The 57,671-nt window shown below is 67.6% G+C and carries 39 protein-coding genes (2 of these 39 running past the window's edge); 14 read left to right on the forward strand and 25 right to left on the reverse strand.

Annotated elements, in window-relative coordinates; genetic code table 11:
- Positions 1–1,139: the 5' portion of a PPE family protein gene (locus EPN51_RS04030; protein WP_293037446.1), read on the reverse strand. 91 nt of this gene lie to the left of the window's left edge; only the first 1,139 of its 1,230 coding nucleotides appear in the window; its start codon is at positions 1,137–1,139; the stop codon falls past the left edge of the window.
- A 251-nt stretch (positions 1,140–1,390) separates the two neighbouring features.
- Positions 1,391–2,782, reverse strand: a complete 1,392-nt coding sequence (locus tag EPN51_RS04035; protein ID WP_293037702.1) for a glycine--tRNA ligase — start codon at positions 2,780–2,782, stop codon at positions 1,391–1,393.
- Positions 2,783–2,965: 183 nt separating this feature from the next.
- Between EPN51_RS04035 and EPN51_RS04040 the strand changes: the two genes are divergently transcribed.
- Together EPN51_RS04040 and EPN51_RS04045 are read left to right on the forward strand one after the other, a co-directional pair.
- The gene (locus tag EPN51_RS04040; protein WP_293037705.1) at positions 2,966–3,394 is read left to right on the forward strand and encodes a metalloregulator ArsR/SmtB family transcription factor; all 429 of its coding nucleotides are present in this window, start codon (positions 2,966–2,968) and stop codon (positions 3,392–3,394) included.
- Positions 3,391–3,783, forward strand: coding sequence for a Fur family transcriptional regulator (locus tag EPN51_RS04045; protein ID WP_293037449.1), 393 nt, complete (start codon positions 3,391–3,393; stop codon positions 3,781–3,783). Before EPN51_RS04040 ends, EPN51_RS04045 begins: the two co-directional genes overlap by 4 nt.
- Positions 3,784–3,866: 83 nt before the next feature.
- On the opposite strand, the gene EPN51_RS04050 is transcribed toward EPN51_RS04045, so the two are convergent.
- Genes EPN51_RS04050 through recO form a run of 3 tightly spaced genes read right to left on the reverse strand, consistent with a single transcriptional unit; the run spans position 3,867 to position 6,002 of the window.
- A complete protein-coding gene (locus tag EPN51_RS04050; RefSeq protein WP_293037452.1) occupies positions 3,867–4,295 on the reverse strand; it encodes a hypothetical protein in 429 nt (142 codons plus the stop codon).
- Positions 4,295–5,212: a decaprenyl diphosphate synthase gene (locus EPN51_RS04055; RefSeq protein WP_293037455.1), complete on the reverse strand. Its 918-nt coding sequence runs from the start codon at positions 5,210–5,212 to the stop codon at positions 4,295–4,297. Before EPN51_RS04055 ends, EPN51_RS04050 begins: the two co-directional genes overlap by 1 nt.
- The gene (recO, locus tag EPN51_RS04060; protein ID WP_293037458.1) at positions 5,205–6,002 is read right to left on the reverse strand and encodes a DNA repair protein RecO; all 798 of its coding nucleotides are present in this window, start codon (positions 6,000–6,002) and stop codon (positions 5,205–5,207) included. The genes EPN51_RS04055 and recO overlap by 8 nt, the downstream gene beginning before the upstream one ends.
- Positions 6,003–6,063: 61 nt before the next feature.
- On the opposite strand from recO, the gene EPN51_RS04065 reads away from it, so the two are divergent.
- A complete protein-coding gene (locus EPN51_RS04065) occupies positions 6,064–7,566 on the forward strand; it encodes an amidase (RefSeq protein ID WP_293037461.1) in 1,503 nt (500 codons plus the stop codon).
- Between the two features lie 160 nt (positions 7,567–7,726).
- Here EPN51_RS04065 and era read toward each other — a convergent pair whose 3' ends face one another.
- The 8 genes from era to hrcA all read right to left on the reverse strand — a co-directional run bounded on the left by era (position 7,727) and on the right by hrcA (position 16,029).
- Positions 7,727–8,626 carry a GTPase Era gene (gene era / locus EPN51_RS04070; RefSeq protein ID WP_293037464.1) on the reverse strand — a complete coding sequence of 300 codons (900 nt, stop codon included), beginning with the start codon at positions 8,624–8,626 and terminating at the stop codon, positions 7,727–7,729.
- Positions 8,619–9,929: a hemolysin family protein gene (locus EPN51_RS04075; protein ID WP_293037467.1), complete on the reverse strand. Its 1,311-nt coding sequence runs from the start codon at positions 9,927–9,929 to the stop codon at positions 8,619–8,621. Before EPN51_RS04075 ends, era begins: the two co-directional genes overlap by 8 nt.
- A 42-nt stretch (positions 9,930–9,971) precedes the next feature.
- Positions 9,972–11,222: a hypothetical protein gene (locus EPN51_RS04080; protein WP_293037470.1), complete on the reverse strand. Its 1,251-nt coding sequence runs from the start codon at positions 11,220–11,222 to the stop codon at positions 9,972–9,974.
- A 17-nt stretch (positions 11,223–11,239) separates the two neighbouring features.
- On the reverse strand, positions 11,240–11,773 hold the full coding sequence (ybeY, locus tag EPN51_RS04085; RefSeq protein ID WP_293037472.1) for an rRNA maturation RNase YbeY: 534 nt from the start codon (positions 11,771–11,773) through the stop codon (positions 11,240–11,242).
- Between the two features lie 20 nt (positions 11,774–11,793).
- Positions 11,794–12,852: a PhoH family protein gene (locus EPN51_RS04090; protein WP_293037475.1), complete on the reverse strand. Its 1,059-nt coding sequence runs from the start codon at positions 12,850–12,852 to the stop codon at positions 11,794–11,796.
- Between the two features lie 154 nt (positions 12,853–13,006).
- Positions 13,007–13,768, reverse strand: a complete 762-nt coding sequence (locus EPN51_RS04095) for a 16S rRNA (uracil(1498)-N(3))-methyltransferase (RefSeq protein ID WP_293037478.1) — start codon at positions 13,766–13,768, stop codon at positions 13,007–13,009.
- Between the two features lie 23 nt (positions 13,769–13,791).
- Positions 13,792–14,940: a molecular chaperone DnaJ gene (dnaJ, locus tag EPN51_RS04100; protein ID WP_293037481.1), complete on the reverse strand. Its 1,149-nt coding sequence runs from the start codon at positions 14,938–14,940 to the stop codon at positions 13,792–13,794.
- A gap of 57 nt (positions 14,941–14,997) precedes the next feature.
- Positions 14,998–16,029, reverse strand: coding sequence for a heat-inducible transcriptional repressor HrcA (gene hrcA, locus EPN51_RS04105; protein ID WP_293037484.1), 1,032 nt, complete (start codon positions 16,027–16,029; stop codon positions 14,998–15,000).
- A 213-nt stretch (positions 16,030–16,242) separates the two neighbouring features.
- Here hrcA and EPN51_RS04110 point away from each other — a divergent pair, with 213 nt between their 5' ends.
- From EPN51_RS04110 to EPN51_RS04120, 3 genes are all read left to right on the forward strand, one after another.
- Complete coding sequence (locus EPN51_RS04110) at positions 16,243–16,557, forward strand: type II toxin-antitoxin system VapB family antitoxin (protein WP_293037487.1); 315 nt, start codon at positions 16,243–16,245, stop codon at positions 16,555–16,557.
- An 84-nt stretch (positions 16,558–16,641) separates the two neighbouring features.
- Positions 16,642–17,238: a carboxymuconolactone decarboxylase family protein gene (locus tag EPN51_RS04115; protein WP_293037491.1), complete on the forward strand. Its 597-nt coding sequence runs from the start codon at positions 16,642–16,644 to the stop codon at positions 17,236–17,238.
- Positions 17,235–18,122 (forward strand): sigma-70 family RNA polymerase sigma factor, encoded by an 888-nt coding sequence (locus EPN51_RS04120; protein ID WP_293037498.1) that lies wholly within the window; start codon positions 17,235–17,237, stop codon positions 18,120–18,122. The genes EPN51_RS04115 and EPN51_RS04120 overlap by 4 nt, the downstream gene beginning before the upstream one ends.
- On the opposite strand, the gene EPN51_RS04125 is transcribed toward EPN51_RS04120, so the two are convergent.
- The 10 genes from EPN51_RS04125 to EPN51_RS04170 form a co-directional block, all read right to left on the reverse strand.
- Positions 18,116–18,634: a hypothetical protein gene (locus tag EPN51_RS04125; protein ID WP_293037500.1), complete on the reverse strand. Its 519-nt coding sequence runs from the start codon at positions 18,632–18,634 to the stop codon at positions 18,116–18,118. The genes EPN51_RS04120 and EPN51_RS04125 overlap by 7 nt on opposite strands.
- Positions 18,635–18,950: 316 nt before the next feature.
- Positions 18,951–19,481 (reverse strand): hypothetical protein, encoded by a 531-nt coding sequence (locus tag EPN51_RS04130; protein ID WP_293037503.1) that lies wholly within the window; start codon positions 19,479–19,481, stop codon positions 18,951–18,953.
- Between the two features lie 260 nt (positions 19,482–19,741).
- Positions 19,742–19,957: an MbtH family protein gene (locus EPN51_RS04135; protein ID WP_293037506.1), complete on the reverse strand. Its 216-nt coding sequence runs from the start codon at positions 19,955–19,957 to the stop codon at positions 19,742–19,744.
- Positions 19,938–21,224 (reverse strand): NADPH-dependent L-lysine N(6)-monooxygenase MbtG, encoded by a 1,287-nt coding sequence (gene mbtG / locus EPN51_RS04140; RefSeq protein ID WP_293037509.1) that lies wholly within the window; start codon positions 21,222–21,224, stop codon positions 19,938–19,940. Before mbtG ends, EPN51_RS04135 begins: the two co-directional genes overlap by 20 nt.
- Positions 21,221–25,654 carry an amino acid adenylation domain-containing protein gene (locus tag EPN51_RS04145; protein ID WP_293037511.1) on the reverse strand — a complete coding sequence of 1,478 codons (4,434 nt, stop codon included), beginning with the start codon at positions 25,652–25,654 and terminating at the stop codon, positions 21,221–21,223. Before EPN51_RS04145 ends, mbtG begins: the two co-directional genes overlap by 4 nt.
- Positions 25,651–32,226 carry a non-ribosomal peptide synthetase gene (locus EPN51_RS04150; RefSeq protein ID WP_293037514.1) on the reverse strand — a complete coding sequence of 2,192 codons (6,576 nt, stop codon included), beginning with the start codon at positions 32,224–32,226 and terminating at the stop codon, positions 25,651–25,653. The genes EPN51_RS04145 and EPN51_RS04150 overlap by 4 nt, the downstream gene beginning before the upstream one ends.
- A gap of 1 nt (position 32,227) precedes the next feature.
- A complete protein-coding gene (mbtD, locus tag EPN51_RS04155) occupies positions 32,228–35,287 on the reverse strand; it encodes a mycobactin polyketide synthase MbtD (RefSeq protein ID WP_293037516.1) in 3,060 nt (1,019 codons plus the stop codon).
- Complete coding sequence (locus EPN51_RS04160; protein ID WP_293037519.1) at positions 35,287–36,606, reverse strand: polyketide synthase; 1,320 nt, start codon at positions 36,604–36,606, stop codon at positions 35,287–35,289. Before EPN51_RS04160 ends, mbtD begins: the two co-directional genes overlap by 1 nt.
- A gap of 5 nt (positions 36,607–36,611) precedes the next feature.
- On the reverse strand, positions 36,612–37,358 hold the full coding sequence (locus EPN51_RS04165) for an alpha/beta fold hydrolase (RefSeq protein ID WP_293037522.1): 747 nt from the start codon (positions 37,356–37,358) through the stop codon (positions 36,612–36,614).
- A gap of 32 nt (positions 37,359–37,390) precedes the next feature.
- Positions 37,391–40,885, reverse strand: coding sequence for an amino acid adenylation domain-containing protein (locus EPN51_RS04170; RefSeq protein WP_293037525.1), 3,495 nt, complete (start codon positions 40,883–40,885; stop codon positions 37,391–37,393).
- A gap of 106 nt (positions 40,886–40,991) precedes the next feature.
- Between EPN51_RS04170 and EPN51_RS04175 the strand changes: the two genes are divergently transcribed.
- Positions 40,992–42,638 (forward strand): AMP-binding protein, encoded by a 1,647-nt coding sequence (locus tag EPN51_RS04175; RefSeq protein WP_293037528.1) that lies wholly within the window; start codon positions 40,992–40,994, stop codon positions 42,636–42,638.
- Between the two features lie 28 nt (positions 42,639–42,666).
- Here the strand turns inward: EPN51_RS04175 and EPN51_RS04180 are convergent, their stop codons facing one another.
- Positions 42,667–43,725, reverse strand: coding sequence for a 3-deoxy-7-phosphoheptulonate synthase (locus tag EPN51_RS04180; RefSeq protein ID WP_293037531.1), 1,059 nt, complete (start codon positions 43,723–43,725; stop codon positions 42,667–42,669).
- 437 nt (positions 43,726–44,162) lie between these two features.
- Positions 44,163–45,821 carry an NAD-dependent malic enzyme gene (locus EPN51_RS04185; protein ID WP_293037534.1) on the reverse strand — a complete coding sequence of 553 codons (1,659 nt, stop codon included), beginning with the start codon at positions 45,819–45,821 and terminating at the stop codon, positions 44,163–44,165.
- A gap of 880 nt (positions 45,822–46,701) precedes the next feature.
- Here EPN51_RS04185 and EPN51_RS04190 point away from each other — a divergent pair.
- The 7 genes from EPN51_RS04190 to EPN51_RS04220 form a co-directional block, all read left to right on the forward strand.
- Positions 46,702–48,093, forward strand: a complete 1,392-nt coding sequence (locus EPN51_RS04190; protein WP_293037537.1) for a condensation domain-containing protein — start codon at positions 46,702–46,704, stop codon at positions 48,091–48,093.
- A gap of 33 nt (positions 48,094–48,126) precedes the next feature.
- Positions 48,127–49,773 carry an ABC transporter permease gene (locus EPN51_RS04195; RefSeq protein WP_293037540.1) on the forward strand — a complete coding sequence of 549 codons (1,647 nt, stop codon included), beginning with the start codon at positions 48,127–48,129 and terminating at the stop codon, positions 49,771–49,773.
- Positions 49,773–51,125, forward strand: a complete 1,353-nt coding sequence (locus EPN51_RS04200) for a hypothetical protein (protein WP_293037543.1) — start codon at positions 49,773–49,775, stop codon at positions 51,123–51,125. The genes EPN51_RS04195 and EPN51_RS04200 overlap by 1 nt, the downstream gene beginning before the upstream one ends.
- Positions 51,125–52,372 carry a hypothetical protein gene (locus EPN51_RS04205; protein WP_293037546.1) on the forward strand — a complete coding sequence of 416 codons (1,248 nt, stop codon included), beginning with the start codon at positions 51,125–51,127 and terminating at the stop codon, positions 52,370–52,372. Before EPN51_RS04200 ends, EPN51_RS04205 begins: the two co-directional genes overlap by 1 nt.
- A 916-nt stretch (positions 52,373–53,288) precedes the next feature.
- Entirely contained in the window at positions 53,289–54,680 is a 1,392-nt protein-coding gene (locus EPN51_RS04210; protein ID WP_293037549.1) for a PPE family protein, read from the forward strand.
- 437 nt (positions 54,681–55,117) lie between these two features.
- Positions 55,118–55,603 (forward strand): hemerythrin domain-containing protein, encoded by a 486-nt coding sequence (locus tag EPN51_RS04215; protein ID WP_293037552.1) that lies wholly within the window; start codon positions 55,118–55,120, stop codon positions 55,601–55,603.
- 523 nt (positions 55,604–56,126) lie between these two features.
- Positions 56,127–57,671, forward strand: partial view of a cbb3-type cytochrome c oxidase subunit I gene (locus EPN51_RS04220; RefSeq protein WP_293037555.1) — the 5' portion only. It continues 780 nt past the right edge of the window; 1,545 of the gene's 2,325 nt are visible here — the first part of the coding sequence; its start codon is at positions 56,127–56,129; the stop codon falls past the right edge of the window.

Consider the following 57,671-nt stretch of genomic DNA (forward strand, 5'->3'; position numbering starts at 1 on the left):
GGCATGGCCGTCATCGGCACGCCGCTGCCCGATCCAGCCGCTCCCACCGCCGCCGTGGTCGCCGCTCCGCCGGCCACGCCCGACATCGCCGGAGCGGGCACATAGGCCGGCATCGAACCTTGCCACGTCGCGGGCACCGACATCGTCCCGACAAACCGCGCACTACCCAGGCCCGCCGACGCGACGCCCAGGGCGCCCAGCCCTCCGCCGCTCAACGGCTGCAGGTCGGAGAGGACGCTGGTGACGCGGTGCGGGGCATCGGCGGCCACATTGGTGGCACCGACCAAGGCCGGTGCCGGCGTTGCCGCCGGCGCCGACGCCACCACCGGACCGGCGTTCTGGGCCAGCGTCACCATGGGCGGCACCAGCGCGGTTGCCGGGTACATTCCGGCCTGCGCCACCGTCGTCAAGGTCGCCACCGGCGTCGACGTCATCAACGACGTCAGCGACGACACGGCCGGCGAGAACGCCATGAACACCGACTGCAGCTGAGAAACGAACGCGGTCCCCAGTGACGACAACCCCTGGAAAAACTGCGACGCAAACGTCAGGGGCGCGGTCACCAGGTCCGCCAGGCCCGCCAGACCCGAGGACGCCGCGCCGCCGGCGAGGCCCGCGGGCGGCGCGCCGAACATCGGCAACGTCTCCGCCAGCGTTTGAGCCCCCGCGTGGTAGCCCACCATCGCGGCCACATCCTGCGCCCACATCTCGACGTACTCGAGCTCGGTCTGCGCGATCGCCGCCGAGTTCTGGCCCAAGAAGTTCGTCGCGATCAAGATGAGCAACCGGGCGCGATTCGCCAGTACCTCCGGCAGCGGCACCGTCGCCACCAACGCGCCCTCGAACGCCATCGCCGCCAGCCGGGCCTGCATCGCCGCCACCTCCGCCTCCGCCGCGGCGATGAGCAGCCACTGCACGTAGGGGGCCGCGGCCGCGGTCATCGATACCGACGCCGGTCCCATCCAGGCGGTCGCCGCCAGGTCGGTCACCACGGTGTTAAAGGACGACGCCGAGGACGACAGATCAACAGACAATCCATCCCAGGCCGACGCCGCCTCGAATAGAGGTCCGGAACCGGCGCCGCCGAATATCAAAGCCGAGTTGATCTCCGGAGGGAAGAACAAAAACGCGGGAATCATTCACACCCCAACCGACCGAGTCAACGGCTCCTGCACCGGACGGTCGACATCCGCCCGAGGCTCACTAGTTATCGACTTATGCCCCGGAGCAGATCCTAAGGCACCCCCACCGCCAAAGGCCGGAATTTTAAGCAAACCTTACTTCGCAAATCCGGCGCAGTGACGGCCCAAGAATCGGTTCCGCGCGAATCGGCCAGACGTGCACCGACGCAACGGGACCCGGAGCGGGCACCTTGGCGACGGCCCGGCGACTAGCAGCCTTTGAGCCGTGTCGCCAGATAATCGGCCACCGTATTCATCGCGACCCGCTCCTGGGACATGTCGTCGCGCCGGCGCACCGTCACCGCGTTGTCCTCGAGTGAGTCGAAATCCACCGTCACACAGAACGGCGTGCCGATCTCGTCCTGGCGCCGATAACGCCGCCCGATCGCGCCGGCGTCGTCGAAATCGATATTCCAAAACTTGCGCAGCTCGGCGGCCAGATCGCGGGCCTTGGGACTCAGGTCGGCGTGCCGGGACAGCGGGAGCACCGCCGCCTTGACCGGGGCCAGCCGCGGGTCCAGCCGCAGAACGGTGCGCTTTTCCATCGCACCCTTGGCGTTCGGGGCTTCGTCCTCGACGTAGGCGTCGATCAGGAAGGCCATGAACGACCGCGTCAGACCGGCCGCCGGTTCGATGACATACGGGATGTACCGCGCGTCGGTGGCCTGGTCGTAGAACGACAGGTCGACCCCGGAATGCTTTGAATGCGTCGACAAGTCGAAATCGGTGCGGTTGGCGACGCCCTCCAGCTCGCCCCACGGATTACCGGCGAAGCCGAATTTGTACTCGATGTCGACGGTGCGATCGGAGTAGTGCGACAGTTTGTCGGCCGGGTGTTCAAACAACCGCAGGTTCTCCGGATCGATACCCAGCTCGACATACCATTGCAGCCGGGTGTCGATCCAATACTGATGCCATTCCTTCGCGGTCGAGGGCTCGACGAAGAACTCCATTTCCATTTGCTCGAACTCGCGCGTCCGGAAAATGAAGTTGCCCGGGGTGATCTCGTTGCGAAAACTCTTGCCGATCTGACCGATACCGAAGGGCGGCTTCTTGCGGGCGGTCGTCACCACGTTGGCGAAGTTGACGAAGATGCCCTGCGCGGTCTCCGGTCGCAGGTAGTGGAGGCCTTCCTCGGTCTCGATGGGACCCAGGTGGGTCTTGAGCATCATGTTGAATTCGCGGGGCTCGGTCCACTGCCCCGGTTCGCCGGTGTCCGGGTCGCGGATGTCGGCCAGTCCGTTGGGCGGCGGGTGGCCGTGCTTTGCCTCGTAGGCCTCGATGAGATGGTCGGCGCGGTAGCGCTTGTGCGTGATCAACGACTCGACCAGCGGGTCGTGGAAGACCTCGACGTGGCCGGAGGCCACCCACACTTGACGCGGCAAGATGATCGACGAGTCCAGGCCGACGACGTCGTCGCGTCCGCTGACCACCGAGCGCCACCACTGCCGCTTGATGTTCTCTTTGAACTCCACACCCAACGGGCCGTAGTCCCACGCCGACCGGGTTCCGCCGTAGATCTCTCCCGAGGGGAAGACGAAGCCGCGCCGTTTGGCCAGGTTCACTACGGTGTCGATGACGGACGCCACGGGGCGGTGCACTCCCTTTCCGGGGTTGGGTGGGCACGCTGGGCGGTCGACCGCCGCGCGCGGAGCATCAGTCATGGTAGCGATCGGCGCCGTGGTCTTTGACATGCGTCATCATGCATGTGACAGTGGAAGGCAGCCGATATGGCGGATACTCTCCCACTACCTGGCACTTCTCGAGGTGATGCCGCTCCCATGATGTCCCCCTCACCCTCTCCCTCGATGCCGGCCGCCACCGATGGCGACATGGGAACGGACCTGGGCGCGCTCGCCCTTGACCATGGCGGACTCGGCGCCGGTGGGCACGCCGGGCGGGCCGATTACCCCGTCCCGCCGCCGCGCGAGATCCTCGACGCCGCGGGCGAGTTGTTGCGCGCGCTGGCGGCGCCCGTGCGCATCGCCATCGTGCTGCAATTGCGCGAGTCCCATCGCTGCGTGCACGAGCTGGTGGACGCGCTCGGGGTGCCCCAGCCGCTGGTCAGCCAGCATCTGAAGATCCTGAAGGCGGCGGGCGTGGTCGCCGGCGAGCGATCGGGCCGCGAAGTGCTGTACCGGCTCGCCGATCATCACCTCGCGCACATCGTCGTGGACGCGGTCGCGCACGCGAGTGAGGAGCCGCATCAATGACAGGAGCGAGTGTCCGCTCCACCCGTCAGCGTGCGGCGATCTCCACGTTGTTGGAGACCCTCGACGAGTTCCGCTCGGCCCAGGAGCTGCATGACGAGTTGCGCCGGCGCGGCGAGAACATCGGGCTGACCACCGTCTATCGCACGCTGCAGTCGATGGCCGCGGCGGGAATGATCGACACGCTGCGCACCGACACCGGCGAATCGGTCTACCGCAGATGTTCGGAGCACCATCACCACCACCTGGTCTGCCGCAGTTGCGGGTCCACCATCGAGGTGGGCGATCACGAGGTCGAGGAATGGGCGACGGCCGTGGCCGCCAAGCATGGCTTCTCCGACGTCAGCCATACCATCGAAATCTTCGGCACCTGTTCAGAGTGCGTGCGCTGACCGGGATGCCCGGCGAGTGTGCGGCCAGCCGCACGTTCGGCGTCCAACGTGCGGCTGGCCGCACACTGGGCGATTGTCAGCGATTACCGCGTCAGCGTCCGGCGTATCTGGGCGCCGGTGTCCAGCACCAACAAGATCAAGGTCCGTAGCGCCTCGTCGGCCAGGCCGGCGCCGGGAAAGTTGTAGCGCAGCATCACGTCGGCGCTTTTGGCCGCACCCTTGCCCGAATTGCGCTGCACGGCCTTGTCATTGACCTTCTCGATCAGGCTCACGCTGCCGAAGTTGCTGTCGCGCGCCTGCTTGGCCACGTGGTCGCTGATCTTCTTGGTCAGCGGCAGATCCCACGCCACTATCTGGGTGAGCGACACCAGATCGAGGCCTTCGGCGATATTGACCACCCGCAGCGATGCGATGGTGCCGTCATGATGGACCGTCAGCGCGCCGTCGGCCTCCTCCTGCAGCGACAGGACATCGCCGAGGATCGACGACAGACGCTCCTGCAGCGACGGCACTATGCGCTCCCGAACCTGCGATTGCGCGAGGCGTATTCCTCGCAGGCGGCCCACAAGTCGCGCCGGTCATAGTCGGGCCACAACTTGTCCTGGAAGATGTACTCGGCGTACGCCGCCTGCCACAACATGAAATTGCTGGACCGCTGCTCCCCCGAGGTCCGCAAGAACAGATCCACGTCGGGAATGTCGGGCCGCTGCAGATGATTCGCCACCGTCGACGCGGTGATGCGCTCCGGGTCGAGCCGGCCGGCCGCGGCCAGGCGTGCGATTTCCTTTGTGGCCTCGGCGATTTCGGCGCGGCCGCCGTAGTTGACGCAGTAGTTGACGGTGATGACGTCGTTGTCCTTCGTCATATCCTCCGCGATCGCCAATTCATTGATCACACTGCGCCACAGGCGGGGCCGCGAACCGACCCACCGGATCTTGACCCCTATCGTTTTGAGGTTCACCCGCCGCATGCGCACCACGTCGCGGTTGAAGCCCATCAGAAAGCGGACTTCATCGGGCGAACGCTTCCAGTTCTCGGTGGAGAAGGCATACAGGCTGAGCCATTTGATCCCGATTTCGATTGCGCCACAGACGATATCGATGACAACGGCCTCGCCCGCCCGGTGGCCGTCGGTGCGGGTCAGTCCCTGTTGGGTGGCCCAGCGGCCGTTGCCGTCCATGACGATGGCCACGTGGTTGGGCAACCGGTCGGCCTCGATCCTGGGCGCGGCCGCCTTGGAGATGTGCTGCGGGGGCCGGCTCGGGCTGCCGTCGGCGGACGGCGGCAGCTCCGGAAAGACGACCGGCCAGGTCGACTTGTCGGGAAAGACCGGATAGTCGTCGGGCGCGGGGGCCAGCTGCGGGAAATCGGCCGGCCCCGAGGCGCGCTCGGCCTTCCGGCCAGAGCCGCCGGCCCAGACTTTAGCCACAGTCCATATCCTGCCCGATCAGCGCTGCGCGCTGATCGGCGATGGTGCGGTCGACGTGATATGTCCGTTCTACGAGCGGCAACGTCTTGAGCTGCCGCTCCAAATGCCACTGCAGGTGCGCCGCCACCAGACCGCTGACGTGGTTGCGGTGCGATTGCGGCGTCTTTTCGGCGAAGTCCCAATCGCCGTCGTGGAGTGCGGACATCAGATCCAGCACCCCCGGAGGCGGTGTTGTCGAACCGGCCGGGCGGCAGTGGGTGCAGATGCTGCCGCCGGCGCCGACATGGAACGCGCGATGGGGGCCGGGGGTGGCGCAACGGGCGCACTCGGTCAGCGCTGGCGCCCATCCGGCGATGCCCATCGCGCGCAGCAGGTAGGCGTCCAACAGGAGGTCCCGGGATCGACGGCCGTCGGCCACCGCCCGCAGGGCGCTCACCGTGAGGCCGTGCAGGGCCGGGGCGGGCGCTCGTTCCTCACCGGCGAGGCGTTCGGCGGTTTCCAGCATGGCGCACCCGCAGGTGTAACGGCCGTAGTCGCTGACGATGTCGGTGGCGAACGCGTCGATCGAGACGACCTGGGTGACGATGTCGAGGTTGCGGCCGGGATGTAATTGCGCGTCGATATGCGCGAACGGCTCCAGCCGCGCACCGAATTTGCTGCGGGTGCGACGCACGCCCTTGGCCACCGCGCGGACCAGCCCGTGATCACGGGTCAGCAGGGTGACGATCCGGTCGGCTTCGCCGAGCTTGTGCTGGCGAAGCACAACAGCTCGGTCTCGGTATAGCCGCATCCCCATAGTTTTGCACCCCGCCGCGACATTGCGGGTATCCGCGCCGTTAGTCTCGTACCCCGTGATTGGCGCTTCTGGGTCGGGTTCTGGGCCCCTATCCGGCTCGGGTTCCGGGCCGGGCCGCCGGCGCCTGCCCACCCTGACTGACCTGCTCTATCAGCTGGCCAGCCGCTCGGTGACGTCCACCACACTGGTGGGTCGTTCGCTGCACGCCATCCATGCGAGCCAGCCCACGCTGAACGCCTTCCGGGTGGTGCTCACCGAGTCGGCGCTGGCCGACGCGGCCGAGGCCGACCGGCGACGCGCCGCCGGTGACACCGCCCCGCTGCTGGGGATTCCGATCGCCGTCAAAGACGACGTCGACGTAGCCGGTGTGCCCACCGCGTTCGGGACCGAGGGGCCGGTCGCGCCGGCGACGCACGACGCCGAGGTGGTGCGCCGCCTCAAGGCCGCCGGCGCGGTGATCGTGGGCAAGACCAACACCTGCGAACTCGGCCAATGGCCGTTTACCAGCGGGCCCGGTTTCGGGCATACCCGCAACCCCTGGTCGCGCCGGCACACCCCCGGCGGTTCGTCGGGCGGCAGCGCCGCAGCGGTGGCCGCGGGCCTGGTCACGGCCGCCATCGGGTCCGACGGCGCCGGCAGCATCCGCATCCCCGCGGCGTGGACGCACCTGGTGGGCATCAAGCCGCAGCGCGGACGCATCTCGACGTGGCCGCTGCCGGAGGCGTTCAACGGCGTCACGGTCAACGGCGTGCTGGCCCGCACGGTGGCCGACGCGGCGTTGGTGCTCGACGCCGCTTCCGGCAACGTCGAGGGCGATCGACACAAACCGCCTCCGATCACCGCCTCCGACTATGTCGGGAAGGCACCCGGCCCGCTGAACATCGCGCTGTCAACCCGGTTCCCGTACACCGGTTTCCGGGCCAAGCTGCACCCGGAGATCCTGGCCGCGACACGCGCCGTGGGCAAACAACTCGAACTGCTGGGCCACGCCGTGGTGCCCGGCAACCCGGACTACGGCATGCGGCTGTCGTGGGACTTTCTCGCCCGGTCCACCGCGGGTCTGCGGGACTGGGAGGAGCGCTTGGGCGACGGCGTCGTGCTGGACCCCCGCACCCTGTCCAACCTGCGCATGGGTGCCGCGCTGGGCCAGGCGATTCTGCGCAGCGCGCGCCACCACGAGACGGCCGACCAGCGCCGGGTGGGCTCGATCTTCGACATCGTCGACGTGGTGTTGGCACCGACCACCGCCCAGCCCCCGCCGCTGGCGCGGGCCTTCGACCGGCTGGGTGGCATCGGCACCGACCGCGCCATGATCGCGGCCTGCCCGCTGACGTTCCCGTGGAACGTCCTGGGGTGGCCGTCCATCAACGTCCCGGCGGGCTTCACCTCCGACGGCTTGCCGATCGGTGTGCAGCTGATGGGTCCGGCCAACAGCGAGGGCATGCTGATTTCGCTGGCCGCCGAGCTGGAAGCCGTGTGCGGATGGGCGAGCGAACAGCCTCAGGCCTGGTGGAACCAGAACACGGACACTCCTCCGGCGCCCGCGTCCAGCGGCTGAGAGGCGGGGCGGCGCGTCCCGCCGTCGTGCCGGGTGGGCGTCTCAATGATGCTGTGCTGGACTATCTTTGCTCCGGTGCGGGCGCCGACATGAATCTGCCCGAAGCGGCGGATCAGTCGCGCGGCGGGTTTGCCGCCTGTACACAAAAGATTGCGGGTCGCTAAAAGCCCAGCCGGCCAAGCTGTTTGGGGTCGCTCTGCCAGTTTTTGGCGACCTTGACGCGCAGATCGAGGTAAACCTTGGTGCCGAGCAGCTTCTCGATCTGGGCGCGTGCGGCGGTACCGACTTCCCGCAGCCGGGCGCCGCCTTTGCCGATGATGATGCCCTTCTGGCTGTCGCGTTCGACGTAGAGCAGCGCATGCACGTCGATCAGGTCGTCGCGCCCCTCCCGCCGGTTGACCTCGTCGATGACCACCGCCAACGAGTGCGGGAGCTCGTCGCGCACCCCCTCCAGGGCCGCCTCCCGGATGAGCTCGGCCATCAAGACCCCTTCGGGTTCGTCGGTCAGCTCACCGTCGGGGTAGTAGGCAGGCCCGGGTGGCAGCGCCGCGGACAGCACCTCGATCAAGATGTCGACCTGCGTCCCGGTCACCGCCGATACCGGCACGATCTCGGCCGAGTCGCCGACCAGCTCGCTGACCGCGACCAACTGCGCGGCGACCCGGTCTTTGGGCGTCTTGTCGATCTTGGTGACGATGGCGACCAATGTCGTCTTGGGCGCGGTCGCGCGAATCTGCTCGACGATCCACCGGTCCCCCGGACCGATCGCCTCGTCGGCCGGGATGCACAGCCCGATCACGTCGACCTCGGCATAGGTGTCGCGCACCAAGTCGTTGAGCCGCTTGCCCAGCAAGGTGCGCGGGCGGTGCAGACCCGGTGTGTCGACCAGAATGATCTGGAAGTCGTTCCGGTGCACGATCCCGCGGATGGTGTGCCGGGTGGTCTGCGGCCGCTTCGAGGTGATCGCGACCTTCGTCCCGACGAGCGCATTCGTCAGTGTCGACTTCCCGGTATTGGGTCTGCCGACCAAACATACGAAGCCTGAACGGAATTCAGTCATGCTGCGCGGATTCCTCGCCATCGGGTGAGCCGTCGGATTCGACAGGGCTGAGCAGGACGGTGCCGATACGTACCCGCCCCCGGTGATCGGTGCCGCCTTCGGCATGCAGCCGCAAACCGTGCGAGATCACCTCGGCGCCCGGCAGCGGGACCCGACCCAATTCCAAGGCGAGCAGGCCACCCACGGTGTCGACGTCGAGGTCGTCGTCGAACTGCACGCCGTAGAGCTCGCTGAGGTCTTCGATCGGCAGCCGCGTCGATACCCGGAAACGTTTGTCGCCCAGGTCTTCTATCGGTGCCGTCTCCGCCTGGTCGTACTCGTCGGCGATCTCACCGACGATTTCTTCCAGGACGTCCTCGATGCTGACCAGGCCGGCGATCGCACCGTATTCATCGACGAGGAGCGCCATGTGGTTACGGTCGCGCTGCATTTCACGCAGCAGCGCATCCAAGGGCTTGGAGTCCGGCACGAAGACCGCCGGCCGCATTACCTGCGACACCGGCGGGGTCCGGCCACCGTCACCCAACAGAACCGTCTGCTGGACAAGGTCTTTCAGGTACACGACCCCGACGATGTCGTCGACGTTCTCACCGATCACCGGCATGCGTGAATGCCCGCTGCGCACCGCCAGGTTGATCGCTTGGCTGGCGAATTTGTCGCTTTCGATCCAGATCATCTCGGTGCGCGGCACCATCACTTCGCGAGCGGGGGTGTCTCCGAGTTCGAAGACCGACTGGATCATCCGGCGCTCCTCGGCGGCGACCACACCGCGCTGCTGGGCCAGGTCGACGACCTCGCGCAACTCGATCTCGGAGGCGAACGGCCCGTTTCTCAGCCCCCGGCCGGGGGTGACAGCATTACCCAGCACCACCAGCAGCCGGCTGATCGGCATCAGCAACCATGAGATCGCTTGCAACGGAAGAACTGTCGTCAACGCAATGGAGTAGGCGTTCTGCCGGCCGAGGGTGCGTGGACCCACCCCCATGAAGACGAAGCTGGTGACCACCATGATGGCCGCGGCGCCGAACAATCCCCACCTCAGCCCGAAGTTGTCATAAAGGAACACCACCAGCAGAACGGTGGCGGTGATCTCGCAGGTGATCCGCAGCAGCACAACGAGGTTGATGTAGCGGGGTCGTTCTAACATCACCTTGGACAGCGCCACCGCGCCGGGCCGCTCGTCGCGCACCATCTCCTGAACCCGGGCCAGCGACACCGTGCTGATTGCCGCATCGATCGCTGCGAACAGTCCGCCCAGCGCGATCAACGCGACCGCGCCGAGCAGCTCAGACCAGCCGGTCAATGGTCGTGCCTTGACTTGGTCACTGACTCCCCCGTGGCTTCGCTAGGACTCAGCGGCGTCGCCCTGGCCGCGATTCCGGCGATTGAGCAGCCAGGCGACCAGGCCCACCACCACCGCAAACCCGCCGAAGCGCAGCGCCAAGGTCCACCCGGATTGGTTGGGTTGACCGGGCTCCTGGTGGTGAACCGCCAGCAGCACCAAATAGCTGCCGTCGTCGGTCAGGCCGACGGTCGGCGTCGGCTGGGTCTTGATAACCCGGATCTGGGCGGGTGCGCTGCTGGAGTTGTCGATCTGTCCCCAGGCCAAGGTGGAGTCGTCGAGCAGGAAAGTGTCCTGGCTTCCCGCGGGTTGGCTACCGTCGTGCCCCACCACCGCCACGTGGCCCACTTCCACCGCCTCGCCTTTGGCGGGAACGGACACTATGACGTTCTCGTACAGCTTCGGGGGCGCCGGCGGCCTGTAGTCCGGTGGCGGCGGCCCGTTGTAGCCGTTAAGCGGTATTGAACCCCCGCCGTAGAAGCTGCCCGAGGCCACATAGCTGTCACCGACCGCGGTGAAGGGGACCACGCCGACGGTCGTGGCGTCGAGCACCATCCGGGCGCCGTGTGGCACGTATAGCTGCTGGTAAGCGCCGTTGTAGAAGTAGCGGAACGTCATCGCCTGATTGAGCGGGTTGTAGAGGGTCGGGCGGCGATAGGGGTCGTCGTAGTCGAGGTAGTCCCAGTGGCGCGGCCGGACAAACCGCTGATCGTCGACCTTGAGGATGTCGACGTTTTGCCGGTGGGAACTCACGACGTTCTGCACCTGCTGGTTGAAATCCACCTCGGTCGGCGGCTTCGGCGGGTTCGCGGGGTCAACGCGGGTCACCGGCGCGGCCTTGGTCGCCGCGATCGCCAGCGAGGGCGCATCCAGCCCTCTCGGCGGCGCCACCACCGGAGCGTTTCGTGGCGCATCGGGGCCCGGCGGATTGATCTCCAGCACCGGGACGGTGTTCTGACCCGAGCTGGGCGGCGGGAGGACCAGTGGGTTTTGCACCGGCGGCGGGGGCGGGGGCGGCTCGTACGAGGGGATGGGCACTTCCGGAGCCCGGGTCGGCGCGTTGCTCGGGGGGCCCTGGACACCGCGCCGGTCTTCGTTGCACACGTTCGCCGTGTGATAGGCGTTCACGTAGAACATGCAGCGCTGGCAGGACACGGGGTTCGCGCCCGCGCCGGCGCAGGGAGCCGCCTGCGCCATCGTGTCGGTGGTGGCGACGATCACCGAGAACGGCGCGAACGCTATGGCTGCCGCCACCAGAATCCAGAGTCGGCTCAATTGTCGAAATACCTTGACTTGTCCAGCAATCGGCGGTCTCGCTCTTCCTGGCGGTCCTGGCGGTAGGCCTCGACCTGGTCGGCGACCCACTCTTCGAGCAACCGGTCCTGCAGAGCGAACATCTCCTTTTCCTCGTCCGGCTCACCGTGGTCGTAACCGATCAGGTGAAGCACACCGTGGACGGTCAGCAGCGCCAGCTCGTGCCCCAGGCTATGCCCCGCCGCCGCGGCCTGACTAGCGGCGAATTCCGGGCACAGCACGATGTCGCCCAGCATCGAGGACCCGGGCTCCGGGGCGTCCGGGCGACCACCCGGCTCGAGCTCGTCCATCGGAAAGCTCATCACGTCGGTGGGGCCGGGCAGGTCCATCCAGCGCATGTGCAGGTCGGCCATCGCCGCGGTGTCCAACAGCACCATCGACAGCTCGGCCGCCGGATTGACGTCCATCTTGGCGATGACATAGCGCGCGACGCTGATCAACTCGGCTTCGGAGACGTCGATACCGGACTCGTTGGATACCTCAATGCTCATAGAACCCGCTCACGGCGCCATCATCGGCGAGCGCGCGAGCCCGACGCACGCCGCGCCGCCCGGTTCATCGTCAGGTCCGGTTCTTCAAACTTCGCATAGGCATCCACGATTTCGGAGACCAGCCGGTGGCGCACCACGTCCGTACTGGTCAGTTCCGCGACGTGGATGTCGTCGACGCTGTCGAGGATCTCCATCGCCGAGCGCAAACCCGACCTGGCGCCGCCCGGAAGATCGATCTGGGTGATGTCGCCGGTGACGACGATCTTGGATCCGAAACCCAAGCGGGTGAGGAACATCTTCATCTGCTCGGCGGTGGTGTTCTGCGCCTCGTCGAGGACGATGAACGCGGAATTGAGGCTGCGGCCCCGCATGTACGCCAGCGGCGCCACCTCGATCACGCCCGCTGACATCAGCTTGGTGATCAGCTCGGGATCCATCATGTCGTAAAGCGCGTCGTACAACGGCCGCAGGTACGGGTCGATCTTCTCGCTGAGCGTGCCCGGCAAAAAGCCAAGGCGCTCACCGGCTTCCACGGCCGGCCGGGTCAGAATGATGCGGCTGACCTGTTTGGTCTGCAACGCGTTGACCGCCTTGGCCATCGCCAGGTACGTCTTGCCGGTGCCGGCCGGGCCGACGCCGAAGACGATGGTGTGGGCATCGATCGCGTCGACGTAGCGCTTCTGGTTGAGCGTCTTGGGCCGGATCGTCTTCCCGCGCCGCGACAGGATGTCCAGCGTCAGCACTTCGGCCGGTGACTCGTTGTCAGTGCCGGCCAGCATGGCGACGCTGTGCCGAACCACCTCCGGGGTCAGCGGCTGCCCGCCCTCCACGATCGCGACCAGCTCGGATATCACCCGCTCGGCGAGCGCGACGTCGGCGGGCTCACCGGAGAGGGTGACCGTGTTGCCACGTACATGCAGGTCGGCGGCCAAGATGCGTTCCAGGGAGCGCAGGTTCTCGTCGGCCGAACCCAGCAGGCCCATGACGGTATCGGGCGGAACATTGATGCTGCTGCGAACTTGAGCGTCGGCCTGGAGGGCTCCGGCTGCGTCAGCAGCGCTGGTCTCGCGGGGCGTCACGTGGTTTTCGATGCCTGCCTTGTGTGAAGTAGTCGCCGATCGTGGCGTTTTCTAGCGTTTTTATCCTACCGCCGGGACGACGCTGGCCCCAATGTGCAGGACGCGACGACCGTTCCGTGCCGCAGCAGGGGGATTCGCCGGCAGGTCTGAACACTCACAAGCTCGACGCGTGATCCCATCGCGGCGTCAGCACCCCAAGTGCGCCCAACGCCACCGCGGCGGCGGTCGACGTCCGCAGCACCTGCGGACCGAGCCGGACCGCCACCGCGCCCGCCTCGGTCAACGTCACGATCTCGTCATCGGCGATGCCGCCCTCCGGGCCGACCACCAGAAACACCGATCTCGCTCGTGCGAGATCAACGTCGGGTAGCCGATCGGTGGCCGATTCGTGCAGGGCCAGCACCGCCGACCCGGCCGCCACCGCGTCGCGAACCCGCGAGGTCAGCTCCGCGGTGGACAGCACCCCGTCGACCGCCGGAATGTGCGCCCGGCGGGATTGCCGGGCCGCCGAACGGGCGACGGCACGCCATCGGCGTAGACCTTTGTCGACCCGGGCGCCGTGCCAGTTGGCCACACAACGGGCCGCCTGCCAGGCCAGGAAGCCGTCGGCGCCGGCTTCGGTGGCCAACTCGATGGCCAGCTCCGAACGCTCCGACTTCGGCAGGGCCTGCACCACCGTCACCGGCGGACACCCGGGCGCGACGCTCCAGCGCTCCAGCACCCGCGCCCGCAGCCCGTCACGCCCGGCGTGCTCCACCTCGCAGCGCGCCAGGCCGCCGGCGCCGTCGCCGATCACCAACTGCTCACCGGGCCTTATCCGCCGCACGGTGGCGGCATGAAAACCCTCGTCGCCGCCCAGGACGGCCAGCGCGCCGGCCTCGGGCAGATCGTCGGTGTAAAACAGGGTCGCGACCATGGGCGCGCCTTCGCAGCTCCCGGCTAGCGCCCGGTGAAGGTTTCGCGCAGCCGGCTGAACAATCCGCCGCCGGCGTGGGTCGAGCGAACCTCGGGGACCTCGCGGCTGCGCCGAGCCTTCAGTTCGCGCAGCAGTTCGGTGTCGCGGCCGTCCAGTCGGGCGGGAACCACCACCTCGACGTGGACATGCAGATCGCCGCGGGTGCCCGACCTCAGGTGCGGCATCCCGTGGCCCCGCAGCGTGATGACAGACGCCGGTTGCGTGCCGGGCGGGATGGTGATTTCGCTGACCCCGTCCAGGATGGCGTCGACGGTGACCGTGGCGCCCAGTGCCGCGTCGACCATCGGCACCGAGACCGTGCAGTGCAGGTCGTCGCCTTCGCGGACGAAGACGTCGTGGCTCTGTTCGTGAACCTCGACATACAGATCACCGGCCGGCCCCCCGCCGGGTCCCACCTCGCCTTGGGCGGCCAGCCGCACGCGCATGCCGTCGCCGACACCGGCGGGGATCTTGACGCTGATCTCCCGGCGGGCGCGCACCCGGCCGTCGCCCATGCATTGGTGGCATGGGTCGGGGATGACGACGCCGACGCCACGGCAGGTCGGACACGGCCGCGACGTCATCACCTGCCCCAGCAGGGAGCGCTGCACGGTCTGGACCTCGCCGCGACCACCGCAGGTGTCGCACGGCACCGGCGCCGAATCTCCGTTGGTGCCCTTGCCCTGGCAGCGGTCACACAACACCGCGGTGTCGACGGTGACCTGCTTGGTCACCCCGGTCGCGCACTCTTCGAGATCGAGCCGCATCCGCAGCAGCGAATCCGAGCCCGGCCGTACCCGCCCGATGGGGCCACGGGAGGTCCCGCCGCCGCTGAAGCCGCCACCGAAGAAGGCCTCGAACACGTCGCCCAGCCCGCCGAAACCGCCGCCGAAACCGCCGCCCGCCGCGGCCGCGTTCTCCATCGGATCGCCGCCCAGGTCGACGATCCGCCGCTTCTCGGGGTCGCTCAGCACCTCGTAGGCGACGCTGATTTCCCTGAACTTCGCCTGCGCGGCCTCGTCGGGGTTGACGTCGGGATGCAGTTCGCGCGCCAACTTGCGGTATGCGCGCTTGATCTCCGCGTCGCCGGCGTTTCTGCCCACACCGAGCAGCCCGTAATAATCGCGTGCCACGCCTGACTCTCCTATACCTGGTCTTTCTCCGCGCCTACCCACACTGCGGGTGCGCGTTCATCGAGCACCCAGGACTTCGCCGATATAAAGGGCAACCGCAGCAACGCTGGCGATAGTTCCCGGATAGTCCATCCGGGTGGGCCCCAGCACACCCATTCCCCCGTAAACGGTGTCGGAGGTGCCGTAGGCGGTCGTCACCATGGAGGTGCCCAGTATCTGCTCGGCGGCCGTCTCATGGCCGATGCGCACCGTCACCTTACCGGCTTCCTGCTGGGCGGCCAGCAACCGCAGCACCACCACCTGCTCCTCCAACGCTTCCAGGATGGAGCGCAACGAGCCACCGAAGTCGGCGGCGTTGCGGGTCAGGTTGGCGGTGCCGCCCATCAGCAGGCGTTCCTCGGTGTGCTCGACCAGTGACTCCAGCAACACCGTCGCCGATCGGCCCACGGCGTCACCCAGGCCGTCCGGGCTGCTCAGCTGTCCGGCTAGGTCGGCCACCGCGACCGAGGCGGCCGACAGTTTCTTGCCCACCAGCGCCTGGCCGAGCATCTCCCGCAGCTGAGAAAGCTCGTGGTCGTCGAGGACGTTGCCGAGCTCGACGACGCGCTGGTCCACCCGGCCGGAGTCGGTGATGACGACCATCAGCAGCCGCGCGGGTGTCAGGGCGATCACTTCGAGGTGGCGCACGGTCGACGACGACAGCGTCGGGTACTGCACCACGGCCACCTGCCGGGTCAGTTGCGACAGCAGCCGTACCGCGCGGCGCAGGACGTCGTCGAGGTCGACACCGGATTCGAGGAAGCCCTGGATCGCGCGCCGTTCCGCCGAGGACAGGGGTTTGACGCCGTCGAGCCGGTCGACGAATTCACGGTAGCCCTTCTCGGTGGGCACCCGCCCGGAGCTGGTGTGCGGCTGGGCGATGTAGCCCTCGGCCTCGAGCACCGCCATGTCGTTGCGGACGGTCGCCGACGAGACGCCCAGGTTATGACGCTCCACCAACGCCTTGGAACCGATCGGTTCTTTGGTGGCGACGAAATCGGCGACGATGGCCCGCAGCACCTCAAACCGACGGTCGTCCGCACTTCCCATTGTTCGTCACCTCCTTCGATACCCCCTTAACCCGGTTCATTTTACGGTCTCGGGCGCCTTCGGCTTCACCAGTGGAGCGCGAGCAGACACAAAACCCCCTTCGTCGGCGTGTTGGGGTGCTTTCGCGTCTGCTCGCCGGGATGGCCGGTGTCCGACTAGCCTTTCCAGCATGAACCGGTCGGGCCAGGGCAACGCGTCGGGAGAGATCGGCCAATGATTTTCAAGGGCGTGCGCGACGGCAAGCCGTATCCCGAGCACAACCTGTCCTATCGGGATTGGTCCCAGATACCGCCGCAGCAGATCCGGCTCGACGAATTGGTCACCACCACAACGGTGCTCGCGCTGGACCGCCTGCTCTCGGAGGACTCCACGTTCTACGGCGATCTTTTCCCGCACGCGGTGCGGTGGAAGGGTGTCACCTATCTCGAGGACGGCTTGCACCGCGCGGTGCGCGCGGCACTACGGAACCGCACCGTGCTCCACGCCCGCGTGTTTGACATGGACATGCCGCTGGGCCAGCCCGGGTAAGTCGAGTGGTCACGTTTGGGCCTCCCCGCGTGTCGACCTAGTGACAGCGTTGGTTCAAGACCACAACTTGCCAGGAGGATCGCCATGCCACGGCTACCGGGAGTCTCCGACCGCGACGCCGGCCTGGGCGCCAAGATCGCCTTCTTCTTCACCAAGCGCAAGCTCGCGCAGATGACCGGGCTCGAGACCGCGGGAATGCTGGAACCGCTGCGGATGTACGCCCACATCCCGAGATTGCTCAACGCCTACGGCAAGTTGGAGCAGGCAGAGTCGAAGCTGGACGTCCTCAGCCCGCGCCACCGCGCGCTGGCGGAGCTGAAGTCGGCGACGACGGTGCGCTGCGAATACTGCATCGACCTTGGCTCCCAGATCGCCCGGCAATGGGGCATCACCGACGAGGAGCTGCTGGGGATGGCCAACTATCGGGACGCCCCGTGCTTTTCCGACGTCGACAAGCTGATCCTCGAGTACGCGACCGCGATCAGCCGCACCCCGGTCGAGGTGAGCGATCAACTTTTCGATGCGCTGCGGGCGCACTTCGACGCCGCCCAACTCGTCGGCCTGACCCACGTCATCACGCTGGGCAACCTTCGTGCCCGCTTCAACATCGCGCTCGACATCGGGTCGTCGGGCTTTTCCGGCGACCGGGTGTGCGCCCTGCCCGAGACCGATCGGCCGTGACAAAGCCGGATGCGTCACTGGCGGCCCGCTTCGAGGCTGCCCGGCCGCGCTTGGGCGCCATCGCCTACCGCATGCTCGGTTCGATCGACGACGCCCAGGATGCCGTGCAGGAGGCCTGGCTGCGGTTGAACCGCAGCTCCGGCGAAGCTATCGCCAACCCCGACGCCTGGCTGACCACCGTGGTGGCCCGCATCTGCCTGAACATGTTGCGCGACCGCCGTACCCACGGCCGCGAGGAGCTGACCGCCCACCTGCCCGACCCGATCGTGGAAGCCGCCGGTGAATTCGACCCCGAACACCGCGCGATGCTGGCCGACGCCGTGGGGCTGGCGCTGTTCGTGGTGCTGGACACGTTGCCGCCGGCGGAGCGGCTGGCCTTCGTGTTGCACGACGTCTTCACCGTCCCGTTCGATCAGATCGCCGCCATCGTCGACCGAACACCGGAGTCGGCCCGCAAGCTGGCCAGCCGGGCGCGCCGACGGATCGAGCGGGCCGATCCGGTTCCCGACGGCGACCTGGCTGCCCAGCGCGAGGTGGTCGACGCCTTCTTCGCGGCGGGGCGCAGTGGTGACTTCGACCGCCTGGTGTCCGTGCTGGATCCCGAGGTGATGCTGCGCGGTGACTTCGGGCCGGCCGCCGCGGGGTTCCGCACCGAGGGTGCAACCTCGGTGGCCAAACTGGCCCGCAGTTACGCGGGACCCGACCGCGAGGTGCGTGCCGCCACCGTCAACGGTGCCGCGGGCGCGGTCATCTTCGTCGCCGGCCGCGCGGCGTCCGTCATGGGATTCGTGGTGCGCGGCGGCCGGATCCGAGCCATCGATGTGCTGGCGGATCCGGTACGCATCGCGAAATTAGACCTGCGCGCTCGAGGCGCCGATCACTGACCGGCGGCCTGCAGCAACTCCATCGCCGACGCCCGCGACAGCACCCAGCCGCCCTGGTTGACGAAGGTGACGTTCTGGGTGACCGGCGAGGTCAGCTTGGGACCGGAGACCGACACATCGGCGGTCGCCGAACCGGCGGTGGTCGGCTGGATGTTCGTCACGTCGAAGGACAGGGGCAGGTCGCCGTTTTTCGCGGCCTTCTGCAGTTTCTTGTCGGCGACATGGGCTTCGATGCCGCTGACGCCGCCCTGCACCAGGTTGCTCTTGTTGCTGAACGACACGCTCGGGTCGGCAAGGCTGTTGAGCAGCCCGGTCAGCTGATCGGAAGTCGGGACGTTGGCGCCCGCGACCGGCTGTGCCGGCGGCGGATTCTGCGGAAGCGGCGCGCCGATCGCGGCGAGCTGCACCCCGACCTGGGAGCTCGGCGCTGACATCGAGGTCAGGCCGGCGGCCGCGCCCCCGACGATGGCCAGAGCTGCCACGCTGGTGGCAAGGATTTTAACGGTTTTCATGGTTCCCCCTTCGGTGGGCACGAATGTCGACGCACAGATGGCAATCCTCACGCCCGTTCATGGTGGTGTGGATGGTGTCAGCGTGCCCGCTGCGTCTTTTATTTCGTGTCTCAGCACCGATACGTTACGGCCACCCGTTGTGCGAACAACATGAGCAAACTGTGCGCCGGCTGTGCGGGCACCATTCAGCCGCGGGCTGATCTGCGACAACCCCACGCGCCCCGCAAGGCGGCGCATGGGGTTGTCCTTGACCGTCGGAACATCTGGCGAGTTCGCCAGACCGGCATGGGTTTACGCGGTAGGCACCGCGTCGTGATCAGTTGATCGCCGTCGCGGCCTGTATCAGAGCGATCGCGGCGTCGTGCTGCAAAACCCAGTTGCCACCTTGGTTGACGAACGCGAGGTGCTTGGTGACCGGGCCGGCGAACTTCGGGCTCGTGATGGCGACGTCGGCCTGGGCCATGTTCGGGCCCGCCGGCGCGATGTTGGTCACCTCGAACTGCTCGGGAAAGTTCCCGTTGCGGTAGGCCTTTCGGAGGTCATGGTCGGCAACATGCCCTTCGTTGGGGCTGATCCCGTTTTCGACCAGGTTGCCCTTCGTCGTGTACGAAACGCCGGGGTCGGTCGCTTGCGTGCACAGGTTGGCCAACTGGTCAGCCGTCGGCAACTGCCCCGGCGCCGGCGGCGCGGGCGGAGGCGGCGGGTCTTGCGGCAGTGGCGCTCCGATCGCCGCCGGCTGCACCTCGTGCAGGCCGATCGGCGCTGCGATGGAAGCCACACCGGCGGCCGCGCCGCCAATGGCGGTCAGCGCCGCCACGCCCGTGGCAATGGACTTCACGGTTTTCACAGATCCCCCTTCGATACACATGGACCGTGGCGGGATTTCGCGGATGCGACGCGCGCGGTCACACGTCTTCATGGCTGAAGATGGTGTAAGTGTGCCTTGCGACACCGGCATTTGTGTCTCAGGTTGGTCACGTTACGACGACGCTACCGCGGCGACACGGGAAAACACACTGAATAGTCTGTGCCGCAAGTGCGTAGCGCGGCGGGCCCTGGGTCCTGTCCGCACCGTCAAGGCCCACGGAAAGCCCTTGCGGTGATTGGTTATTCCTCCGCCAGCGCCTCAAGCAGGCTCTTGGGCCGGATATCTGACCAGTTCTGTTCGACGTACTGCAGGCAGTCCGCGCGGCTCGCCGCACCGAAGACCACCCGCCAGCCCGCCGGCGTGTCAGCGAAGGTCGGCCAGAGGCTGTGCTGGTCCTCGTCGTTGACCAGCACCACGAAGGTCGCATTTTCGTCATCAAAGGGGTTGGCGCTCATCATGTCTCCTTCTCACGGGATAATTGGACGGGCTGATAGTGGAACCCAACACCCGATCGGATAGCAGTCCCAGACAGCTCAGGTTGGGAAACCCGGGCCCCTGGGTGAGTCCTGACAAGTTCGGCAGGAATAATTTGGGTGTGACGTCCGTGACGGCGAGGTCATAACCTATCGCCTCCTGCAACCGCTCCGAAGTCAGGGGCCCGCCCAGGCCCAGTTCGAGCAGGTCAAGCGCATCCTGACTGAACAATGGTGCGAACCAAAGCGAGTCAGCACCGGAACCGTCGATCACGAGATCAAACCCGTGGACCGTCTCGAGGTTCTCGCTGCCGCGGTTGGTGCACAGCGTCAGCCGGATCTGTCCCTGCCTGCCGACCGCGTGGGCGACGCGGCCCCGCAGGTGGTGGATGCGGTCATCGGCCAACAACGCCTCCTGCACGTTCGACGAAAACACGCCGCGGTCGGTGCGGGCCAACGCATCCCTGCGTTCGGCCAGGGTGAGCGCCGGCCAGTTGGTGGGGTCGGAGAACAGCGAGTTCTCGAAAAACCCCTCGCCACGGGTGAACAGCGTCGCCTGTGGGGAAATGACGGTGATGCTCGAGACCCGGTGCCGGAACAGCTCATTGAGCATCGCCGCGGCTGTCTCACCGCCGCCGATCACCGCGACCCGCTCCGCGCTGATCCGGTCGTGATTGGCGGCGCGGTCCCAGAACTGGGCGATCGACAGCACGCGCGGGTTGCCGGGAAGCAACGACTTTTCCGCCTGACCGGGCCCGGTGATCATCAACGCATCGGCGTGCACCGTGGTCTCGTGGGTGTGTAGCGCCCAGCGGTCCCCGGTGACGGCCAGCCGTTCGACCTCGCCATGCACCACGCTCATGCCCACGTGGTCGGCGACCCAACTCAGATACTGGCTCCACCGGCGATGCGCCGGCGCCGGTCTGCCGCGGTCGATCCATTCGGCGAACGATGCCGTGGCGATCAGATAGGACTGCCAGCTGTAGCGGGTCATCCGCTCGTCCAGCTCGGCATTGCGGCGCGGCACCAGCGCCGAGCGGTACGGAAAGCCGACGTCCTTTTCCGGGCTGGTGCCCAGCCGGTGCGCGCCGTCAGTCCAGCCGCCGCTGGCCTGCCAGTTCGCCGCGACGCCGATCCGTTCCACGGCGACCACGTCCGGAACCTCGACGCCCATGTCGCGCAGTACGGACGCCTTGGCGGCCACGGCCACCGCCTTGGCCCCGGCGCCCACGATCGCGAGTGTGCTCATTTCACCATCTCCCGCAGCGATTCAATCCAAAGTTCTTGCAGCGCAGTGATATCCGCGTCAGTGAGAATGTCGGGCAGTGCGCGCCACTGCGCGGCCAAAACCCGCTCTCCGCTATATGTCAGCACCATCGCCGCGACGGTGAGCTCGTGGCGCACCGCCAGCTCGGGCTCCGGGACCGGCGACACCCCGGCGAGCAGTTCGCGCTCGAGCGTCAGCCCGGTGCCGCCGTCGGTGTGGGCGGCGCCAAGGTAATTCAGCAAGAGTTGCGGGGGTGCAAATCGGGCTAGCGGTTCGGCGGTGTCGTCCCGCAGGTAGCGCAGCAACCCATAGTCGAGTCCATCACCCGGGATCGCCGCCAGCTTCTCCGCCACCCTGTGCGGGTCGGCCGAGTCCAGCCGCACCGGGTAGATGGAGCTGAGCAGGCCCACCGTGTCGCCGGTGTCGATGGTGTGCGCACCCGGCCCGTCAACCAAACTGTCCGCGCGGCCGTGTGTTTCGAGCGCCAGCAGCGGAGGCGGCGTTGACTGGCCGCGTAGCCGGCGCCAGCTGGTCACCGTCGCCGCGGTGGCGGCGACCAACAGCGTGGGTAGCGGCAGACCCGAATTCAGCAGCCGGCGTGTGACGTCGGCGTCGGTGGCGACGTTGCGGACGATCAGGTCGCGGGCCCGATCGCGGCCGGGATCGAGCCGCCGGGCGCCGAGGTCCGGGTCGTCGCCGTCCAACTCCGACGCCCAGAATTGCACCGTGTCCAACCCGTGCGCACGCGCGGTGAGCGCGCCGGCCCAGCGCCGATAGCTGGTGTGTTCCCGGATGGGTGCCGGTGAGTGACCGGCGGCCGAGGCCGCCAAGGCGGCACCGAGTTCACCGAGGATCACCCGCCACGACGCCGGATCCAGCGCCACGACGTGCGCGGCCAGCAACAGAACGCTCTCGCCGGCCGCGGGTCGCAGCCACACCGCGGCCAGCAGCGTTCCGCGTTCGGGGTCCAAACGGTCAACGGCCCGGGCGACGTGGGCCGGCACCGCCGCGCCCAGGTCGTCACCCACCTCGACCTCTTCGAGTTCGTTGAGGACGTCCGCGGCCGGTACCGGAACCAGGGTCATGGTGGAGCGATCCACCCGGGTGCGCAGCACTTCATGACCGTTGATGATGCTGGCCAGCGCGGCATCCAGCTGGTCACGTCGCAGCGTCTCGGGCAGCCGGATGGCTTCGGTCTGGGCGAGCCGGCGCGGGTCACCGTATTCGTAGAGCCAGCGGCCGTTGGGCAGCAACGGCATTGGCCCGGTTTCCTCGTCCACCTGCTGGGCGGCGGCCGCGGTTTCCGAGTCGATCGCTTCGGCCAGTTCGCGGATGTTGGCGCAGTCGAGGACAAGTCTGGCGCGCAGCGCCATTCCGCGCGCCCGGGCCGCCTGTACCACCGACAACGCCATGATGCTGTCCAGTCCCAGTTGCAGGAAGTCCGCGGTGACGTCGACGCGCGGGTGCCCGAGCAGCTCGGCGAGCAGTTCGGCCAGCGCGGATTCCGTGGCGGTCTCGGGTGTTGCCGCGCCATCGACGGATTCGGCGGCGTCGAAGGCGGCCAACACGGATTCGTCGAGCTTGCCGTTGGGGGTCAACGGGATTTCGTCGACCAGGACGATGCGCTGCGGCACCATGTAGCGCGGCAGCCGGGTGCCGAGCATGCCCCGCAGTTCGGTCACCGTCGGTTTGTCGCCCGCCCCGGTCGCCACGTACGCGGTCAGCCGCGGTACGCCGGTGTGCCGGTGCACCAGCACACCGGCGTGCCGGACGGCGGGATGCGATTCGAGGGCGGCCGCGATTTCCCCGGGCTCGACGCGGTGGCCACGGATCTTCACCTGGGCGTCGGCGCGACCGACGTATTGCAGTGTGCCGTCGGGCAACCGGCGCACCAGGTCGCCGGTTCGATACATCCGCTCGGCGGCCACAAACGGGTCGGCGACAAAGCGCCCCGCGGTCTCTCCCGCGCGGCCCAGATAGCCGCGGGCCAGCTGGGCACCACCCAGATACAGTTCGCCCGTCGCGCCGCACGGCACCGGGCGCAGCCCGGAATCGAGCACATATCCGCGGGTGTGCCGGGTCGGCCGCCCGATGCAGGGCTCGTCGTGCTCGGCGATGGTGGCGACGACTGCCTCGACCGTGGTCTCGGTCGGCCCATAGCAGTTATATGCGGTCATGGGTGTGGTGTTGCACGCCTTGCGGATTCGAGCCCACGCCGCGCTTCCGACCGCCTCGCCTCCCAACGCCAACACTGTCAGCGGCGCGTCGGTCAGCAGGCCGAAAGCCTGCAGTTGGGCGAACATCGAAGGGGTGGTGTCGATCATGTCGATTCCGTGCGCGGCGATCACCGCGACCAGCGCCTCGGCGTCGGTCTGCGTCTGCTCGTCGACCACGTGCACGCCATGGCCGCCGAGCAGGGCGACCAACGGCTGCCAGGCGGCGTCGAAGGCGAACGACCACGCGTGTGCGATGCGCAGCGGCCGGCCCAGCGTGGCGGCCGCGGGCCGCAGCACGCCGTCCAGGTGGTCGTCGGCGTAGGCGCCCACCGCGCCGTGAGTTCCGATGACGCCCTTGGGTTCTCCCGTGGTGCCCGAGGTGAACACGACATACGCGGCCTGCTCGAGCGGGGCGTCGACCGGATCGAAGTCACCGTGCGGCCGGCTGCTCTCGAGGAGCTGCGCGGTCAGTCCCTCGTCCAAGACGATCGAGGCGCCGGATTGGCGCAGAATCGAATTCACCCGTTCCGGGGGCATCCCCGGCTCCATGGGCACACACATGCCGCCGGCCTTGAGCACCGCAAGCATCGCGATGATGTACTGCGGGCCCCGGAAAAGCTTTATACCCACCGGTGTTTCGGGCTTGACGCCGTTCCGGGCGAGTTGGGCGGCCAGCCGGGTGGTCTCCTCATCCAGCTCGCGGTAGCTCAGCGCGCCACCCGCCCAGCTGATCGCCGGGCTGTCCGGCGCCCCCGCCGCGACGTCGGCGAACCGAGCGTGGATGCACCGCGCTGACTTCGGGGTCGTGCTGCCGGCGGCACGCAGCGGGGCCGCCTCGTCCTGGTAGAGGACGCTGACCTCGCGCAGCGGCCGCTCCCAGTCTCCCAGCAGTCGCTCGGCGGTGGTCAGCACCCGCTGCCCGAAGGCGGCGGCCGGAATGGCGCCCAGTGCACCATCGATCACTTCGATCAGCACCACCAGTTCGCCGGCTTCCATGTGGGCGGCGATGGCGATCGGGAAATGCGACAGGGTTTGCAGGGCCGACGGCCGGAATGTCGCACCGCCGGCGGTCAATTCGCCACCGGAGGACAGTCCGTTCATCGGGAAGTTCTCGTAGACCAGCAGGGTGTCGAACATCTCCCCGACCCCACCGAGGGTCCGCAATTGGGCATGCCCGACATAGCTGTGCTCACGTAGCAGCGCGGCATCGCGCTGCACGGCGCGACATTGCTCACCGACACTCGCGGCCGGGTCCAGCCGCACCCGCAGCGGTACGGTGTTGATGAACAAGCCCACCATGGTCTCGACGCCGGTCAGTTCAGGCGGCCTGCCGGAGACCGTGACCCCGAAGACCACGTCATGGGTGTCGGTGAGCCGGGACAACACCAGCGCCCACGCCATTTGCATCAGGGTGTTGACGGTGATGCCGCGCGAACGGGTCTCGTCGACCAACCGCGCGGTGGCCTCGGCCGGCAGCCGCAGTTCGGTGGTGCGGGGCAGCGCAGTCCGCTGTCCCTCGGCCGCCTCCACCGAGCCCAGGGCGGCGGCCAGCAGGGTGGGACCCGGCAGACCCGCCAGGTGCCGGCGCCAGACCTGCTGGCTGGTCTCCGAATCGCGACCGGCCAGCCAGCCGATGTAATCGCGGTACGGCCGCGACGCGGCGGGCAGCGCCGACAGGTCGCCGCCGGCCTGGTACAGGATCATCATCTCGTTGATGAACACCGGCATCGACCAGCCATCGATCACGATGTGATGGGCGGTGAGCACCAAACGCCATTGCGCACCCGGCAATTCGATCAGCAGGAAGCGGATGGCCGGTCCGCGTTCCAGATCGAATGGTCGGCGGCGCTCGCCGGTTTCCAGCGTCGGCACGTCCTCTGGCGCCGCGGTGACGAGTCGCCACGGCAACTCGACGCGGGACGGTACGATCTGCACCGGCCGCGGGATACCCCGGCTGAAGAAGCTGGCCCGCAGGTTCGGGTGGCGCACCAACATCTTCTCCGCGCACTCGCGTAGCAGCGCGACATCGAGTTCACCCGAGATGTCGGCCGCCATGCCGATCACGTACGGGTCGTCCGCCGCTTCGCCGTCGGTGAATTCGGCGAGCGTGGTCAGCGAATACAAGCCCTCCTGCAGCGGGCTCAGCGCCATCACGTCCTCGATGTCGGGCGCGACGTCGGTTCCGGCAGCCGTCATGTCATGCCTTCGCGCGACGACGACCAAAGTTGCGTCACGGCGGCCAGATCCGAGGACGAGAGACCGGAGGCGCTCATCGGCTCGAAACGGACATCGGTCGTTTGGTCCTGCCGCTCGGCGTCAGCCCCTGCGTCTCCCAGGGCATCCAACGCGGCGGCCAGCTGCTGCACCGTCGGATTCTCGAAGATCATGCGCGGACTCACCACCAGGCCAACCGCCCGCGCACGCGAGGCCAGCTGCACCGACAGGATGCTGTCGCCGCCGAGCGCGAAGAAGTCGTCGAAGCGCCCCACTTCGGGAGTCGACAGCAGTTCGGCGAACACCTTGGCCAGCGCCCGTTCGGTGTCCGTGCGCGCCGGCTCGGTCAGGCCGCCGGTGCTGACCGACGGTGGCGGCAGCCCGGGCCGGTTCAGCTTGCCCGATTCGGTCTTGGGGAGAACGTCGAGAACGGTCAGCGACGACGGCATCATGTAGCCCGGCAGCGTCATCGCGATCGCGGCGCGCACCTCCCCCGCGAACACCGCCCTCTCGAGATCATCGACGATCGGCCGTTGTGGCACAACATATCCCGCCAGCGACGTACCGCCGTGCACGTTCCAGGTGCGGGCCGCTGAGGCGGCGACACCGCCGGCCGCCGCCAGGGCCGCCTCGACCTCCGCCAACTCGACCCGGAAACCACGGACCTGCACCTGGTGATCGGAGCGTCCGACGAATTCCAGTTGGCCGTCCTCGGTCCACCGGGCCAAATCGCCGCTGCGGTACAAGCGCGAACCCGGCTCCACTCCGTAAGGATTGGCGACGAACCGTGTGGCGGTCAGACCGGGACGTTTCCAATACCCGCGGGCCAGCTGGTCACCGGCGTAGTACAGCTCGCCCACCACCCCGACCGGCACGGCGCGCAGCCCGTCGTCGAGAAGGTAGGCTTGTGCGCCCGGGACCGGCTCTCCGACAAGCGGATTCGGCAAGCCCAACCGCCCGCGAGACACCGCACCCGAGGTCTCGGTGGAACCGATGTTGTTCAACAGCTCGGTGCCAGAGTCATCGGTGCACACCGATACCAGCCGCTGCAGCAACGACGTGCTGACCGGCTCGCCACCGCACACCAACCGCGACAGCGAGCGCACCGCATCGGGTCGGCTGCCCACCAACGCCGAGACCAGGCTCGGCACCGCGGTCACCTGGGCAACCGAATACCGGGTCATCAACTCCCCGAGTGCCTCGGGGTCGCGGTGCTCGACGTCATCGGCCAAGATCATGGTCGCGCCGGCGGCCAGGCCGGCCAGCATCTCCATGCCGCCTTCGAGGAAGGTGATCGAGGCCTGCGCCAACCGAATGTCATCGGTCCTGGGCGGATAGTTTCGCAGCTGCCAATCCAACCGGGCCGCCATCGAACGATGGGTTCCCACGGCACCTTTCGGCGTGCCGGTGGATCCGGAGGTGAATACCAGGTACATCGGGTCATCGGGGTGTGGCAGCCGCAGATCCCGGGATTGCGGATCCACGTCATCGCTGTCCACCAGGGCGCCCACCCGGGGGTCGTCGAGCGAGATCAACTCGACCCCCGGCACGTGCGGCATGGTGTCCACCGCTTCGGCCGTCGCCACCACCACCGGCGGGCGGACGTCCTCGAGCATGAATTGCTTTCGCGCCGACGGATAGCCGGGATCGATGGGGAAGTAGCCGGCGCCGGCCTTCATGATGGCCACCAGCGCCACCACCAGCTCGATGCTCCTACGGGTCGACAGCCCGACCAACGCCCCCGGGCCTACCCCGTTCCTGGCGAGCAGCGCGGCCAGGTTATCCGAACAGCGGTGCAGCGCAGGGTAATCGATCTGCTGGTCGCCACAGCGCACCGCGATCCGGTCCGCTCCCCACGTCCGACTGGGTTCCAGCAATTCCGGTATGGTCCGTGGCCGGTCGTGCGGCGGCCGCGCACCGCGGCTCCAGTCCCGCAGAATGCGGCGCTGTTCTCCCGCATCGATCAGCGCAACGTCCCGCAGAGTCTGATCGAGGTCATCGGCGAACGCGGTGACCGCCCGGATCAGCCATCCGGCCAACCGCTCGATGGTGGTTCTGGCGTAGAGCTCGGTCCGGAAGATGACATTGCAGTTGTAGCCGATGTCGTCGGCGCCGTCGGTGCCGAAGAAGTTGACGCTGAGATCGGCGTGCGCCATGTCGAAGACGGGATCCAGTGACGTGCACACGGTGTCCCGCCCGGCGCCGCCCGCGGGCGCGGTCTCGATGACCCGCGTGGCGGACAGGTGATCCCGTACGTGCACGACGACCTGGAACAGCGGGTTGCGTGACAGCGACCGCACCGGGCTGACACTGTCGACCACCCGGTCGAACGGCAGGTCTTGGTGAGCGTAGGCGGCCAGCGCCGTCTCCCGGGCCCGCTTCAGCAGTTCCCGCAACGTCGGGTTGCCGTCCATGTCGTTGCGCAGCACCAGGATGTTGACGAAAAAGCCGATCAGTTGGTCCAATTCGGCTTCGGTGCGCCCGGCGACCGGGGTGCCCAACGGAATATCCACGCCGCCACCGGCCTTGTGCAGCACCACGGCGACAGCCGTTTGCAGCAGCATGAATTCGGTGATGCCCAACTCGCGGCACAGCCCGCCGAGCTTGGCGCGGGTGGCCGAGTCGATGTGGAAGTCGACGGATTCGCCCTCCCCGCTGGGCACCGGCTGGCGCGGGAAGTCCGGGCGCAGCCCGGTGTCCTCCGGCAGCCCGGTCAGCCGCCGGGTCCAGTACTCGCGCTGCTCGCCTGCAATGGCGGACTCCTGGCCGCCGGCGTCACCCAAGAACGTGCGCTGCCACGCCGCGTAGTCGGCGTACTGGACGCGCAGCGGCGCCCAGGACGGCGCTTCCCCACCGCGCCGCGCCCGGTAGGCCGTCATCACGTCGGAGAACAGCACGCCCGCCGACCAATGGTCTGAGGCGATGTGGTGCACGACCAGCGACAGCACGTGCTCGGCCGCGTTTTCGGTGCGCAGCACCGCGACCCGGATCGGCAGTTCCGAGTCCAGTTCGAAGCAGTGGCGCCGCTCGACGTCGAGCTGCTGCTGCAGCCACGCCTCGCCGCCGCCGTCGGCGCGGCGCACCGGAATCTCGACGCCGGCCGGCCCCACGACCTGATAGGGCACGCCGTCCAACTCGACGTAGCTGGTGCGCAGGATTTCGTGGCGGGCGGCGACATCGCCGACGGCGGCGATCAGCGCATCGATGTCCCACGGTCCGGTCAGCTTCGCGGCGAAGGGGATGTTGTTGACCGGGCTGGGCCCGTCCAGGCGATAGGCGAACCAGCTGCGCAGCTGCGACGCCGACAGCGGCATGGGCTCGTCGTGTGTGGTCGCGATCAGCCTGGGGCGCGACTGCGTCAGTTGGCCCGAACTCAGCTGGTCGACCCGCTCCGCCAACAGGCCCACAGTGGCCAGCTCGAACACGTCGCGGATGCCCAGTTCCACGCCGCACTCGGAGCGGATCGCGGTGACCAGCTTGGTGGCGACCAGCGAGTGGCCACCCAAAGCGAAGAACGAGTCATCGACACCCACCCGCTCGTGGCCGAGCAGCCCGGAAAACAGTTGGGCGATCCGGATTTCGGTGGGAGTCGCCGGGTCGCGATACTCGGTGCCGGCCGCGAGCTGTGGCTGCGGCAGCGCGGCGCGGTCGATCTTTTGATGTGCGGTGATCGGGATCTCGTCGAGCACTACGTAGGCGGCCGGAGTCATGTAGTCCGGCAGCGCGGCGGCCACCCGAGAGCGGATACGTTCGACGTCAACCGTTTCCGTGTCGGCGCCCTCGGCCGGCGTCACGTATCCGACCAGGCTCTTACCCAACTGGGGCAGGTCCATGGCCAGCACGACGGCTTGTCCGACGCTGGGATCGACCGAGATGGCGGCGGCGATTTCGCCCAGCTCGATGCGGAAACCGCGGATCTTCACCTGCTCGTCGGCGCGGCCGACGAACTCGATGTCCCCGTTGGCGTTGCGCCGGGCCAGGTCGCCCGAGCGGTACATGCGCCCGCCCGGGGTGAACGGGTCGGCGACAAAGCGCTCGGCCGTCAGCTGCGCCCTGCGGTGATATCCGTGCGCGACGTGCGTTCCGGCGATGTAGATTTCACCGATCACCCCGACGGGAACCGGCCGCAGGGCATTGTCGAGCAGATATACCTGCGTATTGATCTTGGGCCGGCCGATCGGCACCACCCGCGTACCCTGGGCGCCCTCCACCGGGTAGCTGGTGCAGTTCACGACGGTCTCGGTCGGTCCGTAGAAGTTGTGCAGCGACGCATCGAAGGTGGCGTGGAACTTGTCGGCGATCTCGCCGGGCAGCGCCTCCCCGCCGATGGGCACGCGCCGCAGCGTGCGCCACTGGCTGACGCCGGGCAACGACAGGAAGAGCCCCAGCAGCGACGGCACGAAGTGCATCGACGTAATGCCCTCACGGGCCAGCAGATCGGTGAGGTAGCCGATGTCGCGCAGCCCGTCGGGCCGCGGAATCACCAGTCGGGCCCCCATGATCAACGTCCCGAAGATCTCGCCCATCGACACGTCGAAGCTGGGCGACGCCACCTGAAGCAGCCGGTCGGTTTCGTCGATCCGGTACTCGTCGCCGAACCAGACGAAGTACTCGGCGATGGGCGCGTGCGGCACCGGAACGCCCTTGGGCAGTCCCGTCGAACCCGAGGTGTAAATCAGGTACGCGGTGTTCTGCGGGTCAAGCGGTCGGATCAACGCGGTGGGCGCGGCGGCCGGATACTCCCCTACACCGGAAACCGGTTCGCGCAGCACGAGTTTGGCGTCCGCGTCCCCCAGAATGAAGCTCAGCCGGTCCTCCGGGTAGGTGGGATCCACCGGCAGGTACACCCCACCCGCCTTGAGCACGCCGAGCGCGGTGATGACCAGTTCGGGCGACTTGTCCAGCAGCACCGCGACGCGATCCTCGGTGCCGATTCCTTGCTCAATGAGCCAGTGCGCCAACCGGTTCGACTCTTCATCGATTTCACGGTAGCTGTAGGCGCGTCCTTCGTAGACGACCGCGACGGCATCGGGTGTCAGCGCCGCTCGCCGGCTGACCAGCGCCGGCAGTGTGCTGGCCGGGGTGACGAATTCTTCGCCGGTCGAGACTGCGCGCAGCCATTCGGCGTCTTCGTCGTTCATCAGTGCGCACGCCGACAGCGTCGCGTCGGGCGCGGACAACAGGTTGTCCAGCAGGGCGGCGTAGTGCCGCAGCAATTGCTCCACCAGCTGCTGATCCAGCACCTCAACCAGATACTCGGCCTCGATCACGCCGCCGCCCGGCCCATCCGGCGTACGGTTGCGCTCGACCGTCAGACTCAGCGGCAGCTGGTTGAAATGACCACGCAATTCGGCGCGCTCGCAGCGCACGCCCGGCGGGCAAAAGCCGGCGCCGTCGGGCTCTCGCTGTCCGAAGCTGACCCGGGTCATCCGGTCGGCGCCGTGCCGGCGGTCGGGATTTGACTCGCGCACCAGCCAGTCCAGGTCGGCACGCGAATGAGCGAAAGCGCCCACCGCGCCGTCACGGGTCTGGGCCAGCAGCTCGCGGAACGTCTGCTGCGGCCGCGGGCGCAGCCGAATCACGACGGTGTTGCCGTAGTACCCGATGACATCCTCGGTTCCCACACCGCGGTTCAGCACCGGGGCCGCGAACAGGAAGTCGGTCGACTGGGTGTAGCGGTGCACCAATGCGGCGAACGCGGCCATCAACACCATGTATGGAGTGGCGCCCGTCTCGCGGGCCAGCGCGGCCGCCCGGTCGACGGTGTCCGCCGACAACGGCGCGGTTGCGCGCTGCGCACGCCAGGTACTGGGCACCACCGAACCGTTGGGCCCGGGAAGTTCCAGTGGCTCCGGCAGATCGGCCATCAACGGCCGCCAGTAATCCAGATCCGCCTGACGGGTCGCGGTCGGGTCGTGGGAAAGATCCGGCAGCGTCGGCCCGGCGGCGAAGTCGTCCGGCTCGGTGTACGCACGGGTCAGATCGGCGAAAAACGGTGCCCACGAGCCGTCGTCCCAGGCGATGTGATGCGCGGCGATCAGCAGTATCAGGTCATCGGCGGCCAAGCGCGCCACCGTGACGCGCAGTGGTGAATCGTTGCTCAGGTCGAATGGCCGGCGAAAGTCGCGCTGCACCAGCACATCCAGCCGCAAGCGGCGGGCCTGATCGGTCAAGTCGGACAGGTCGTGTTCGGCCCACTCGGGCCGCAGGTCGTCGCGGATGACCGGGCGCGGGTCGCCGTCGCCGCCGGTGGCATAGGTCGTATGAAGTACGGGGTGTCGCGCGGCCACGGCATCGACCGCGCGATGCAACCGCGCGGCATCGACGGCGCCGGTGAGGCGATAGGAGACGCAGATGTTGAGCAACGCGCTGTCGGGATCGACTGACTGCACGAACCACATTCGGTGTTGGCCGACAGACATGCGGGGCTCGTCGTAGGTGGCCACGGCCCCCGCGGCCGCCGGCCGTGCCAGGCCGCGTTCGGCGAGCTTGCGGCGCAGTAGTTCCAGGCGCTCATCGTCGAGATGGGTGCCGGCGCCGGTGGTGTCTGTCACGCTAGGAGTCCAACCTTTCGAGCATTGCGAGCGGTGAGTGGTGGGTACCGTTGGCGGCGCCGGTGCGTTTGAATGACGGCGGCGCCGCGGGATCGCCTGCCGGGTCGGCGCGCAGCGCGTCGATCAGCTCGTCCACGGTGATGCCGCCGAGCATGCGGGCCACCGGAACGGAATTCCCCACCGTGCGGCGCAGCCGCTTACGTAAATCGAGGGCGAGCAACGAATCCACGCCGAGGTCGATGAGCGATGTTCCCGGGTCGATCGACAGCGAATCACCCAGGTGCAGCGTCGCGGCCAATTCGGCGCGCACCACCTCGGCGAGCGGCTTCGCAATCGAGACGTTCTCCGCTGCGCCGCCGTCACCGGTGTGCGAAGCGATGAACGGCATTGGCATTCCCTGACTTTCGAAGAACACCCGCAGCCGGTCGAAGTCGGCGTCGAAAATCAGCGGATCGCCGTCGTATCGGTGCAGACTGGCTTCGATCGCCGCCTCCGGCTCCATCGCCACCAGACCCGAGCGTTCGGTGCGGGTGATCTCGTCGCCGACCACCACCCCGGCGCCTTGCCACAGTCCCCAGCGGATCGCCACGCAGTCGCGGCCGTTGGCCCGTAACTGGGCGGCCAACACATCGAGCATCCGGTTGGACGCCGCGTAGGCCGCGTGGCTGTAGCCACCCCAGGTCCCGAACACCGACGAGCAGGCGAGGATTCGGCAGTCCGGCCGCAGCGGCCAGAGGTCGGCCATCAACGCCAATCCGCGGACCTTGGCGGCGCACACCGCCGCCACGTCGGCGCCGGTGAGCTCCGAGCGCGAGCGCGCCTGTGCGATGCCCGCGGTGTGGATCAGCAACGACGCCCCCGAACCCGCGTACGTCGCGGCCGCGGCGGCCAGTGCGGCGGGGTCGGTGATATCGCATTGCGGGGCACGCACTTCGGCGTCGTGTTTGTCGGCGAGCTGACGCAATGCGGCGGGGTCGACGCCGTGACGGCTCAGCAGGGTGACGGTCCGCGCCCCGCGTTGCAGGCAGTACCGCGCATACTGCAGGCCGATGGCTCCGCTGCCGCCGGTGATCACCACGTCGTCCAGGGCGGCGGCGTCGAGTGGCCGGCTCGCCGCCGATTCGCGGCACTCGCGGAATGTTCGGACCTGGCATCGGACCTGGCTCAGCGGTGACTCGCCGCCCCGCAACGCGACCTCGGCCGCCTCGCCCGACAACACGTCGACGACGGCCCGCGCGGTCGCGGCGTCCACGTCTCGGTGCGCGAGGTCGAGATGCCCGAACGCCTGATCCGGGAATTCGAACCCGACGCTGCGATGCATCGCGGCCAGGGCCGCCTGCGCCGGTGAGACGTCGGAGTCATCCCGATCGATCTGTTCGGCGCCCGCGGTGAGCAGCCAGACGGCCCGGCATCGCGGGCCGATGAGCGCGGGGTAGTCGGGTAGGCCGGCATCGGGTAGGCCGGCGATCTGCTCGATTGCGGCCGTGGCGTCGAGCCGGTCGAGACCGGGTGCCACGATTGCGAGGATCTCCGCGTCGTTCGGTGCCACCACACGGCAGCCGCCTTGCGCCGCAACGGCATCGGCCAGCCGACGGGCCAGCGCGTCCGCACCGAAGAACCCGATGTCGGGGTTTGTTGTGCTCGGCGTGATCGGCGATGTCGTCTGCTGCCAGTCCTCGACGGCCACCGTAAGCGCCGGCACCGACGTCGGTTCGGTCACGCGTTCCGGCGCCGCCCAGAGGTGCACCGCGCGCATCGGCGTGTTCGGGAACCCCCTCAGCGGAGCCTGGTCACCCGCCGGGACCGCGTCGGTCCACCTGCAGCCGGGGTCGGCGGTCGCGACGGCGGCGATGCTCGCCGACAGCGATTCGGTGATGGGCCGGTCGCGGTGCCCCGAGCCGACGATGACGGTCGACTCGTCGTCGACGATGTCGCCCAGCGGATAGAGCAGCGACGGGTGCGCCGAGAGCTCCACGAATGTGTCAGCCCCGCGGCTGCGGGCATATTGCACCGCAAGATCGAATCGCACGGTGCCGCAAAGGTTCTCATACCAATATCCGGAGAAATCGGTCGCTTCGCCCAACTCGGCGCCGAGGGTGGAGCCGATGAACCTCACCGGCCCGTCCCGGAACGCCGACCGCGGTGTCAGCTCGCCCAGGCTGGCACGCAACGGACGTAGCGCACTGGTGTGGCCGGGATAGTCGACGGACAGTTGATGGGTGAAGATGTCGCGCTGTTGCGCGAGCCGCACCGCGGCGGCCACCGCGTCGTGATCGCCGGCGACCACGGTCGACGACGGCCCGTTGACCGCCGAAACTTCCACCCAGCCGGGCGCCTCGGCCAGCAGCGACTCGGCAATGTCGAGGCCGGTGCCGAGCACCGCCATCGCGTAGCGGCCCGTCAACTGGTCGACAACGGTGGCGCGGGCGACCACCAGAGCGACGGCGTCTCGCAGCGAGATCGCTTCGGCCACATATGCCGCCGCCACCTCGCCGAGGCTGTGGCCGATGGCGATATCGGGCAGCACCCCGCAGAATCGCCATGCCTCGGCCAGGCTGACCGCGTGGGTGAACTGCGCTCCTTGGATCTCGGGGCGTGACCAGCTGCGCTCTTCTTCGCCCACCAGATACGGGAGCGGAGAGGCGAATCCGGCGGCGAAGAACGCTTGCGCGCACCGGTCGGCCGCCGCACGGTAGGCGGGCAACTGTCGGTAGGCGTCGGCGCCCATCGCCTGCCATTGGTTGCCCTGGCCCGGGAACACGAACGCAATGCGCGACGGCGTCGTCTTCGCGGATTGTGTGACCAGCTCGTGCTCGTGGCCGCGAGCGATCGCCGACAGACCGGCGACAAGCTCGGCGCTGTCGGCTGCTCGCAGCACCGCGCGGTGCCGGCGCGTGCGCCGCACCCGCAGCAGGGTGGAGGCGACCGCGGCGGTCGCATCCGGGGAGTCGACGCGGCCCAGATAATCGAGGATCGCCACGGCGTCGCGGCGGATCAGCTCCGGGTCGTGGGAGCTCAGCAGCACGGGGACACGCCCGTCCGGCAATCGATGGGTGAGCATCACGCGACCTCGGGGACGGAGACGATCACATGCGCGTTGGTGCCGGCGACCCCGAACGCCGAGGCCGCGGCGATGCGCTGTCCGTCGATGGCCGGCCACGGCGTCAGATTCTGCGCCAACCGTAAACCCTGTTTGTCCCACTCGATTTCGGGACTGGCGTCCTCGGCGTGCAGGGTGGGTGGGACGGTGCCGTGTTCGGCGGAGACCAGCACCTTGGCCAGCCCCAGCGCTCCGGCGGCGGCCAACGAGTGCCCCACGTTGGACTTCACCGATCCCAGCAGGGCCCCGGCGCCGGCTTCGGTGTCGCCGTAGGCCTGTGCCAGCGAGCGCAATTCGGTACGGTCGCCGAGCCGGGTGCCGGTGCCGTGCCCCTCGATCATCCCCACTTCGGCGGGCTTGATCCCGGCCGCGGTGATGGCGCGCTGGAACAGGCGAACCTGGGCGTCGCCGCTGGGCGCGCTCAGCCCGGCGCTGCGCCCGTCCTGGTTGATGGCGGTGGCGCGCACCTCGGCCACGATCTGCCGGCCGGCACGCAGCGCGGCCGATTTGCGTTGCAGCACAAACATCGCCGCTCCCTCGGCCCACACGGTTCCGCTGGCCTGCGCGCTGTAGGGGCGGCAGTATCCGTCATCGGAGAGGGCGTGCTGTTTGGAGAATTCGACGAAGAAGCCGGGTGAGCCCAGCACGTTGACCCCGCCCGCGATGGCCATGACGCAGTCGTCGTTCTGCAGGGAACGCACCGCGACGTGGAAGGCCACCAGCGCCGACGCGCACGAGGAATCCAGGGTCAGCGCCGGACCGGTCAATCCCAGCGTGTAGGCGATGCGGCCCGAGATCACGCTGAGCGCGGTCCCGGCGAGCAGATGGCCGCTGTGTTCGGAGAACCGGGCCATCTCGGGTCCGTAGCCGGTGGCGGAGGCGCCGACGAAGCAGCCCACATCGTGCCCGGCGAGGTCGTCGGGATTGATGCCGCTGTTTTCCAGGGCGCGCCAGGCCACCCGGAGCGAGACCCGCTGCTGCGGGTCCATCACCACGGCCTCGCGCGGTGATATCCCGAAGAATTCGGGATCGAATGTGGTTGCGCCGCTCAGGAATCCACCACGGTCGCGGATCTCTTTGAAACCGCTGCGGCGCGATCCGGCGAGCAGTTCGCGCACCGCCCAACCGCGGTCGGTGGGAAACGGGCCCAGCGCCTCACGGCCGTGCGCCAGCAGATCCCAATACCCCTCGGCGTTTTCGATGCCGCCGGGCGCCTCTACCCCCATGCCGACGATCACGACGGGGTCGACGCTCTCGGCGCCATACGCATCATCCGACATTGGCCTCACCCGGCGTTCACCTGCGCGGCGATCGCGTCGACGTGGTCGTAGACGTAGAAGTGCCCGCCGTCATACAGCGACAGGGCAAAGGATCCGGCGGTGTGCGTTTCCCACTGGCGCAGCACACCGGTCCCGATCCGGTGGTCGTCGTGGCCGCCCAATACGTGGATGTCCGCGCTGATACGAACATCGGGGCTGGGGTCATAACGGTTGAAGGCCCGGTAGTCGGCGCGCACCGCGGTGGTCAGCAGTTCGGAGAACTCTTCGTCGGCGAGCAGCTCGGGGTCGGTGCCGCCCAAATCGGCGATGTCGGCCAGCACTCCGTCGTCACTCGTCGGCAGTTCGGGCATGTCGCCGACCACGCATGGCGGTGGTCCCGCCGATACCCAGAGTTTGCGCACGGCCGCGCCGTGCGTCTCGGCGATGCGGGCGAATTCGAAGGCGACGACGGCGCCCATGCTGTGCCCGAACAGTGTCAGCGGTGCGACGCCGGGCCACGGTGCGGCCTGGAAGAGGCTGACGGCAAGGTCATGCAGGCTCTCGTGAGCCGGCTCGCTGAGGCGGTCGGCCCGCTGCGGGTACTGCACGACGTAGGTGTCGCCGCCGGCGGCCAGCGCCGCGGCCAGCACCCGATAGCCCGCGGCGGCCGCCCCGGCGTGCGGGAATATCACGGTGGCACCCGCAGGGCGCTCCGCCGGCCCGTCGTTGCGGCCCGGGGTCCGCTTGATCCAGGACGGGAACGTGGAAGACATGGTGATCAGGCTCTTCAATATCATTGTGCTGTTTACGATTTCGCGGGTTGTTGAGAGGCCGCCAGAACCGATTCGGCGTCCATGCCGATAACCTCCAGATATAGCTCGGCGACCTGGTCGAGTCGTCCGGGGTGGTGCTCGCCGGCGCTGAGCACCGCGGCCAGCGCCGACATGGTTCGGTTGGCGAAGATGTCGGCGACCATGATGTCCGGTGCATCCAGCCAGGCCCGGATTCGCGCCACGGCCTGCGTGGCGAGCACCGAATCGCCGCCGAGCGCGAAGAAGTCGTCGTCGACGCCGACGTTTTGCCGGCCGAGCAGATCACCCACGATCATCGCCAGCGCGGATTCCAGCGGCGTCGAGGGCGCGCGGTGGCCCGGCCGCTGCGAAACGGCGGCTTCCAATTCGCGCGCCACGGCGCGCCGGTCGAGCTTTCCGGCATCGGTGAAGCCGATCCGCTCCACCACCGTGATGTGGCGCGGGATCATGTGCGCGGGCACGAGATCGGTGAGAGACTGCCGAATTCCCGCCGCGGTCAAGCCGGCGTCGTCGGTGCATACCTGGGCGGCCAGCACGTCGGATTCGCCGGACACGGCGATCAGGGCGGCCACCGCCGTCCGCACCCCGGGTACGCGACGCAACGCGGTCTCGATCTCGCCCAGCTCGACACGGTACCCGCTGATCTTGACGCGGTGGTCGGCGCGGCCGACGAATTCGAGGGTGCCGTCTGGCCAGTAGCGAACTAAATCGCCGGTGCGGTACCAGATTCGGCCGTCGCGCTCCACGAAGCGTTCCGCGGTGAGATCGGGACGTCCGCGGTAGCCGCGCGCGATGCCGCGGCCGGACACCCAATACTCGCCGGGAACCCAGTCGGGACAGTCGGCGCCCGTGTCGTCGACGACACGGCAGGCGTTGTTGGGCAGCGGGATGCCGAAGGGCAGGGCGGTCCAGTCTTCGGGTATCGCTTCGGTCACCTCGAAAATGCTGTTGTGGACCGGGGTTTCGGTCGCGCCTCCAAGGCCGGCGAACCGAAGGTTGGGCGCTTCAGCCTGCAGGCGGCGCGCCACCTCCGGCCGCACCCAGTCGCCTCCGGTGGGCACCACCCGGACCGACGACAGCCGCCCGCGGCCGACCTCTATCAGCATCTCCAGCCAGCCGGGCATGAAATGCAGCACCGTGACCTTGTGCGTGTCGATGAGCCGGGCCCAGGCGTCGGGATCACGCCGCTGCGCTTCGTCGACCACCACGATGGCCCCGCCAGTACGCAAGGTGACGAAGATGTCCATCACCGAGATGTCACCCTCGAGGGTCGACAGGGCCAGGCATCGATCCGCGGGGCCGATCTCGAAGTGGCCGGCGATGAATTCCACGGTGTTCATGGCCGCGTCGTGGGTGACCTCGACACCTTTGGGTTCCCCGGTGGAGCCGGAGGTGAACAACACGTAGGCGAGCTCGGCGGGATCGATTCTCGCAGAGTGAATTTCGGCGCGCTGGGGGGCATCGCGAAGGATGTCGGCGATCACCACCTCGGGCACCGGCAAGGACAGTCGTCGGCCGCCGCACACCAGGGCCAGGCGCACGTAGCCGGATTCGAGGATGCGCTCGGCGCGGTCGCGGGGCTGGTCGACACCGATCGGCAGGTAGGCAGCGCCGACGGACAGGATGCCCAGCAACGCCGGAATCTGCTCGGCGGTTTTCGGGCCCATCACCGCGATGGTGTCGCCGGGGCCGACGCCGGCCGCACGCAGCGCGGCTGCCACCGCCAGCGCCTTGTCGCGCAGTTGCGCGTAGCTGAGGTCACCGGAACTCGCGAAGAGCGCCGGCGCGTCGGGCTGCTGCTCGGCTTGCCGGAAGAATCCGTCGTGCAAGGCTTCTCCGCTGGGTTCGGCGGTACGACGGTTGACCGCCTCGCGCACCGCGCGCTGAGCCTCCGGCAGCGCCGAGGGGCTTAGCGCGTCCCACGCGTCGTCGGCGGCGGCCAGCCGGAGCAGCTCGTCGATGTGGTAGGCGAACATCGCATCGGTGACACCTGGCGGGAAGATCCCTTCGCGCACATCCCAATTCACCAGGACGCCGCCGTCGAATTCGGTGACCTGCGCGTCGAGCAGCACCTGTGGCCCCTGGGAGATGATCCAGCCCGGTGTGCCGAATTGACCGGTCACTTCGGAGCTGAACAGTTCGCCGAGTCCGAGCGCGCTGGTGAAGACGACGGGCGCGAGCACCTGGGTGCCGCGATGACGGCTGAGGTCACGGAGCACCGACAGCCCGGGATAGGCGGAGTGGGCGGCCGCCGTGCGCATCGCGTCCTGCACCACCCGCGCCCGGGCCGCCGCCGTGTCCGCGCCGGTGAGATCGACGTCGAGCAGCAGCGAGGAGGTGAAGTCACCGACCAACGAGTCGACGTCCGGGTGCAGGGCCTGGCGCCCGAACAACGGGACGTTCAGCAGAAAGCGCGAGGTGGGCGACCAGCGTGCCAGGGTGTCGGCGAACCCCGCGGCCAGCGCCATCGCCGGGGTGAATCCGCGCGCCTGGGCGCGGGTGAACAGCGCATCGCGGGTCTGCGGGTCCAGCCAGTGCCAGCGCCGGGTGCTCTGGTCGAGGCCGCGGCCGCCGGTGGTCGGCAAGGCGGGTGGGTCCGGCAGCTCGGCAAGCCGCTGCGCCCACCAGGCCCGGTCCGCGTCGCGGTCCGGTTGCGGCCGTGCGTCGTCGGCCTCGATGGCCTGGCGGTACTGGCGGTAGGTGTAGCTCAGTTCGGGCAGGTCGCGGCCGAGGTAGAGGGCCGCCAGGTCGGCCATCAGGGTGCGATAGCTCATCGCGTCGGCGGCCTGCATGTCCAGGTCGACGTGGAGCCGGGACCGTTGGTCCGGTAGCAGCGTCACCGCCAACTCGAAGACCGCGCCGTCGAGCTGCTGGTGTGATTTGGCGTCGCGGATGGCGGCGAGCCGCTGATCGACCTCGTCGGCCCTCAGGTCCCGCGCATCCTCGACGCTGACCGGGAAGGCGCCGCACTCGTCGGCCGGTGTGATGCGCTGCGTCCCGTCGGGCAGGAACCGCACCCGCAGCATCGGATGGCGACGGGCCAGCGCGGTGGCCGCTGTGCGCAGCCGTTCCGGATCGATGGGGCCACCGTCGAATTCGACGTAGAGGTGCCCGGCGACGCCGCCGAGCCGCTGGTTTTCTTGGCGGCCGACCCACATCGCGTGCTGCATCGGGGCCAGCGAAAACGGTTCGTCGTCCCCGGATCGCTCAGGGTCGCCGGGGGCGTCGACGGGCAAGGCCCGCTGATCAGCGCTCTGCCCGCCGGTGACCAGCTGCGCCCAAGCGTCGATGGTCGGCATTTCGGCGAGCGTGGCGAAGTCGACGGCAATGCCCTGGCGGCGCCAGCGGCCGGCCAAAGTCATGATCCGGATCGAATCCAGACCCTGGCCGATGAGGTTGCTACCCGGCTGAACTGCATCGACGTCGACGCCGAGCAGTTCAGCCACCTCCGCCCGGATGTCCTCCGAGCGCGCCGGGGCATGCACCACAGACCCTCCCTGAATTAGCACAGGCTGCCCTAATTTTTTGGTTACCCTATCCTTACTCCCTGCGTCCCCGCTACTAGCCCCGTCTGAAGCCCCCGTCTAAGGAGCCATGAGTCCGCACACACCGCACCCGCCGGCCGGAGTCCTCGACGGATTCGTGCCATTCCCCGCTGATCGCGCCGCCGGCTACCGGGCGGCCGGCTACTGGACGGGCCGAACCCTGGACACGATCCTGACCGACGCGGCCCGGCGGTGGCCCGGCCGAATTGCCGTGCTCGACGCCGTGGGCGGTGCCGGCTTCAGTTATGCGGACCTCGACGCCCAGGCTAACCGCGCCGCCGGTGGACTGCGAGCGATGGGCATCGCGCCCGGCGACCGGGTGCTGCTGCAGCTGCCGAACCGTTGCCAGTTCGCGGTGGCGCTGTTCGGCCTGCTGCGGGCCGGCGCGATTCCGGTGCTGTGCCTGCCGGGACATCGGGCCGCCGAACTCGGGCATTTCGCCGCGGTCAGCCAGGCCACCGGGCTGCTGATCGCCGATACGGCAGCGGGTTTCGACTATCGAACGATGGCGCTCGGGCTCGTCGAGGAGCGCGGGGCGCTCAAGCACGTCGTCGTCGACGGCGACCCGGGGCCGTTCACCTCATGGGCGCAACTGTGCGAGCAGGCGCCCCCCGGGCTACCGCCGTCGCCGGGCGACCCGGGATCGCCTGCGCTGCTTCTGGTTTCCGGCGGCACCACCGGCACGCCCAAGCTCATCCCCCGCACCCACGAGGATTACGTGTTCAACGCCACCGCCAGCGCCGAACTCTGCCGCCTCACCTCCGACGACGTCTACCTGGCGGTGCTGTCGGCGGGCCACAATTTTCCGCTCGCCTGCCCCGGCCTGCTCGGCGCGATGACCGTCGGCGCCACCACCGTGTTCGGCACCGATCCCAGCCCGGAGGCGGCCTTTGCCGCCATCGCACGCCACGGCGTCACGGTCACCGCCCTGGTGCCGGCCCTGGCCAAACTGTGGGCGCAGGCCTGCGAGTGGGAACCGGTGACCCCAAAAACCTTGCGGCTCCTGCAGATCGGCGGCGCCAAGCTGGAGCCCGAGGATGCCCGGTTGGTGCGCACCGCCTTGACCCCGGGCCTGCAGCAGGTGTTCGGGATGGCCGAGGGACTGCTGAACTACACCCGGCTCGATGATCCGCCGCAACTCACCGAGCACACGCAGGGGCGGCCGTTGTGCGCGGCCGACGAGCTGCGCGTGGTCGATGCGGCCGGTGATCCGGTGCCCCCTGGTGAAGAGGGCGAATTGCTGGTCCGCGGACCGTACACGTTCAACGGCTACTTCCGCGCCGAGCGCGACAATGAGCGCTGCTTCGATCCCGACGGCTTCTTCCGCAGCGGTGACCTGGTCCGGATCGGGGGCGACGGCTACGTGGTGGTCACCGGCCGCGTCAAAGACGTGATCTGCCGTGGCGGCGAAACCATTTCCGCGGCGGACCTCGAGGAGCAGATGCACAGCCACCCGGCGATCTTCTCGGCCGCCGCGGTAGCGCTTCCCGACGCTTACCTGGGCGAGAAGATCTGTGCGGCAGTTGTTTTCAAAGACAAGGGGCTGTCGCTTGCGGAGCTGAACGGCTATCTCGACGAGCGTGGCGTGGCCGCGCACGCCCGGCCCGATGTCCTGGTCGCGATGACTTCACTGCCCACCACGCCGATCGGCAAGATCGACAAAAAGGCGATCGCCGGCCAGGTTTCGGCGCAATGAGCACCAGCCCGTGCGCGTGCCACCCGGATCAGCCCGTCGCCGCGTAGAGCTCGGCCAGCAAGCCGGCGGTGGTTCCGAAGTCCATGCATTCATCGGTGACGGATTGACCGTATGTCAGCTCACCGCACAGCGATTGGGCTCCGGCCACCAGGAAGCTTTCCAGCATCAGGCCGGCGATACCGCGCTCGCCCGCCGCGATGCGTGCGGCCACTTCGGCCGCGACCTCGGCCTGTCGCCCATGGTCTTTGCCGGAGTTGGCGTGTGAGCAGTCGATCATGACTCGTTCGGAAAGCCAGGCCCCGCGTAACCGCTCGATGGCCGTCACCACCGAAGCGGCATCGTAATTCGGGCCGGCGGTACCGCCCCGGAGGATCACGTGGCAGTCGGGATTGCCCATGGTCTCGACGACGGCCGCGCGGCCCACGTTGTCGGTTCCGAAGAAATGGTGCGGCGCCGCTGCGGCTTTGACACCGTCGATGGCGACTTGGATGTTGCCGTCGGTCCCGTTCTTGAATCCGATCGGCATCGACAGCCCGGATGCCAACTGGCGGTGCACCTGTGATTCGGTGGTCCGGGCGCCGATCGCGCCCCACGCAACGGCGTCGGCGATGTACTGCGGGCTGGTGGGCTCCAAGAATTCACACCCCACGGGGAGGCCGACGTCGATGATGTCGAGCAGCAACGCACGCGCGGTGCGGATGCCACGTTCCACGTCGAAGCTGCCATCCATGGCGGGGTCGTTGATGAGACCCTTCCAGCCGATGGTGGTGCGCGGCTTTTCGAAGTAGACCCGCATCACGATCTTCAGCCGCTCCGCGTACTGGGCGGCAAGCGGGGCGAGCCGGCGTGCGTAGTCGAGTGCGGCGACGGGATCGTGTACCGAGCAGGGGCCGACCACGAGTAGCAGTCGCTCGTCGCCGCCGGCCAGGATTGCCGAAACCTCGTCGCGGTCGCGCTGGACGGCCTGGGCGCGTCGAGGTGTCAGCGGCAGTTCGGTGCGAATCACGGCGGGAGCCGAGAGTTCTCGGAACGAGACGATCCGATGATCGGACGTGTCGACAGCTGTGGGGAAGTCGGTGAGGGACATGTGGGGTACGTCTTTCTGTGTTGGCTGCCAGGGCACGCCCGCTGGTTCCCGATGCCCTGAAAAGCGAAAAGCAGCGACCTTGCGGTCACTGCTGGGCTCCGGGTCTCAGTCGTGCGGGTGCGTCAACCAGACGCCGCATCGTCGGCTCCACCCGGAGCCACGATAAAGCGCCAATACGCGCGCACGCCGATGTTCACGTCGGCGAACATACCATGTGGGGCCGGGGTCCGAACTTCCGGATCGGCGACGAGCGGGGCAACTTCGGCAACACCGCGGCCAATGTGGCGCACAGTCTCACAAACACCGGCGCTGACCACCCTGTCTTCCCGGGCGTGTACGACCCGCCGCACGTGGCGACCGTCTAGCCAATGGCCGCACGTGGCCAGTGCTCTCCCCGGTCAGCGGCATAGGCCCGACATCTACTGGCGGCCCGATGTTCACGGGCCCGCCGGTCCGGCGTATTCCGGAAGCCAACGCACCCCGGCGATGCGTTCGGCGAGTTCCGCGCCGTTGCGCGTCGGGGCGACGCCATCCGCAACTGCCTGCACGGCGACGGCGTGCGCAATGCGGACGGCGACTTCGGGCACGTCTGACCACGCCGGCAGTAACGGCTGGTCGGGGTCGGCGAGGGCGGGCGACGCCTCGCCCAAGGTCTCCGCGGCGATCCGCATCATCTCGTCGGTGACTCGGGTCGCCTGAGCTGCGGTCACGGCCAGCCCCATCGCGGGGAAGATATAGACGTTATTGCATTGGGCGACAGGGCGTTCCACGCCGTTTCGGTGCAGCGGGGCGAACGGCGATCCGGTGGCGATCAGGGCACGCCCGTCGGTCCACCGATCCAACTCCGCCGGGTGCGCCTCGGCGCGGCTGGTGGGGTTGGAGAGCGGGAAGATGATCGGTCGGTCAGTCTTGCCGGCGAGTTCACGCACGATGGGTTCGGTGAAGGCGCCCGCGGCGGTGGACAGGCCCAGCAGCACGCCGACGTCGACATGGTGGACGACGTCGGCGAGCTGGGCGGGGCCGGACAGGTCCCAGCCCGCAACGCGGCCGGCGGGCTGGGCGAATCCCCGCTGCGCGTCGGATAGGTCGGTGCGGTCATCCGTGAGAAGCCCTTCCACGTCGAGAACCCAGATTCGCTCCGAGGCAGCCTGTTCGGACAACCCCTCGTTCACCATTTGGCGACGGATCATGTCGAGCACTCCGATACCGGCCGAGCCGGCGCCGAGCATGACGACCTGTTGCTGCCACAGGGGGCGGCCCGCAACCTCGGCGGCACCGTGCAGCGCCCCGACGGTGACGGCGGCGGTCCCCTGGATGTCGTCGTTGAAGGTAAGGAGTGTGTCGCGGTAACGGGCGAGGATCGGCAGCGCATGCGTGGTGGCGAAGTCCTCCCACTGCAGGAGCACAGCGGGTAGGTGCTTGCGCACCGCGGCGACGAACTTGTCGATGAACGCGTAATAATCGTCGTCGTCGATACGCCGGTGCCGCCAGCCCAGATAGCGAGGGTCATCGAGTAGTTCGCTGTTGTCGGTTCCCACATCGAGCACGATCGGAAGAGTCCGAGCGGGGTCGATGCCGCCGATGAGGGTGTAGAGGGACAGCTTTCCGATCGGGATGCCCATGCCCCCGATGCCCTGATCGCCCAGGCCGAGGATCCGCTGCCCATCGGTCACCACGATCACGTCGACCTCGCGCTGGGGCCGATTGTTCAGCACCTCGTCAAGGCAGTCTCGCTCGGCGTAGGACACGAACAGTCCCCGCGGCCGGCGGTAGATCTCACTGAAACGCTGGCAGGCTTCTCCCACGGTGGGCGTGTAGACGATCGGCAGAGCCTCGGGGATGTGGTCGAGCAATACCCGGTAGAACAACGTCTCGTTGCGGTCCTGCAACGCCCGCAGATAGATGTGCTTGTCGAGATCATCGCGGCGAGTAGAGAATTCGTGCCAGCAATGCTCGGCTTGTTGCTCGAGGGTCTTCACCGTCGTCGGCAGCAGACCGATCAGACCCAACCGCCGCCGTTCGTCCTCGGTGAAGGCGGTGCCTTTGGTGGTCAATGCATCGAACAGCCTGGCCGGCCCCCGCAGCTCATCAGGCATCGCCGACCTCCCTTCTGTACGAAGCTCGCGGTGCCGAGAGCGACGTGGTCTCCAGATCATCATCGGCCGGTGCGGGCTCTTTGTCTGTGCGTAACCTGGTGTCAATGCGCTGTCAATGACGACCCCCGCGCCTGGCTTCGTCGACCTCTTGCGGGCCGAACGCGAACGATGGCTTCTCAGCTGCGATGCGCCTTCGGCGCCGCCCATCAGCCCGGCTCAAGGTTGGTCGCAGTTTGTTGCCAGTGTCGGGGGTCCGACCGAACTCGGTGCGCGGCTTCATACCGGCAGGAGCGTGTGACTCAGTGCTGCCGCGCTTTTGATGATGGTTTGGTTTTTTGCCCGAATCATCGGCGCGAGAAGGGTTCGGCTGACATAATTCCGATACGGGCGTGGGTCACGATATGGTAACCGAGGCGCCGTTTCGGCGGGCCCAGTATCGTCACGGGTGGCCTGCCAAGACAGCGCCACGCTGTGGGGGTGGGAATCGACAGGTTGGGTCATCGCGTCGAGATAAATGCTTGTTCCAGCAACAGTTCTGTGTTGCTTGAACGACTCCTCGTCGTCGACTACCTCACACAGGCACGGTGTGTTGCCAGAAGTTCCTGGAAGAATGCTCAGCCCGAGAGGGGAATTCTATGACTGCGCCGCGTGCGCGCCATCGAGTCATCACCTTGCGCGCCTTCGCAGCTTGCGGGCCCGCCCACTCGAACCACGGTGAACTCAACCTCGCCCGCGCATGCGCCGACGCATCCGGCCGCAACACACTCGCCGGGCCAGCGCAGCGGGACTCCACGGGCTCTCAACTCGATCAGCAACTCATGCGCGGTGCCGTTAAGGTCATCCGGACTGGCGTCACCAGCTGACTGACGAAAGGTAGCGCATGTTCTTGGGCACGGTTGAGGACTGGACGGCCGAGGGCACCGTCGTATCCTGGTACCCCACCGCGACCACGTATCGGCGCGCAGCCGAAGCGCAGTACCATCCGGCCCCGGTGAGTTATCAGCAGTCGCAGCATCTTCGGTATTACCGGCGCCAGGTGAGCCGCGGCCGCGACATCCCGCGGTTGTGCATTGGGGCCTGGGAAATCAACGGCATCTGCGATATCGATGCGATGACGCACGCTGTGAACAGGCACCTGCGGCGACACGACACCTACCACGACCGGTTCGGCTTCGGCGACGACGACGAGATCCTCCGTTATGTCATTGCCGACCCGGAGGGCATCACTTTGGCGCCAAGGGATCTCGGAAGAATGGCCCCGACCCAGATCCGCAAACTCCTTCTCGATACGCCCGATCCGCTGCAGTGGGACTGCTTCACCTTCGGAGTCATTCAGGGCGATGAGCGGTTCACCGTCTACATCGCCGTTGACCATTTGCGCGCCGATGGTATGTCGGCCGGGGTGATCTTCCTCGACATCCAGACGATGTACTTCGCCGCGCTGCGCAGGGAACAGAGCCCGTTGACACCCGCTGCCAGCCATCGCGAATACAGCGCGGCTCAGCATGCGTACACCGGGAGTCTGAACGAAGAGTCACCCGAGATCCGGTCGTGGCGGGCCTTTCTCGCAGCGAACAACGGCGCGCTGCCGAAATTTCCACTGGAGCTGGGCGAGGCGGCCGCGGATACGCCGGGGGCCATCGACGTCTTCGACCTGATCGATGGCGACCAGGGCCGACGGTTCGAAGCGGTATGCCGCGCTGGGGGGGCGCGTTTCAGCGGTGGCGTGTTCGCCTGCGCCGCCCTGACCGAGCATCGGCTGACCGGTGCCCCAACGTATTTCGGGCTTACGCCGTTCGACAACCGTCGGGATCCCGCCCACGCCACCGCGGTCGGATGGTTGGCCAGTTTCGTCCCGTTGGCAATTCCGACGGTCGGCGCATCGTTCGACGAGGTGGTCAGTGCCGCCCAGGCATCGTTCGACGCGAACACGGCCCTGGGCGCCGTGCCGTACTACCACCTGCTCGAGTTGCCGGACCGTTCGTCGGGCCTGATCGAGGTTCCTGACCGTCCGGTCCCGATGCTGTCCTACATCGACATTCGCAAGCTGCCGTTCGGCGACCACTTCGACGGTCTGCGCGCCGGTGTTTGGGGTGATAACCGGCTGTCGGAGACGGTGTGCATGTGGGTCAATCGCATGCACGACAAAACGCAGTTGGTGGTCGCCTACCCGGGCACCGACATCGCCCGCAGGTCCGTCCTGCGCTACGTCGAGACGATGCGCGCCGAGTTCACCCGGGTGTCCGACGCCGGGCCGCACCTGGATGCGTGACGAAGTCCCCGCCCCGCGGCCGGAGGTCCCGAGGTGAGTGCCCTGGTGGCACTCACCTTGCGCACGATGTCAGGCTCCCGGCGCGATGCCGACCTGCTGTTCGCGGTGTTGGCGCCGGTGGGCTGCTTCCTGGGGTTCACCCTGGTGTTGGGCAACCTCATCTACACCGGCCCGATGACTTACCCGCAATATGTCCTTCCGGTGGTCATCGTGCAGGCGATGCTGTTCGGGGCGATGACCACCGCCGACCGCGCCGCACGAGACCGGCTGTCCGGCTTCGGGTCTCGGCTTCGGACGCTGCCAGTTCCTGCGGCGGTACCGCTGGCCGCTCGGATGTTCTATTGCTTGACACGCTCGGTCATCGCACTGGTCGCCGCTATCGCCGTCGGGTGGTCCTTTGGCTTCCGGATGGCCGGCGGTCTGGCCGACACGGGCCTGTTCGTGATCATCGTCGTGGCGTTCGCGATGGCGGTGTGCCTCGGCGCCGACGCGCTGGGCTCCCGGGTCGGCTCCGTCGAATCCTCGAGCCAATTGTTGCTCCTCCCCCAACTGATTCTGGTCCTGTTGTCCACGGGCATCGCTCCTGCGGAATCGTTTCCGACATGGCTCGGTCCGTTCGTCCGCTACCAGCCGGTCTCACGGGTCACCGACGCGTTGCGCGGACTCGCCTCCGGCCACGCCACGGGTAGTGATCTGGTGGTGGCATCGGCGTGGTGCCTTGGACTGCTGGCACTTTTCGGCGTTCTGGCGGTGCGGATGCAGCGACGCGTCAGCGGCGGAAGTTTCCGCGCACCTCGGATCGTCCGCATTCCGGCGCACGACGGCCGGCAAGCTCGCGATGCATCTGCGGAGCAGCCCCGAGAGCCGGTGACCACCCCTGCAACGCAGGGAATTCCGTACGATCCGTCGCTGACGGCGTTCGTCAGCCAGAGCGCTTCGGAAGCGGGGCGGCTACTGCGCCGCTGGCGGCGCGATCCGATCGTCACTGTGCAAGCGTTGTTGTTCCCGACTTTTCTGCTCGTCGTCTACAAATTGCTGGTCGGCAAAGCCGTTCTGGCCGTCACGGGACACGACAGCCTGTACGGGCTGGTCCCGATGTGTGCGGTGGTCGGCGCCGTGTTCGGAACCCTCGGCGCCGGTTTGGCGTTGCCGGCCGAGCGGGAGTCGGGTGTGCTGACGAGGTTGTGGGTGCAGCCGGTTCATCGAGCCAGCACCGTGGCGGGCCGACTGGTCGCCGAGGCCGCCCGAACCACCACATCCGCCGTCGTGCTCACCATCTTCGGGATCGCTTTGGGCCTGCGATTCAGCTACGGCTGGATCGCGGTGCTGGCCTTCGTGCTGGTGCCCGTGGCGATTTCGGCGGGAATGGCGTCGTTGGTCATCGCGATCGCCGCCCGCACGGACGGTAAGGCGATGGTGACCTGGCTGGGCGCGGGATGCGTCCTGCTGCTGTTCCTCAACACCGGCGTTGCGCCCGCCGAGGTGTTTCCGGGCTGGCTGCAACCGGTGGTGCGTTTTTCGCCGATTTCACCGACGATCGAGGCGATGCGCGGCCTCGCAGAGGGCGGCCCGGTGCTGTCGCCGCTATGGCGGGCGGGCCTGTGGGCGGGCGTTCTCGTCGCGGTGTTCGCGCCGGCGGCGGTGCGCGGGTATCGCGCCGCGGCCGAGGCGGGGTGCTAGTGACGAGGCTGGCGCTTCTGGACCACGCCGCTTTCCTGCGGCTGCGCGCCACCGGTCAAGGCAGCACCGTGCAATGCACGTGGGTCTACGACCGCGACGTGAACATCGACGAATTGCGGGCCGTCAAGGACAATCTCGGTGCAGGCCTCCTCGGACGCCGGATCGAGCGCTCGCCGCTGCCGTTCGGGCGTCATCGCTGGGTGGTCGACAGCCGCTCGCCGGACATCGCGTGCGAACCGCGGCAACCGCGGCGGGAGATCGGTGCGTGGATCGACAGACGCGCGCGGGTGCGCGTCGACCCCGAGCACGGCCCGACGTTTCATCTCGGCGTGCTGCCGTTGGACGACGGTGGGGCGGCGGTCACCTTGGTGGCGTCACACTGCGTTGTCGATGGACTCGCAATGGCAACGTCCCTGGCCGAAGCGGTCAAGGGAGAACGACGCAATCTCGGCTATTCACAGGCGAGTTCGCGTGGCCGGTGGCGCGCGATACGCGAGGACCTGGCCGACGCCGTTCGCGCCCTGCCCGCGGCGATCCGGGCGCTGATCGCGACTCTGGCGATATTGCTCAAGGTCTCGTCGGATCGACAGCCACAGCCACAGCCGCAGGCGCGGGGGCCCCGGCGGCACGACCCAATGGACGATGGCCAGAACGCATCGGAGTCCGTGACGATACAAACCGACGCTGCGGCATGGGACGCGCGTGCGCGCAACCTCAACGGAAGCAGCAACGCGCTGTTCGTCGCGTTCGCAGCTCGCCTGGCGCACCGGATAGGGAGGGTGCTCCCCGACGGAAACTCCGTGACCGTGGTGCTTCCGGTCAGCGACCGCACCGCCGACGACGACCGCGCCAACGCGCTGACCTCGATCACACTCACCGTCGATGGCCAGGCGGTGGCCGATGACTTGGGCGGCGTGCGTGCGGATGTCAAAGGACTGCTGACGTCCCTGGACCAACAACCCAACGAGATGCTCGCCGGACTGCCACTCATCCCGTTCACACCGCGATGGCTGGTCCGGCGCGCCGAAGGCATCGCCATGTCGTCCGCCCGACTGCCGGTGGGGTGCTCCAACCTTGGCAGCCTCGACACCGCCGTCGGCCGCATCGATGGTGCGGATGCGACGGAGGTCTCGATGCGGCTGGCCGAGCAGGGCATCACCCGGGCGCGCATCGAGCGGACTCGCGGCCAATTGTTCTGCGGGACAGGAACGGTCAACGGCAGCCGGTTTCTCACCATCGTCGCCTACCGCAGCGGAGCCGGCAACGCCACCGCAGCCACCGGTGAGCTCGCGTGTTGCGCGCTGGCCGACCTGCAGCTGTCCGCCACCACCGTCCACGAGGGCCGGATTTGATGGTGGACCTGGGCCTCGAGGCGAATCAACGCGCACGCCACCGCTACGTCGGAATCGCCGTCGCGATCGCGCTCTGGGCGACGGCCGTGCTGTGGTTCGCGATCAAGGTCGTCCCGCTCGACGTGTACTGGATGTCGTATTACACCGCCGACTACACACACGGCTTCGTTCGCCGCGGGCTCGCCGGTGAGCTGGTTGGGTTGGTCCCGGGCCACGACTTCGCGGCCACGCTCGGTCTGCGGTGGCTGTCCACGGCGGTCTATTTGTGCGGCCTGGCAACGGTTGCTGGTGTGGTGGTCATCACCGGCTATCCGTCTGAACGCAGGCTGATGGTCGCGATGGTGATGCCCTTGTTGCCATTCGGCGTCCCGTTTGCGGCATTCTCGGCTCGGCCGGACCTGTTCGGCGGGGCGGCCCTGGCGGTGTTCAGCTCGGCGTTGGCGCTCACCCGTTCCCGGGCCTTCGCGATCGGATGGTGCGCGGCCTTCGGCGCCGTGATCGCGGTGTTGACGCTGGTGCACGAGGCGATCGGGCTGCAGTTCGCATTGGGGGCGCTGCTGGCAATCATCGTCCTCGGGGGTGCGCTGAAAACCACCCGGCCCCTTGGCATGCTCTTGGCCGTGTCGCCGGGGGTCCTCGCCACGGCTGCCGTGGCGGCATTCGGCCGCCACGACGTCGCCTCCCAATTATGTGGGGCGGTGCCGCATCACCTGGTGCCCAACCCTTTTGCCGTGGTCCCATCACCAGCGACGCTGATGCATTACGCGTTCGAGGGACAACCACCTCAAACCGATTATCACGACTGGGTGTGCCGCAACGTGATGCCGAACTTCGACAACGGAATCGCGGACGCCATCCGAACCGTCGGCCACGTCGGCATGCTCGGCCTCACCGTGTCTTTGATCTTCGGTGCCGGTGCCGCCGTGGTGACGGTGTGGGGTCTCAGCGTGCTTTCGGGCGTACCGGTGCGCGCGTTCGTTGAGACACTGCGCGGCGGAATGGCCTGCGTAACCACCGGCCTGCTGTTGGTCGTTCCGGTCTTCCTGACCGGCTTTGACTGGACCCGCTGGTTGACGATCGTGGTGTTCGATGTTGCCATCGTTTTCCTCCTGTTCGCGGCGCGCCGGCCGGAGATCGAGCAGGGGCCCACACCAAAAACGTTGCGGTTGTTCATTATTCTGGTCATCGCGCTCGCGCTGATCCCGGTAGGCGCCGTGCCGGGATTCGGCGGACCGCGAATGGTCTGACGGTGTCGCCTGGCTTTCGAGGTGGCAGACCAATCCCGCCATCAACATTGCGAAGCTGGTTTTGCTGGACGTGACGCGTTGGCTGCTGGCGTATCGCGGCTGGTAGAGTGCGTGGCACTGTGAATTTCGGAGTTGGAACGCTTTCACGGTGGTCACGACGACAATCCGCGTTGGCCATCGTTGCTGCGCTGGCCCTTGTCGCAGCTGTACTAGGTTACGGGGCTTTGCGAGCCGAAATGGCCACCAACGCCTTGCAACCCGAGGTAGCGGTCTCATCGGCCAGCCCGCTTTCCAACCCGATGCACGCGGACCACGAGTCGCTTCCGGTACGTCGCCTCGGCGTCGGCTCCACTGTGAACGATGACAAGGCATTCAAGAGCGCCGGGTTAAAGCATGATCATGGAAGCACTTTCGCACTTTTCACGCCGCGAAAGTCCGACTCGTCGGTCCCGCCCACGGTCGGGATAATCTGGTCGCAGCCGCGAATCGATACTCCGGCACGCGCGCCGGCATCCAGCCGTGTCGGACAGAATATTCTGATTCAATTCTGCATCGCCCGTTGCTGATCGGGGTATGTCAGCTCGTCGGCGCGACACCATCGTGCGGCGGGTTAGACGCTAGCCGCTATTAGCTCCGGCGCCCTCAGCATCTGCTGAGCGGCTGGTCTCGGCGGTTTCGGGACGTATTTTTGGCGATCGGACCCGGCTGTGCCGGGACGCCGGTGTGCCGGTTTCCGCGCGAATACGAGGTCAAGCCAAGGGCCGCCGGGTGTGCAGATTCACCGGGCCACCTCGCGTGATGCGTTGGGGACTTGGATTTTTCATCACTTACTTCGACTGCTGAGCTGATGTCGCGTGCGACCCGCCGCGACATCAGCAAGGTCCGCCACAAGAGTCAACAAGGGACAGGGATAGGCATGGATTTTGGCGCGTTACCACCAGAGATCAACTCTGGTCGGATGTACTTGGGGCCCGGTCCGGCGACTTTGCTGGCCGCCGCCGCGGGATGGGAGGTACTGGCCGCCGAGCTGGCCGATGCCGCCGGCAGCTACCAAACCGTGATCGCCGGCCTCACCGACGAGTCCTGGTCGGGACCGGCGTCGATGTCGATGGCGGCCGCGGTCATGCCCTACATCGCGTGGATGACGGCGACCGCCGAGCAATGTCAGCAGGCTGCCGCGCAGGCCACGGCCGCCGCGGCAGCCTTCGAAACAGCGTATGCAATGACGGTCCCACCCCCGCTGGTGGCGGCCAACCGCGCTCGGCTTCTGGCGCTGATCCAGTCCAACATCTTTGGGCAGAACACGCCGGCGATCATGGCCACCGAGGCCGAGTACAGCGAAATGTGGGCACAAGACGCGACCGCGATGTACAGCTATGCCGCCGGTTCAGCGTCAGCCACGGCGCTTTCGCCCGTGCCGTCGCCGCCGCCGCAATCGGCCAATCCGACCGCCGTCGCCGGCCACCTCGGCGCCGTCTCCCACGCAGTAGCCCAGTCCGGCAGCACCGCGCACGCAACGGCGACGCAGTGGGCCTCCTCACTGCCGCAAAGCCTGCAGGGCCTTTCGACGCCCGGCTCGCAGTCGGGCACCGGTCTGTCGCAGGCGGCGATGGGCACGGGGGCCTCGCTGGGATCGTCGGGGGCCAGCGCCCCGCTCAGCGCGCTGTCGGGTCTGACCAACGCCTCCGGCAAGGGTGCGACAAAGAGTGCGAGCACCGGCGCGGGCGCCGCGACGGGACTGGCCTCGACGCTCGCCGCCGCACCTGCACTGAACGGTGGTGCGGCAGGCCTCGCCGGTGAGGTGGCCGGGTACGGAGCCGACGGCGCCGGCCTGCTCGCCGACGGCGGTGGCATCGGCATAGACCTCTACGGCCTGGAACTGGATTACCAGGGACTCGGTCTGGACTACCAGGGATTGGCACTGGACTACGCGGGCGCCGGGTCCATTTTGGGGGCCGAGGGCGCCGGCGGTATGCAAGGCATCAGTGGTCTCGGTGCCGCAGCGGGTCTGGAAAACCTCCCGCCGCTCGGGGGGCTGGGTCACGGTGCCGCGGCGGGCATCGGACAGGCCGACGCACTCGGTACCCTGTCCGTGCCCCCGAGTTGGGCCGGCACCGTTTCGTCGGTCGCGCCGCTGCAGGCTCTCCACTCCAGCACCATGCCGGGCGGATGGGCTGCAGCGCCGGCCCCCGGCCCCACCGTGTCCAAGCTGCCGCTGGGCGGCATGGTCGGGCGCGAGTCCGAAGGCGCGGTTCAGCGCGTCGGCTTGCGCGTCTCGCTCATTCCACATTCGCCGGTAGCCGGATGACCCCGCCGGAGCCGCATCGGTCCAGGCGCAGGCCGCTGGGCCGAAAGCCGCTGGCCTTCCTCATAAAAACCCTGATATGCGCCGCCTTCATCGCGGTGGTCTGGGCCCCAAGGCCGGCGCCGGCCGGCGCCGATCCGAATCCGGGTGGCGGTGATCCCAATCCGTTCGGCGGCCTCAGCTGCAGCTGCGCACAGACCGCCGGCCCGGGCCAGAGGCAACAGATCAGCAATGGAATACACCAGGGGCTTTCGGCGGGGCAACGGGGACCGAACCTCGCTACGTCGCCAAGAAAGCCACCGCCCTGACCCACCGCTTTCCATCGACACGGGGCGCCGCCGGGTGGTGCGCAAACGCGCCTCCCGCAGCGGTCGGCGCGACGGCCGAAGCCGGCGAGACCGAACCCATCCGATCTGCAGACTGACGTAGAGGAGCACGTGATGCCCGACCGGGTGTTATCCGCCGAACTCATGCGGCAACACCGCGAAATAGGCACTGCGATCGAATGTTTCATCGAGGAACTCGATGGCGGCAACCGGCAACCCGAGCTATTGAGGGCAACGATGGATGCGCTGCGTCGGCATATCTACATCGAGGAGATCTTCCTGTTCCCACCGATCCGGAAGGCCGGAATAATGATGCCTGTGTTCGTGATGATGCGTGAACACGGTGAGCTGTGGCGGACGCTGGAAACCCTGACGCGGCTGCTTGCTGATGGAACGGGCAGCCTGCGGCTTGAGGACACTTGCGATCAGCTGCTGGGCCAGCTTCACAAGCACAACTTCAAAGAGGAGCCGGTCGTCTATCTGCACGCCGACTACGATTTACCGGCGCCAACGAGCGCGCAGCTGACCCGGTTCGTCGCTACGGGCCGCATACCCGATGGATGGGTGTGCCAGCAGGCAGGCACGAAACACGAACGGTAATAAGATGTTTGAGGATTGTCTATCGATTCCTCACGGCCCCAACGTGTCTCGCGGCCATCCCCTAGCGCGTGAGCCCGATCGCGCACCCGCTGAGCACGCCGGCCCTCGGTTAGGCATGTTCGTCGTGAAAAGTAGACCACGGCAGTGGTTAAGTAACTGAATTCCGTTCATGGCGCACAATGTCCACGGGATAAGTACCGTCAGTGAAAAGGCGATCCCTCATTCCCTGACCCGATGAGGTTCGTCACATTCGTCATTGTGATATGTGCGACCGGCCAGGACGCCGGGCGCAGATGTCGCGGGCGGATCGCGATGGATGAATCCCCTGATGGCCGAGCGAGATTGGCCACCAACCCTCCGAAGGCGCCTAGGCGGCAGAGCGACAACGCCAGATCCAAGCCGGGTCGTCAGGCGTCCCAGCCCCAAGGCGTGATAGAGCTCATAGTGAATTTCTACAATCGCCATTGTGTAATTACCCGAACACGTATCCCGCCTTCATCCAGCCCGAGGAGCGCACCGGCACATGGCAATCCGATCAGCACCGTCACGACCAGCAACGCCGGGAACCTCCACGTCGTTGATCGGCAAGGGCTGGGCTCAGGGCGTGGCCCTGGTGATGATCTTTGGGTTCCTGGTGATGGGTATTCTTGCGTACCGGACCTACACCGACTCAATGCCGTTGCCGGCCAAGGTGGTTAGCGAGTCGGGTGAGGTGCTGTTCACCGGTGCTCAGATCACCCGCGGCCAAGAGATTTATCAGTCACGTGGCCTCATGCAGTACGGGTCGGTGCTCGGGCACGGCGCCTACCTCGGACCGGATTACACCGCGGAATATCTGCGCATGTCCACCGACGACGTCGCCGCGCAGTGGCGGGCGCAGGGGATGGCCGATTCAAAAGAACGGGTGGTGGCCGAGTTTCGCACCAACCGTTACAACGCCGGCAGCAAGGCGTTGGTGTTCACCGATAAGCAGGCGGCCGCGTTCGACCACATCCGGCAGCATTACGCGGATTACTTCGGCGAGAACTCCACCAAGTACGGACTATTGCCGCGCATGATCACCAGCAAGGCCGATATCCATGACCTCACTGCGTTTTTCGCGTGGACGGCGTGGGCGTCGGCGGCCGAGCGGCCGGGGCACAACTACAGCTACACCAACAACTGGCCCGCCGAGCCGCGGGTCGACAACGGGCCGACGGCCTCGATCGTGGTGTGGTCGGTGCTGTCGCTGGTCACGTTGCTGGCCGGGACCGGAATCATGTTCGCCGTTTACGGGCGGTGGAGCCAAAAAATCGGCTGGCACAGCGCCGAAGCATCCACCTTGTCGTTCCGCCAGCCCGGCGAGGTGGGACTGACCCCATCGCAGCGCGCCGCGATCTGGATCTTCGCGACCGTATCGGTGCTGTTTTTGGCGCAAACCCTGATGGGTGGTGCGGTCGAGCACTACCGCGCTGACCTGTCGGCGTTTTACGGGCTGGATCTGGCCAAGCTGTTGCCTTACAACCTTGCCCGCACCTGGCATGTGCAACTGTCGCTGTTTTGGACAGCGGCCGCGTTCCTGGCAGGGGGAATCTTCCTGGTGCCCTTCATCAGCCGCCGGGAGCCACGTCGGCAGAGCTGGCTGGTGTACGGACTGCTCGGCGCGCTTGTCCTGGTGGTGGGCGGCTCACTGATCTGCGAGGCGCTCTCGATCTACGGGGTGATCCCCCCGGGTGGCTTGTTCTCCCAGCAGTGGGAATTCCTCGACCTGCCGCGGTTGTGGCAGATCCTGTTGACAGTCGGCCTGTTCTTGTGGATCGCGATCATTTGGCGCGGCCTGCGCGGGAAGCTCAAAGGCACGTCGAAGATGAACCTGCCGTGGCTGTTTTTCTTCACCGGGCTGGCGATCCCCGCCTTCTACGCCGTCGGCCTGTTGGCCGGTCACGACACCCACTACTCGGTCGCAGACTTCTGGCGGTTCTGGGTGGTTCACCTGTGGGTGGAAGACTTCCTCGAGCTGTTCACCACCGTCATGGTGGCCTACATCTTCGTCCTGCTCGGGGTGGTGCGCGAACGGATCGCGCTCGGT

This window comes from Mycobacterium sp. (assembly GCF_004298145.1).
GTDB lineage: Bacteria > Actinomycetota > Actinomycetes > Mycobacteriales > Mycobacteriaceae > Mycobacterium.

Excerpts from the sequence above, each read along its gene's own strand:
- EPN51_RS04215 (WP_293037552.1), top strand. The coding sequence starts at position 55,118 with ATGCCCGACCGGGTGTTATCCGCCGAACTCATGCGGCAACACCGCGAA.
- EPN51_RS04040 (WP_293037705.1), top strand. The coding sequence starts at position 2,966 with ATGTCCCCCTCACCCTCTCCCTCGATGCCGGCCGCCACCGATGGCGAC.
- EPN51_RS04135 (WP_293037506.1), bottom strand. The coding sequence starts at position 19,957 with ATGAGCGCCAACCCCTTTGATGACGAAAATGCGACCTTCGTGGTGCTG.
- EPN51_RS04210 (WP_293037549.1), top strand. The coding sequence starts at position 53,289 with ATGGATTTTGGCGCGTTACCACCAGAGATCAACTCTGGTCGGATGTAC.
- ybeY (WP_293037472.1), bottom strand. The coding sequence starts at position 11,773 with ATGAGCATTGAGGTATCCAACGAGTCCGGTATCGACGTCTCCGAAGCC.
- EPN51_RS04185 (WP_293037534.1), bottom strand. The coding sequence starts at position 45,821 with ATGCCTGATGAGCTGCGGGGGCCGGCCAGGCTGTTCGATGCATTGACC.
- mbtG (WP_293037509.1), bottom strand. The coding sequence starts at position 21,224 with ATGAGCACACTCGCGATCGTGGGCGCCGGGGCCAAGGCGGTGGCCGTG.
- EPN51_RS04095 (WP_293037478.1), bottom strand. The coding sequence starts at position 13,768 with ATGGTCGCGACCCTGTTTTACACCGACGATCTGCCCGAGGCCGGCGCG.
- recO (WP_293037458.1), bottom strand. The coding sequence starts at position 6,002 with ATGCGGCTATACCGAGACCGAGCTGTTGTGCTTCGCCAGCACAAGCTC.
- EPN51_RS04115 (WP_293037491.1), top strand. The coding sequence starts at position 16,642 with ATGCCACGGCTACCGGGAGTCTCCGACCGCGACGCCGGCCTGGGCGCC.
- EPN51_RS04180 (WP_293037531.1), bottom strand. The coding sequence starts at position 43,725 with ATGTCCCTCACCGACTTCCCCACAGCTGTCGACACGTCCGATCATCGG.
- EPN51_RS04165 (WP_293037522.1), bottom strand. The coding sequence starts at position 37,358 with ATGTCTTCCACGTTCCCGTCCTGGATCAAGCGGACCCCGGGCCGCAAC.
- EPN51_RS04110 (WP_293037487.1), top strand. The coding sequence starts at position 16,243 with ATGATTTTCAAGGGCGTGCGCGACGGCAAGCCGTATCCCGAGCACAAC.
- EPN51_RS04175 (WP_293037528.1), top strand. The coding sequence starts at position 40,992 with ATGAGTCCGCACACACCGCACCCGCCGGCCGGAGTCCTCGACGGATTC.
- EPN51_RS04205 (WP_293037546.1), top strand. The coding sequence starts at position 51,125 with ATGGTGGACCTGGGCCTCGAGGCGAATCAACGCGCACGCCACCGCTAC.
- EPN51_RS04045 (WP_293037449.1), top strand. The coding sequence starts at position 3,391 with ATGACAGGAGCGAGTGTCCGCTCCACCCGTCAGCGTGCGGCGATCTCC.
- mbtD (WP_293037516.1), bottom strand. The coding sequence starts at position 35,287 with ATGCTCACCCATCGATTGCCGGACGGGCGTGTCCCCGTGCTGCTGAGC.
- hrcA (WP_293037484.1), bottom strand. The coding sequence starts at position 16,029 with ATGGGAAGTGCGGACGACCGTCGGTTTGAGGTGCTGCGGGCCATCGTC.
- era (WP_293037464.1), bottom strand. The coding sequence starts at position 8,626 with ATGACTGAATTCCGTTCAGGCTTCGTATGTTTGGTCGGCAGACCCAAT.
- EPN51_RS04145 (WP_293037511.1), bottom strand. The coding sequence starts at position 25,654 with ATGACGGCTGCCGGAACCGACGTCGCGCCCGACATCGAGGACGTGATG.
- EPN51_RS04160 (WP_293037519.1), bottom strand. The coding sequence starts at position 36,606 with ATGTCGGATGATGCGTATGGCGCCGAGAGCGTCGACCCCGTCGTGATC.
- EPN51_RS04190 (WP_293037537.1), top strand. The coding sequence starts at position 46,702 with ATGTTCTTGGGCACGGTTGAGGACTGGACGGCCGAGGGCACCGTCGTA.
- EPN51_RS04125 (WP_293037500.1), bottom strand. The coding sequence starts at position 18,634 with ATGAAAACCGTTAAAATCCTTGCCACCAGCGTGGCAGCTCTGGCCATC.